This window comes from Frigoribacterium sp. PhB160 (genome assembly GCF_003751785.1).
GTDB lineage: Bacteria > Actinomycetota > Actinomycetes > Actinomycetales > Microbacteriaceae > Frigoribacterium.
Window position 1 is genome coordinate 226,217 of the sequence record NZ_RKIE01000001.1, and the last position, 56,092, is coordinate 282,308.

General features: G+C 68.8%; 52 protein-coding genes (2 of these 52 cut by a window edge). 28 read left to right on the plus strand and 24 right to left on the minus strand.

Features of this window, described 5'->3' with window-relative positions; all coding sequences use genetic code 11:
• From EDF38_RS01035 to EDF38_RS01055, 5 genes are all read left to right on the plus strand, one after another.
• A protein-coding gene (locus tag EDF38_RS01035; protein ID WP_123353551.1) for a glycoside hydrolase family 2 TIM barrel-domain containing protein crosses the window boundary here: on the plus strand, positions 1-457 show its 3' end. Its footprint begins 1,985 nt before the window's first position; the window shows 457 of its 2,442 coding nt (coding positions 1,986-2,442); its start codon lies beyond the left edge, outside the window; its stop codon occupies positions 455-457.
• 32 nt (positions 458-489) lie between these two features.
• Complete coding sequence (locus EDF38_RS01040; protein WP_123354936.1) at positions 490-2,976, plus strand: alpha-L-rhamnosidase; 2,487 nt, start codon at positions 490-492, stop codon at positions 2,974-2,976.
• A gap of 170 nt (positions 2,977-3,146) precedes the next feature.
• A complete protein-coding gene (locus tag EDF38_RS01045) occupies positions 3,147-4,544 on the plus strand; it encodes an MFS transporter (RefSeq protein WP_123353552.1) in 1,398 nt (465 codons plus the stop codon).
• A 45-nt stretch (positions 4,545-4,589) separates the two neighbouring features.
• Positions 4,590-6,584: a hypothetical protein gene (locus EDF38_RS01050; RefSeq protein ID WP_199734542.1), complete on the plus strand. Its 1,995-nt coding sequence runs from the start codon at positions 4,590-4,592 to the stop codon at positions 6,582-6,584.
• Positions 6,581-7,831 (plus strand): glycoside hydrolase family 1 protein, encoded by a 1,251-nt coding sequence (locus EDF38_RS01055; protein ID WP_123353553.1) that lies wholly within the window; start codon positions 6,581-6,583, stop codon positions 7,829-7,831. The genes EDF38_RS01050 and EDF38_RS01055 overlap by 4 nt, the downstream gene beginning before the upstream one ends.
• A gap of 6 nt (positions 7,832-7,837) precedes the next feature.
• Here EDF38_RS01055 and EDF38_RS01060 read toward each other — a convergent pair whose 3' ends face one another.
• From EDF38_RS01060 to EDF38_RS01075, 4 genes are all read right to left on the minus strand, one after another.
• On the minus strand, positions 7,838-9,136 hold the full coding sequence (locus EDF38_RS01060) for an MFS transporter (RefSeq protein WP_123353554.1): 1,299 nt from the start codon (positions 9,134-9,136) through the stop codon (positions 7,838-7,840).
• Between the two features lie 158 nt (positions 9,137-9,294).
• Positions 9,295-10,323, minus strand: a complete 1,029-nt coding sequence (gene fbaA, locus EDF38_RS01065; RefSeq protein ID WP_123353555.1) for a class II fructose-bisphosphate aldolase — start codon at positions 10,321-10,323, stop codon at positions 9,295-9,297.
• A gap of 73 nt (positions 10,324-10,396) precedes the next feature.
• The gene (gene glpX / locus EDF38_RS01070; protein ID WP_123353556.1) at positions 10,397-11,341 is read right to left on the minus strand and encodes a class II fructose-bisphosphatase; all 945 of its coding nucleotides are present in this window, start codon (positions 11,339-11,341) and stop codon (positions 10,397-10,399) included.
• A 44-nt stretch (positions 11,342-11,385) separates the two neighbouring features.
• Entirely contained in the window at positions 11,386-12,387 is a 1,002-nt protein-coding gene (locus EDF38_RS01075) for a zinc-binding dehydrogenase (RefSeq protein ID WP_158613289.1), read from the minus strand.
• Between the two features lie 275 nt (positions 12,388-12,662).
• On the opposite strand from EDF38_RS01075, the gene EDF38_RS01080 reads away from it, so the two are divergent.
• Positions 12,663-13,409 carry a GntR family transcriptional regulator gene (locus EDF38_RS01080; protein WP_158612721.1) on the plus strand — a complete coding sequence of 249 codons (747 nt, stop codon included), beginning with the start codon at positions 12,663-12,665 and terminating at the stop codon, positions 13,407-13,409.
• Here the strand turns inward: EDF38_RS01080 and EDF38_RS01085 are convergent.
• The 5 genes from EDF38_RS01085 to EDF38_RS01105 all read right to left on the minus strand — a co-directional run bounded on the left by EDF38_RS01085 (position 13,406) and on the right by EDF38_RS01105 (position 20,257).
• Entirely contained in the window at positions 13,406-14,773 is a 1,368-nt protein-coding gene (locus EDF38_RS01085) for an FGGY family carbohydrate kinase (protein WP_123353559.1), read from the minus strand. The genes EDF38_RS01080 and EDF38_RS01085 overlap by 4 nt on opposite strands.
• A 136-nt stretch (positions 14,774-14,909) precedes the next feature.
• Entirely contained in the window at positions 14,910-16,352 is a 1,443-nt protein-coding gene (locus tag EDF38_RS01090) for an FGGY family carbohydrate kinase (protein ID WP_370275473.1), read from the minus strand.
• A 34-nt stretch (positions 16,353-16,386) separates the two neighbouring features.
• Entirely contained in the window at positions 16,387-17,832 is a 1,446-nt protein-coding gene (locus tag EDF38_RS01095; RefSeq protein ID WP_123353561.1) for an L-fuculokinase, read from the minus strand.
• A gap of 14 nt (positions 17,833-17,846) precedes the next feature.
• Positions 17,847-18,686, minus strand: a complete 840-nt coding sequence (locus EDF38_RS01100; protein WP_123353562.1) for a class II fructose-bisphosphate aldolase — start codon at positions 18,684-18,686, stop codon at positions 17,847-17,849.
• Positions 18,687-18,955: 269 nt separating this feature from the next.
• Positions 18,956-20,257 carry an MFS transporter gene (locus EDF38_RS01105; protein WP_199734544.1) on the minus strand — a complete coding sequence of 434 codons (1,302 nt, stop codon included), beginning with the start codon at positions 20,255-20,257 and terminating at the stop codon, positions 18,956-18,958.
• 366 nt (positions 20,258-20,623) lie between these two features.
• Between EDF38_RS01105 and EDF38_RS01110 the strand changes: the two genes are divergently transcribed.
• The 3 genes from EDF38_RS01110 to EDF38_RS01120 are packed head-to-tail and all read left to right on the plus strand — an operon-like array spanning position 20,624 to position 23,254.
• Complete coding sequence (locus EDF38_RS01110) at positions 20,624-21,619, plus strand: NADP-dependent oxidoreductase (RefSeq protein WP_123353564.1); 996 nt, start codon at positions 20,624-20,626, stop codon at positions 21,617-21,619.
• 45 nt (positions 21,620-21,664) lie between these two features.
• On the plus strand, positions 21,665-22,519 hold the full coding sequence (locus EDF38_RS01115; protein ID WP_123353565.1) for an alpha/beta fold hydrolase: 855 nt from the start codon (positions 21,665-21,667) through the stop codon (positions 22,517-22,519).
• A gap of 30 nt (positions 22,520-22,549) precedes the next feature.
• The gene (locus EDF38_RS01120; RefSeq protein ID WP_123353566.1) at positions 22,550-23,254 is read left to right on the plus strand and encodes an SDR family oxidoreductase; all 705 of its coding nucleotides are present in this window, start codon (positions 22,550-22,552) and stop codon (positions 23,252-23,254) included.
• A 21-nt stretch (positions 23,255-23,275) separates the two neighbouring features.
• Here EDF38_RS01120 and EDF38_RS01125 read toward each other — a convergent pair whose 3' ends face one another.
• A complete protein-coding gene (locus EDF38_RS01125; protein WP_123353567.1) occupies positions 23,276-23,881 on the minus strand; it encodes a TetR/AcrR family transcriptional regulator in 606 nt (201 codons plus the stop codon).
• A gap of 124 nt (positions 23,882-24,005) precedes the next feature.
• Here EDF38_RS01125 and EDF38_RS01130 point away from each other — a divergent pair, with 124 nt between their 5' ends.
• On the plus strand, positions 24,006-24,716 hold the full coding sequence (locus EDF38_RS01130) for an SDR family oxidoreductase (protein WP_123353568.1): 711 nt from the start codon (positions 24,006-24,008) through the stop codon (positions 24,714-24,716).
• A 72-nt stretch (positions 24,717-24,788) separates the two neighbouring features.
• Here the strand turns inward: EDF38_RS01130 and EDF38_RS01135 are convergent, their stop codons facing one another.
• Both EDF38_RS01135 and EDF38_RS01140 read right to left on the minus strand, forming a co-directional pair.
• The gene (locus EDF38_RS01135) at positions 24,789-25,826 is read right to left on the minus strand and encodes a LacI family DNA-binding transcriptional regulator (RefSeq protein WP_123353569.1); all 1,038 of its coding nucleotides are present in this window, start codon (positions 25,824-25,826) and stop codon (positions 24,789-24,791) included.
• Positions 25,827-25,860: 34 nt separating this feature from the next.
• Positions 25,861-28,146, minus strand: coding sequence for an alpha-L-rhamnosidase (locus EDF38_RS01140; RefSeq protein ID WP_123353570.1), 2,286 nt, complete (start codon positions 28,144-28,146; stop codon positions 25,861-25,863).
• A 329-nt stretch (positions 28,147-28,475) separates the two neighbouring features.
• Between EDF38_RS01140 and EDF38_RS01145 the strand changes: the two genes are divergently transcribed.
• The 3 genes from EDF38_RS01145 to EDF38_RS01155 all read left to right on the plus strand — a co-directional run bounded on the left by EDF38_RS01145 (position 28,476) and on the right by EDF38_RS01155 (position 31,587).
• Positions 28,476-29,741 (plus strand): ABC transporter substrate-binding protein, encoded by a 1,266-nt coding sequence (locus EDF38_RS01145; protein ID WP_158613290.1) that lies wholly within the window; start codon positions 28,476-28,478, stop codon positions 29,739-29,741.
• A 96-nt stretch (positions 29,742-29,837) separates the two neighbouring features.
• Entirely contained in the window at positions 29,838-30,764 is a 927-nt protein-coding gene (locus tag EDF38_RS01150) for a carbohydrate ABC transporter permease (protein WP_123353572.1), read from the plus strand.
• 1 nt (position 30,765) lies between these two features.
• Complete coding sequence (locus tag EDF38_RS01155; protein ID WP_123353573.1) at positions 30,766-31,587, plus strand: carbohydrate ABC transporter permease; 822 nt, start codon at positions 30,766-30,768, stop codon at positions 31,585-31,587.
• A gap of 24 nt (positions 31,588-31,611) precedes the next feature.
• Here EDF38_RS01155 and EDF38_RS01160 read toward each other — a convergent pair whose 3' ends face one another.
• Complete coding sequence (locus EDF38_RS01160; RefSeq protein WP_123353574.1) at positions 31,612-32,082, minus strand: MarR family winged helix-turn-helix transcriptional regulator; 471 nt, start codon at positions 32,080-32,082, stop codon at positions 31,612-31,614.
• A 111-nt stretch (positions 32,083-32,193) separates the two neighbouring features.
• Here EDF38_RS01160 and EDF38_RS01165 point away from each other — a divergent pair, with 111 nt between their 5' ends.
• Complete coding sequence (locus EDF38_RS01165; RefSeq protein WP_123353575.1) at positions 32,194-34,017, plus strand: NAD(P)/FAD-dependent oxidoreductase; 1,824 nt, start codon at positions 32,194-32,196, stop codon at positions 34,015-34,017.
• On the plus strand, positions 34,014-35,048 hold the full coding sequence (locus tag EDF38_RS01170; RefSeq protein WP_199734545.1) for an SMP-30/gluconolactonase/LRE family protein: 1,035 nt from the start codon (positions 34,014-34,016) through the stop codon (positions 35,046-35,048). The genes EDF38_RS01165 and EDF38_RS01170 overlap by 4 nt, the downstream gene beginning before the upstream one ends.
• A gap of 71 nt (positions 35,049-35,119) precedes the next feature.
• On the opposite strand, the gene EDF38_RS01175 is transcribed toward EDF38_RS01170, so the two are convergent.
• The 3 genes from EDF38_RS01175 to EDF38_RS01185 form a co-directional block, all read right to left on the minus strand.
• Entirely contained in the window at positions 35,120-36,796 is a 1,677-nt protein-coding gene (locus EDF38_RS01175) for an Mbeg1-like protein (RefSeq protein ID WP_123353577.1), read from the minus strand.
• Positions 36,797-36,839: 43 nt separating this feature from the next.
• Positions 36,840-37,349, minus strand: a complete 510-nt coding sequence (locus EDF38_RS01180; RefSeq protein WP_123353578.1) for a DUF1269 domain-containing protein — start codon at positions 37,347-37,349, stop codon at positions 36,840-36,842.
• Positions 37,350-37,429: 80 nt separating this feature from the next.
• A complete protein-coding gene (locus EDF38_RS01185) occupies positions 37,430-37,984 on the minus strand; it encodes a TetR family transcriptional regulator (RefSeq protein ID WP_158613291.1) in 555 nt (184 codons plus the stop codon).
• Positions 37,985-38,159: 175 nt separating this feature from the next.
• Here EDF38_RS01185 and EDF38_RS01190 point away from each other — a divergent pair, with 175 nt between their 5' ends.
• The 3 genes from EDF38_RS01190 to EDF38_RS01200 all read left to right on the plus strand — a co-directional run bounded on the left by EDF38_RS01190 (position 38,160) and on the right by EDF38_RS01200 (position 41,303).
• Positions 38,160-39,458 (plus strand): ABC transporter permease, encoded by a 1,299-nt coding sequence (locus EDF38_RS01190; protein ID WP_123353580.1) that lies wholly within the window; start codon positions 38,160-38,162, stop codon positions 39,456-39,458.
• On the plus strand, positions 39,455-40,594 hold the full coding sequence (locus EDF38_RS01195) for a hypothetical protein (protein ID WP_123353581.1): 1,140 nt from the start codon (positions 39,455-39,457) through the stop codon (positions 40,592-40,594). Before EDF38_RS01190 ends, EDF38_RS01195 begins: the two co-directional genes overlap by 4 nt.
• A gap of 103 nt (positions 40,595-40,697) precedes the next feature.
• Positions 40,698-41,303: a TetR/AcrR family transcriptional regulator gene (locus EDF38_RS01200; RefSeq protein WP_255409850.1), complete on the plus strand. Its 606-nt coding sequence runs from the start codon at positions 40,698-40,700 to the stop codon at positions 41,301-41,303.
• 8 nt (positions 41,304-41,311) lie between these two features.
• On the opposite strand, the gene EDF38_RS01205 is transcribed toward EDF38_RS01200, so the two are convergent.
• Complete coding sequence (locus EDF38_RS01205) at positions 41,312-42,076, minus strand: SDR family NAD(P)-dependent oxidoreductase (protein WP_123353583.1); 765 nt, start codon at positions 42,074-42,076, stop codon at positions 41,312-41,314.
• A 105-nt stretch (positions 42,077-42,181) separates the two neighbouring features.
• Positions 42,182-43,159, minus strand: a complete 978-nt coding sequence (locus tag EDF38_RS01210) for a carbonic anhydrase (RefSeq protein ID WP_370275612.1) — start codon at positions 43,157-43,159, stop codon at positions 42,182-42,184.
• A 617-nt stretch (positions 43,160-43,776) separates the two neighbouring features.
• Here EDF38_RS01210 and EDF38_RS01220 point away from each other — a divergent pair.
• The 3 genes from EDF38_RS01220 to EDF38_RS01230 are packed head-to-tail and all read left to right on the plus strand — an operon-like array spanning position 43,777 to position 44,757.
• Entirely contained in the window at positions 43,777-44,019 is a 243-nt protein-coding gene (locus EDF38_RS01220; protein ID WP_123353586.1) for a hypothetical protein, read from the plus strand.
• On the plus strand, positions 44,016-44,387 hold the full coding sequence (locus EDF38_RS01225; RefSeq protein WP_123353587.1) for a DUF2255 family protein: 372 nt from the start codon (positions 44,016-44,018) through the stop codon (positions 44,385-44,387). Before EDF38_RS01220 ends, EDF38_RS01225 begins: the two co-directional genes overlap by 4 nt.
• A gap of 28 nt (positions 44,388-44,415) precedes the next feature.
• The gene (locus EDF38_RS01230; protein ID WP_123353588.1) at positions 44,416-44,757 is read left to right on the plus strand and encodes a hypothetical protein; all 342 of its coding nucleotides are present in this window, start codon (positions 44,416-44,418) and stop codon (positions 44,755-44,757) included.
• 27 nt (positions 44,758-44,784) lie between these two features.
• On the opposite strand, the gene EDF38_RS01235 is transcribed toward EDF38_RS01230, so the two are convergent.
• From EDF38_RS01235 to EDF38_RS01250, 4 genes are all read right to left on the minus strand, one after another.
• Positions 44,785-45,087, minus strand: coding sequence for a Dabb family protein (locus tag EDF38_RS01235; RefSeq protein ID WP_123353589.1), 303 nt, complete (start codon positions 45,085-45,087; stop codon positions 44,785-44,787).
• The gene (locus EDF38_RS01240) at positions 45,084-45,581 is read right to left on the minus strand and encodes a heme-degrading domain-containing protein (RefSeq protein WP_123353590.1); all 498 of its coding nucleotides are present in this window, start codon (positions 45,579-45,581) and stop codon (positions 45,084-45,086) included. Before EDF38_RS01240 ends, EDF38_RS01235 begins: the two co-directional genes overlap by 4 nt.
• A gap of 113 nt (positions 45,582-45,694) precedes the next feature.
• Entirely contained in the window at positions 45,695-46,630 is a 936-nt protein-coding gene (locus EDF38_RS01245; protein ID WP_123353591.1) for a PD40 domain-containing protein, read from the minus strand.
• Positions 46,627-47,727 carry a Gfo/Idh/MocA family protein gene (locus EDF38_RS01250; RefSeq protein WP_123354938.1) on the minus strand — a complete coding sequence of 367 codons (1,101 nt, stop codon included), beginning with the start codon at positions 47,725-47,727 and terminating at the stop codon, positions 46,627-46,629. Before EDF38_RS01250 ends, EDF38_RS01245 begins: the two co-directional genes overlap by 4 nt.
• Before the next feature lie 169 nt (positions 47,728-47,896).
• Between EDF38_RS01250 and EDF38_RS01255 the strand changes: the two genes are divergently transcribed.
• Positions 47,897-49,165, plus strand: a complete 1,269-nt coding sequence (locus tag EDF38_RS01255) for an MFS transporter (protein WP_123353592.1) — start codon at positions 47,897-47,899, stop codon at positions 49,163-49,165.
• Between the two features lie 66 nt (positions 49,166-49,231).
• Here the strand turns inward: EDF38_RS01255 and EDF38_RS01260 are convergent, their stop codons facing one another.
• Positions 49,232-50,281: a LacI family DNA-binding transcriptional regulator gene (locus EDF38_RS01260; protein WP_199734546.1), complete on the minus strand. Its 1,050-nt coding sequence runs from the start codon at positions 50,279-50,281 to the stop codon at positions 49,232-49,234.
• Between the two features lie 96 nt (positions 50,282-50,377).
• Between EDF38_RS01260 and EDF38_RS01265 the strand changes: the two genes are divergently transcribed.
• The 4 genes from EDF38_RS01265 (at position 50,378) to EDF38_RS01275 (ending at position 53,435) form a co-directional block, all read left to right on the plus strand.
• Positions 50,378-51,292: a helix-turn-helix transcriptional regulator gene (locus EDF38_RS01265; RefSeq protein WP_123353594.1), complete on the plus strand. Its 915-nt coding sequence runs from the start codon at positions 50,378-50,380 to the stop codon at positions 51,290-51,292.
• The gene (locus EDF38_RS16010; RefSeq protein WP_199734547.1) at positions 51,289-52,071 is read left to right on the plus strand and encodes an MFS transporter; all 783 of its coding nucleotides are present in this window, start codon (positions 51,289-51,291) and stop codon (positions 52,069-52,071) included. Before EDF38_RS01265 ends, EDF38_RS16010 begins: the two co-directional genes overlap by 4 nt.
• Positions 52,072-52,089: 18 nt before the next feature.
• The gene (locus tag EDF38_RS16015) at positions 52,090-52,695 is read left to right on the plus strand and encodes an MFS transporter (protein ID WP_199734548.1); all 606 of its coding nucleotides are present in this window, start codon (positions 52,090-52,092) and stop codon (positions 52,693-52,695) included.
• A 116-nt stretch (positions 52,696-52,811) separates the two neighbouring features.
• Positions 52,812-53,435 carry a DUF6518 family protein gene (locus tag EDF38_RS01275; protein WP_148061418.1) on the plus strand — a complete coding sequence of 208 codons (624 nt, stop codon included), beginning with the start codon at positions 52,812-52,814 and terminating at the stop codon, positions 53,433-53,435.
• Here the strand turns inward: EDF38_RS01275 and EDF38_RS01280 are convergent.
• Positions 53,422-54,459 carry a LacI family DNA-binding transcriptional regulator gene (locus tag EDF38_RS01280; RefSeq protein ID WP_123353596.1) on the minus strand — a complete coding sequence of 346 codons (1,038 nt, stop codon included), beginning with the start codon at positions 54,457-54,459 and terminating at the stop codon, positions 53,422-53,424. The two genes, EDF38_RS01275 and EDF38_RS01280, sit on opposite strands and share 14 nt — an antisense overlap.
• Before the next feature lie 117 nt (positions 54,460-54,576).
• On the opposite strand from EDF38_RS01280, the gene EDF38_RS01285 reads away from it, so the two are divergent.
• Both EDF38_RS01285 and EDF38_RS01290 read left to right on the plus strand, forming a co-directional pair.
• Positions 54,577-55,857, plus strand: a complete 1,281-nt coding sequence (locus EDF38_RS01285; RefSeq protein WP_233572114.1) for an ABC transporter substrate-binding protein — start codon at positions 54,577-54,579, stop codon at positions 55,855-55,857.
• A gap of 136 nt (positions 55,858-55,993) precedes the next feature.
• Positions 55,994-56,092 carry the 5' portion of a carbohydrate ABC transporter permease gene (locus EDF38_RS01290; RefSeq protein ID WP_123353598.1) on the plus strand. The gene runs 786 nt beyond the window's last position, so the window shows 99 of its 885 coding nt (coding positions 1-99); the start codon lies at positions 55,994-55,996; its stop codon lies off the right edge, out of view.

Sequence of the window (56,092 nt, forward strand, 5' to 3'; positions counted from 1 at the left end):
GTCGGTCGGTGACGAGCTGGCTTTCCGGGCGATGTTCGAGACCACGTACAGCCCGGGACAGCTGGTCGCCGTCGCCCGTCGTGGCGGCGTCGAGACCGGGAGGACGACCCTGAGATCGGCCGCGCACGAGCTCCGCCTCCAGGTGACAGCGGACCGGAGCCAGCTGGAGCAGGGCACGACCGACCTCGCGTTCATCGACGTGTCCCTCACCGACGAGAGCGGAGTGCTCCGCCCGCTGGCCGACCGTGAGATCTCCGTCGTCGTGGAGGGAGCGGCTGTGCTCCAGGCGCTCGGCAGTGGCGACCCCGCACCCCATGAGCTGTTCTCGGGCTCGACCCGCAGCACCTACGACGGCCGCGCTCTCGCGATCGTCCGCCCGACCGGCGTCGGCCCCGTCTCCGTCGCCGTGTCCGCAGACGGGTGCGAGCCCGTCGGCCTCACGCTCACCGTCGCTTGACCGACATCCCCGTCACCGCCGAAGGGACCACCATGACCGACACCGGACGCCCCGCATTCATCAGCGCCGCCGAGCCGAGCGAGGAGGGAAGCCCCGCGCCATATTTCCGTCGTGGCTTCGAGGTGGGCGACGACCTCGTCCGGGCCACGCTCACCGCAACCGCCCTGGGCATCGCAGAGATCTGGGTCAACGGTCACCGAGTCGGGGATGAGGTCCTCTTCCCCGGCTGGACCTCCTACTCGCACCGCATCGTCGCGCGCACCCACGACGTCACGGACCTGGTGGCCGTGGGTGACAACGCGGTCGGCGCCATCGTCGGTGAGGGCTGGGCCGTCGGCCCCCTGACATGGGAGAACAACCGCCACAACTACGCCGACCGCCCAGCACTGCACGCGCGACTGGAGCTCGAATACGCCGACCGGACCGACGTCGTCACGACCGATGCCTCCTTCCGCGTCGGCACGGGCGCCGTCCGGTCGAGCGGCATCTACGCGGGCGAGGTGCACGACGCCCGGGCCGAGCCGGTCGGGTGGGCCTCAGCCGGCTTCGACGACTCCTCTTGGGTCCCGGCAGCGGCCTACGACGCCGAGGTCGGACGCGTCGAGGTCGACGGGGCCCCGCCCATCCGTCGCATCGAGGAGCTGACGCCCACCTCGATCACGGAGCGCGCCTCCGGACGTTTCATCGTCGACTTCGGCCAGAACATCTCGGGCTGGGTGCGCCTCACCGTCTCCGGCAACGCAGGGGACACGATCGTGCTGCGGCATGCCGAGCTGCTCAACCCGGAGGGCGGCCTCGAGCTCGAAACGCTCCGCAGTGCCGCGGCGACCGACCGCTACACGCTGCGCGGCGGGGGCGAAGAGACCTGGGAGCCCGCATTCACCTTCCATGGATTCCGGTACGCCGAGGTCGCGGGATGGCCCGGGACGCTCGGCGCCGACGACCTCCGCGCCGTCGTCGTGCACAGCGACATGGAGCGCACCGGCTGGTTCGAGACGTCCGACCCGCTCGTGACGAAGCTGCACGAGAACACGGTGTGGTCGATGCGCGACAACTTCGTGGGCGTCCCGACGGACTGCCCGCAGCGCGACGAGCGCCTCGGCTGGACCGGCGACCTCAACGCCTTCTCGCCGACGGCCACCTATCTCTACGACGTGCGGGGCGTGCTCGGGTCGTGGCTCCAGGACCTCGCAGCCGAGCAGGAGGCGGCGGGCACCGTGCCGTGGAGCGTTCCGGACGTGCTGCCCACCCCCTCCACCGCGACCGCGCTCTGGAGCGACGTCGCGGTGAGCTTGCCGTGGCAGCTCTACCAGGAGTACGGGGACACTGAGATCCTCCGTTCCAGTTGGACGTCCATGACCTCGTTCATGGGCGAGGTCGAGGCCGCACTCGACGACGACGGGCTCTGGGGCCACGGCTTCCAGTTCGGCGACTGGCTCGACCCCGATGCCCCCTCCGACAACCCTGCCGGCGGCAAGACGGACCGATACCTCGTCGCGCAGGCCTACCTCTGCAGGACCACGCGCGAGCTCGCATCGGCGGCCGAGGTCCTCGGCAAGCGCGACGACGCCCGGCACTACGGCGCGCTCGCCGATCGCGTGCGTACAGCCTTCCGGCGGCACTTCGTGACCGAGGTCGGCCGTGTCGTGAGCGAGTCCGCGACGGGCTACGCGCTCCCCATCATGTTCGGCCTGCTCGACGACGACCAGCGGCAGGTGGCTGGAGACCGGCTGCGCGAGATCGTCACCGCCGTCGGCGGCACCATCTCGACGGGCTTCGCGGGCACGCCCCTCATCACGGACGCGCTGAGCAGCACGGGGCACGTCGACGTCGCCTACGACATGCTCCTGCAGAAGAAGAGCCCGTCCTTCCTCTATCCGGTCACCATGGGAGCGACGACCATCTGGGAGCGCTGGGACTCCGTACTGCCGGACGGCACGATCAACGCCACGGGCATGACGTCGCTGAACCACTACGCTCTCGGGGCCGTCGCCGACTGGCTGCACCGCGTCGTGGGCGGGCTCACCAGGACCTCGCCCGGCTGGGAGACCTTCACGGTCGCCCCTCTGCCCGGAGGTGGGCTCACCTCGGCCAGGACCGCGCACGAGACGGTACGCGGTCGCGCGGAGAGCAACTGGTACGTCGACGGCGAGGAGCTCGTGCTCGACGTGGTCGTGCCCGAAGGCGCGACCGCGACGGTCGTGCCGCCGCTCCACCCGGAGGCGCTCGTGGTGGAGGTGGGCGCGGGCCGTCACTCGTGGCGCTGGCCCCGGCCGGCCGGGTTCGGCGAGGACGTCGTGCTGACGCTCGAGTCACCCGTCAAGGACGTCATGAAGGACGACACGGCGTGGGCGGCCGTCTTGGACGTGCTCCGCACCTACTTCCCGGGGGTTCCTGTGGAGGCGGCGGGGAGCCAGCTCGGCGACGCCCCTCTCGGGATGCTCGCACAGCGCCATCCCTCGGCCTCCGAGGACATGGCACGCGACCTGCTCGCCGCCCTTGCGACCGGCACCTCATGACCAGCTGATCTCTCGAGCGAGGGGAGCGAATGGACGACGGCCCTCGTCTCAGGCCCTCGACCAGATCTCCGCTGAAACGATTCATTATTCCCATTGACGCACGCCTCGCGGTGTGATTTCCTCTTGGTTACGCGCGTTACCCACCCGCACTCGAACAATGGAGTTCCGTCATGACCGACGCACCCGGCAAGCACCCCGCCCCTCGTCCGGCGACAGACCATCCCGTTCCCGAGTTGCCGCTCTCGGCAGCAGGGAACCTCGAGATCGGCGCCGAGCAGATCAGTGAGGGCCTCCGCGAGTCCGGTGAGAGCGAACGGCCGAAGTTCCGGAAGGGCTATCTCGCTCTCCTCTTCTTGGCGCAGTTCACCCTCTACCTGGCATTCGTCGCCCCGATCGCTTACTCGCTGGCCGTTCGCATCGACCAGATCGCGCCGGACTCCCGCAACTCGCTCCTCGCGCTCGCCGCGGGCATTCCCGGCATCCTGGTGGTCGTCCTGATGCCGCTCGTCGGCATGCTCAGCGACCGGACGCGGTCCCGCTTCGGCCGGCGACGCCCCTGGCTGGTGGGAGGTGTGCTCCTCGGACTCATCGGGTCGATCGCGATCGGATTCACCGACACTCCCTTCGCGCTCATCGCCGGCTGGTCGATCGCCTACGTCGGCTACTCCACCTCGGCAGCCATGATCGTCAACCACCTCGCAGACAAGCTGCCCGAGCAGCAGCGTGGACGCGTCACGGGCATCATCGGGGCCATCAACCAGATCGCGCCGTTGTTCGGCGTCGTCCTCGGCGGAGTCCTCGCCAGCACCGGAGCCGGCCTCTTCCTGTACCCCGGAATCATCGCGTTCGTCGGCATGACGATCTTCGCCATCGCGATGCGGGACCCCCGCGTGACTGCGCCTCGTGTGACCTCGAGCCCGAAGCAGATCCTCCGGGGGTTCTACTTCAACCCGAAGCGCTACCCCAACTTGGCGTGGGTGTTCCTCAGCCGGGCCTTCGTCTTCCTCGCGCTGTCCTTCTCGCTCTACAACGTCTACCTCCTCCAAGATCGGCTCGGTCTGAGCCCCGCCGAGGTGGCGCAGCTCGTCTCGCTCTCCGGCATCCTGAGCATCGTCGGCGGCATCGGCGGCGCCATGGGGTCCGGGTGGCTCTCGGACAAGCTCAAGACGCGGAAGCCCTTCCTCCTCGTCAGCGGCATCGTCATCGGGATCGGTCTCGTCGGGACAGGTACGACAGCCAGCATCCCGCAGTACGTCGTCGCGAGCCTCCTCACCGCGTTCGGCATCGGTGTCTACGGTGCCGTCGATCAGGCCCTGGCTCTCGACGTGCTGCCCAAGGACGAGGACGAGAACGGGCGCTACCTCTCGCTCCTGCAGTTGGCGAGCTCGATCCCTCAGGCCGCTGGAGCGTTCCTGGCGGGTGGCATCCTGGCGCTCTTCAGCGGCGAGTACACCGCAGTGTTCATCGCAGGAGCGATCTGTGCCGTCCTCGGCGCCCTGGCCATCTTGCCCATCAGCGTGGGGCGGCGGGCCGAGCTCTCGACCACGAGCGTCACCGTTCCTCGCTGAAACGTGGCCGACGTGGCAGACGTGGCAGACGATCGGATGAGTGACGTGACTGAGCAGGCCGACGAATTCGCCGAGCCCTTCGTCGACGTCGATGAGTGGCGTGAACGCCCTGCGCCTCATCGTTACGTCCACGGGGGATTCGCGGGCACCGACACCCGGTTCTCGTTCCACCTGCCTCCGGCCCAGCAGTACGAGGGTCGTTTCTTCCAGTACATCACCCCGGTCCCCGACAGCGAGCACTTCTCCGAGGGTCTGACGGGGGAGGAGGACAAGATCTCGTTCGCCCTCGAGAGCGGTGGTTGCTTCGTCGAGACGAACGGCGGCGGACAGGCGTCGGGCGACCCGTTCTCCGGCGCAGACCCCACCATCGCCGCCTATCGCGCGAACGCGGCAGCGGCGAAGCACGCGCGCGTCGTCGCGTCGGAGATGTACGGCGAACATCGCGCCTGGGGCTATGCGTTCGGAGGCAGCGGCGGCGCGTTCCGCACGATCGGCGGAGCTGAGAACACGACGGGTGTCTGGGACGGTGTCGTGCCGTTCGTGATCGGCTCGCCGTTGTCGATCCCCAACTGCTTCACGGCGCGCATGCACGCGCTGCGCGTGCTCCGGGGTCGATGGGGAGGCATCGTCGACGCCCTGGACGCCGGAGGCAGCGGCGACCCGTACGTCGATCTCGACGCCGAGCAGGCCGACGCCCTCCGGGAGGTCACCAGCATGGGCTTCCCGCCGCGTTCCTGGTTCGGCCACGCGACGATGGGCATGCACGCCCTGGCCGTCCTGTATCCCGGGCTCCGCGCGGTCGACCCCGGGTACTTCGACGACTTCTGGACCGTCCCCGGCTACCTGGGCGCCGACTCCGGCAGCTCCGTGCACCGCGATCGCGTTCAGCTCCCGACGCGGATCACCGGTCTGCTCACCGCAGGGGACCTCGCTGGTGCCGGAGTCGGCGATGTCCCGCACCCGGGCGAGTCGACGGGTGCCGCCGACGACGCCTGGTTGGGTCTCGGTGCTGGAGGGGCCACCGTGGCCGTCCGTCTCGCCGACGTCCCCGAGGTCGACCCGCAGGCCGCCGAGCTCATCGTCACCACAGGTGCATCGGCGGGGTCCCGCCTCGTCGTGCTCCAGCTCGTCGGCGACGTGGCCGTCTTCGGGCCGCTGGACCCTCGAGAGGCTGCCGCACTCGGGGAGGGCGACGAGGTCCTACTCGACAACAGCGGGTTCCTCGCGGTCCAGACCTACCACCGCCATCAGGTGCCCGGCCCTGAGTTCACCGTGTGGGACCAGTTCCGTGACGAGAAGGGTCGACCGCGGTACCCTCAGCGCCCGATGCTCGTGGGTCCGATGTTCGCCGCCGGAGCCGCGGGCACGGTGCAGACAGGACGATTCGGCGGTCGCATGATCGTGGTCGAGTCGTTGCTCGACCGGGAGGCGTACCCGTGGCAGGCGGACTGGTACCGATCTCAGGTCGAGGCACACCTCGGACACTCCGTCGACGACCGCTTCCGGTTGTGGATGATCGACCATGCGCTGCACGGCGACTTCACTGACCAGGAGCACCCCAGTCGAACGGTCAGCTACCTCGGCGTCGTGCACCAGGCACTTCGCGACCTGAGCGCGTGGGTCGAGCGGGGGATCGAACCCCCGGCGACGACACGCTACGAGATCGTCGACGGCCAGGTCGTAGTACCCGACACGGCCGAACAGCGGCGGGGTGTCCAGCCCCTCGTCCACCTCACCGCTGACGGGTCGGAGCACGCCGAGGTGAGCGTTGGGCAGGAGATCGTGCTGCGAGCCGAGGCCACGACCCCCGGCACGGGCACGATCGTCGCGATCGAGTGGGGCGAGGAGGCGCGGGGCATCGTCACAGCGCAGCCGGACATCGCCTCGGGCCCCGCCGTCGAGGTCGAGCGCCGTGTCTCATTCGCCTCTGCCGGGACGTACTTCCCGACCGTGCGCGTCACGGCACATCGTGACGGCAACCGGGACGACCGTTTCGCGAGGTTGCAGAACCTCGCTCGAGTGAGGGTGACCGTTCGATGACCGCATTCCCCGACGACTTCCTCTGGGGCGCCTCCTCGGCTCCGCACCAGAACGAGGGAAACAACACGAACAGCGACATGTGGGCCCTCGAGCAGCTGCCCGGATCATCGTTCGCCGAGCGCAGCGGCGACGGGCTCGATTTCTACCATCGGTGGAGAGAGGACATCGACCTGCTGAAGTCCTTGGGCTTGTCCGCGTTCCGCTTCGGGATCGAATGGGCCCGGGTCGAACCCGTCAGGGGCCATGTCGCGAGAGCTGAGCTCGGGCACTACCGGCGCATCATCGAGTACTGCCTCGAGGTCGGTGTCGAGCCGGTCGTGACGTTGCACCACTTCTCGAGCCCACTCTGGTTCGTACAGGCGGGCGGGTGGGCATCAGACGAGGCCGTCGACCGGTTCGGGGACTACGTCACGGCGGTCGCGCCCATCCTCGACGGGGTCACCTGGGTCGCGACGATCAACGAGCCGAACATGTTCGCCGTCATGCACCAGATGAGCACGCCGCTGCAGTACGACGATCCTCAGGCGGTGCTGGCCCGCATGCGCGAAGCGGCGTCACCCGTGAGCGGGGAAGCCGGCATCAACGCCTTCACCATGCCAGAGCCGAAGCCGGCAGCGACGGCAGTCATGATCCGAGCCCATGAGCGAGCCCGGGAGATCCTGCACGACCTCACGTCGGTCGAGGTGGGTTGGACCATCGCCGTGCAGGGCCTCGTGGCTCGATCTGGCCATGAGGAGGATCTCGCCCGGTACCGACACACGTGGGAGGGCGCCTATCTCGAGGTCAGCCGAGAGGACGACTGGGTGGGTGTCCAGTCGTACACGAGTCAACTCGTCGGCCCGGACGGACTCGAAGGGGCTCCCGACGGGGCGGAACTGACGCAGGTCGGCTGGGCGTACCGCCCTGACGCCCTGGAGATGGCCCTCCGGCAGACGTGGCAGGCCACCGGCGGCACCCCCATGCTCATCACGGAGAACGGCATCGCCACGACCGACGACGCCCGCCGGATCGACTACACGACGGGCGCCCTCGAGGGAGTCGCCAGCGCCATCGCGGACGGGCTGGACGTGAGGGGCTACCTGCACTGGACCTTCGTCGACAACTTCGAATGGGTGCATGGGTACGACGTCACCTTCGGTCTCGTCGCCGTGGACCTCGTGACCTTCGACAGGACCCCGAAGCCCAGTGCCCGGTGGCTGGGGCGCGTTGCCCAAGCCAATTCCCTCACTGCCGTCGCGGGTGCTTGATGACACTCAGCCCGGAGTGCCCGCTGGGACGGACTCGCGTGCTGGTTCCTGTCCCGGGTCCTGCGGTGTCTTCAACACGAGCGTAGCCACGGCAGCGAGGAGGTAGAGGGCCACGAAGACCCAGATGATCACGGCCATGTTGCTCACACCGCCGAGGAGTCCGACGAGGACAGGGCCCACGAAGGCCGACAGGCCCGCAGCGAGCGTGTAGACGGCGAGAGCGCTGCCCTTGTCTTCTGTCTTCACCATGGAGGGAACGAGAGCCGTAAGCGGGACGAAGCCCGCCAAGCCGATGCCGAAGACGGCCCAGCAGAGCACAGCGACCGCGAAGTTCGGGCCGACGGCAAGGGGCACGTAGTAGAGCAGCAGTGCCCCTACGGCGCAGGTGACGCAGCCGAACCAGGTCACGGTCCGCTTCCAGCCGAATCGGTCTCCGATGAGGCCGAATGCGAGATTCGCGAAGATGTTGGCCGTGTAGACGATGGTCACGATCTGCAGGTACTCGCCCTGTGAGAAGCCCACTTCGTTCGTGAAGAAGAACGGAGCGACGATGAACAGGGCGAAGTTGGGTGCCGTGTTCACGAGACGGGCGAAGGCGCCGGCGCTCACTCGTGGCTCGCGCCACAGGATCGAGAGGCCCTTGCCCATCTCGTGGAGGGGGCTGGTGCCGGGCGCCCCGAGCGGGCCTGCGAATGTGCGTTCCCGGACGCCTAGCAGGGCCACGACGGCGCCTATGGCAACCAGTCCGGCAGACAGCCACAGGGTTCCGAACTCACCGAAGACAGGAATCGACGCCGAGGCAACGAGCGAGCCCAGCGTGGGGAGGCCTGCTCCGAAGACGAACCAGAACCACCCGACGGAGCTTCCACGCTGATGCGCCGGCGTCGCGGCGTTGATCCAGACCAAGAACGCGTAGGCGAAGAAGGGATACCCGATTCCCCGGATCGAGTAAGCAACGACGGCCACCCAATGGACGTCCATCCCCACCCCGACCCCGAGGAACAACGCCTCGAAGACGACCCAGTTCAGGGCTCCGATGAACATGACCCGGCGCGGTCCGAGAATGCTCGAGAGCGTGCCGGCGAGCCACGAGCCGATCGTGACGAAGATGCCGTAAAGGCTGATCGTGATGGCGGCGGCAGACTCGGAGAAGCCCTCCGAATCGACCAGGAACGGCGACAGGTAGTTCGATTCGACGCCGTCACCCACCATGAAGAGCAAGACTCCGACGAATCCCCAGAAGAGGGGCGCGGGGATGCCGGCTCGATCAACGAGGCGCGCAGGGGCAGACAAGGTTGTGGTCACGTGATGTTCCCTTTCGTCAACGGCGACGGGACCACGCTAAGTCAAAAAGTACGGACTGTACAGACAATACGAACAACACGGACGGACGTTTCACTGCAGAGAGAAGACCCCGCAGCGAACGACTGCGGGGCCTCTCGTGTCGCGTCAGGAGGCGCGGGTCAGCTCCCCGACTGGCCGAACGAGCCGAGCTGCCGGGTGGCCTCGACCACGCGGGCGGCCATGGCGGACTCGGCGACCTTGCCCCAGGCGCGGGGGTCGTACTGCTTCTTGTTGCCGACCTCGCCGTCGGCCTTGATGAAGCCGTCGTAGTTCTTCAGCACCGTGTCGGCGATCGAGCGGCTGAAGGCGTACTGGGTGTCGGTGTCGAGGTTCATCTTGACGACGCCGTTCGAGACGGCCTCGCGGATCTCGGCGTCGGACGAGCCGGACCCGCCGTGGAACACGAGCTCGAGGGGCTTCTCGGCCGTGCCGAAGCGTTCCTGGATGCCCTGCTGGATCTCGCCGAGCAGCTCGGGACGGAGCTTGACGTTGCCGGGCTTGTAGACGCCGTGGACGTTGCCGAAGGTGAGGGCGGCGATGTAGCGGCCGTTCTCGCCGAGGCCCAGGGTCTCGACGGCGCGGGTCACGTCGCCGACGGTCGTGTAGAGGGCCTCGTTCGAGCCCTCGTGCTGGACGCCGTCCTCCTCGCCGCCGACGACGCCGATCTCGACCTCGAGGATCGCGTTGATCGCGGCGGTGCGCTTGAGCATCTGCTGGGCGATCTCGAGGTTCTCGTCGAGGGGGATGGCCGAGCCGTCCCACATGTGCGACTGGAACAGCGGGTTGCGACCGGCCTTGACCTCTTCTTCGCTGGCGGCGATGAGGGGCAGCACGAAGCCGTCGAGGGCGTCCTTCGGGCAGTGGTCGGTGTGCAGCGCGACCGTGACGGGGTAGTTCTTGGCGACCTCGGTCGCGAACTTCGCGAACGCGATGGCTCCGGCGGCCCGGTTCTTGACCGTCTGGCCGGCGAAGTAGTCGGCACCGCCCGTGGTGACCTGGATGATGCCGTCGCTGCCGGCCTCCGTCAGGCCCTGGAGCACGGCGTTGATCGTCTGCGAGGACGACACGTTGACCGCGGGGTAGGCGAACCCCTTGTTCTTCGCCTTGTCCAGCATCTCGGCGTACTGCTCGGGGGTTGCGACGGGCATGCGTTCTTCTTTCTGATCGTCGTGCAGCAGCGGGGACGCAGCCCCTGCCGCGTTTGTCTCTGGTTGCTGTTGCTTATTCCGTGTCGCTGTACCACTTCGAGACGAGGTGGTCGGCCTCGACGCGGCGGATGGTGCCCGAGTGCGAGCGGAGCACGATGCTCGACGTGCGGATCATGCCCTGCTTGCGCTTGACGCCCGCGACGAGCGCGCCGTCGGTGACACCGGTGGCGACGAAGTAGGCGTTGTCGCCCTTGACGAGGTCGTCCTGGTCGAGCACGCGGTCGAGGTCGTGACCCGCGTCGATCGCCTTCTGGCGCTCCGCGTCGTCCTTCGGGGCGAGGCGCGTGAGGATGAGGCCGCCGAGCGCCTTCACGGCGCAGGCCGTGATGATGCCCTCGGGGGTGCCGCCGATGCCGACGCACATGTCGATGCGCGAGTCGGGGCGGGCCGCGTTGATGCCGCCGGCGACGTCGCCGTCGAGCAGGAGGCGGGTGCCCGCGCCGGCGGCGTGGATCTGCTGGATCAGGTCGGCGTGACGGGGACGGTCGAGCACGGCCACCTGGATGTCCTCGACGGCGAGGCCCTTCGCGTCGGCGAGGGCGCGGATGTTGTCGCCGACCGGCTTGTCGAGGTCGATCACGCCGATGCCCTCGGGGCCGGTGACGATCTTGTCCATGTAGAACACGGCGCTGGGGTCGAACATGCTGCCGCGGTCGCTGACGGCGATCACCGAGAGGGCGTTCATGCGGCCGGCGGCGGTGAGGCTCGTGCCGTCGATGGGGTCGACGGCGATGTCGCAGGCGGGGCCGAAGCCGTTGCCGACGTGCTCGCCGTTGAAGAGCATCGGCGCCTCGTCCTTCTCGCCCTCGCCGATCACGACGACGCCGTCGAAGGCGACGGTGCCGAGGAACTTGCGCATCGCGTCGACCGCGGCACCGTCGGCGGCGTTCTTGTCGCCCTTGCCGATGAACGGGGCGCTGCGGATCGCGGCGGCCTCGGTCGCCCTCACCAGCTCCATGCCGAGGTTGCGATCAGGGTGCGTGTATGACTCCGGCTGTTCGCTCACGCGGTCACCTGCACCTTGATCTGGTCGGGGCTCTTCGCTGCGGTCAGTGCCTCTGCGTAGTCCTCGAGCGTGAACGTCGCAGTGACGAGGCTCTTGAGCTCGTCCTGAAGATCGACCATGCGTTCGGCCGATTCGCCGTACTTCTCGGCCAATGAGTTCGAACCGATGATGCTCAGTTCCTTTGCGAACACCTCGTAGGGGTTCAAAGCGACTGTCGCGGTGGGGGAAGCCACGCCCATCTGGACGAGCCGGCCGCGGGGACCGAGGGAGGAGATCGCCTGTGAGATCGCGACGGGATGTCCACTCGCGTCGAGGGCCAGATCGAAGACCTTGTTGTCGAGGTCGTCGGCCGACGCCACTGCCTGAACAGCTCCGAGTTCGAGCGCGGCGTTGCGGCGGGCCTCGTTGGGCTCGACGACTCGGATGCCCGTTGCCCCCTCGGCGCGGCCGAGGATCACAGCCATCAGCCCGATCGACCCAGCTCCGAAGATGACGAGCTCCTGCTCCTTCCAGTCCGGCACTCGCTCAAGGGCGTGGAGGACGCACGCGAAGGGCTCGATCAGGGGTGCCGCACCGTGACTGATGGAGGTGTTCAAGGGGAAGACGATCTCGCTGGGAACGGCGACGAACTCAGCGACAGAACCGTTGATGGCCACGCCGACGGGAAGGATGTTCTGGCAAAGGTTGGTTGCCCCTCGGAGGCACCACGTGCACTTGCCGCACGACACGTTCGGGTTCACGCCCACGTAGTCGCCCTCTTGGACGGAGGTGACGCCCGCACCGACTTCCGTCACATAGCCGGCGAATTCGTGGCCGGGAACGACGGGGAACCGCCCGTGCGGGTAGTCACCGGAGATGAGGTGGAGATCGGTGCCGCACACGCCCGTGCCGACAGGGGCGATGACGACCCATCCTTCTTGCGCCGTAGGCACGGGCAGGTCCTGGATCTCGATCCCACCTGCGCCATCGGCCACCGCGGCTCGCATCGTCTTGCTCATGTTGATCTCCAAACTTGATCTGAGACAGAGGGGCCGCCGAGTTCGATGCGCGTCACGACGCTGGGATGCCGGGGCCGCGCTTTCTCGGGGCTTGTTCCGCATGCTTCTGACTGTCCTGCGAGGACATCGCTGTTCTCGTGAAGATGTGCCTGCACACTCGCTTCCGCGTGATCCCAAAATAGCCGATCTTGTCCGCCTTGTCGATGCTGTACGTACAGTTCCGCCGTCGTGGGCGATTGATGGCCCTGTACGCTTCCAGGCAAAGGAGAGTGGCCGTGACGCAGACCATCGATCGCCAGTCCCCAGTTCCGTACTGGGAGCAACTATTCGGCATTCTTCGGGACGACATCGTCAGTGGAAGGTATCCGGCCGAGGAACGACTCCCGAGTGAGCTCGAGTTGGGTCGGCAGTTCGCTCTGTCACGAGCAACGATCCGCCAGACGTTGTCCAACCTTGAAGCCGAGGGCTTCGCGAAGCGTGTCCCGCGTCGAGGTGTCTTCGCCTCGCTCCCGACTGAGCCCTCGGGGTGGACTGTCGAGCAGGGCTTCCTGGAGTCCCAGATCCATCACGGCAGAACTGGCATCGAGACCAAGGTCGTCGACGCCGCGTTCGTGGTTCCTGCTCAGCACGTCGCCGAGGCCCTCGGCATCGACGCCGGGGCGAAGGTTTTCGCCCTCCAGCGTGTTCGTTCCCTGGACGGGCGCGTGACCATGTTCAGCACTAACTGGTTCCCGGAGGAACCGGCACGAGTCATGTCGACGGCGCCCCAGGTGCTCGATGGTTCGGGATCGGTGAACGAGACTCTTGCCGCTGCGGGCTTCACGGTGCACGGCGGGCATCGCGTCCTCAGGGCGATGAGGGCTCCCGAGAACGTTGCGAAGCACTTGGGCGTCACGTCCAGCGACCCGGTCCTTCGTGTGCGGTCATCGTCGTGGGCTCAGGGCGACAAACGATTCGACTACTACGAGACGTGGGTGTTGACCGACATTGTTCCCCTAGAGGTCCACATCTCAGCCAGCTAGTTCTCCTGACGGCCAGCAGCAGCGCCAGCGGAACCTTGCAAGGCCTCCTGAGCGTCGGGGGTCCAGCCGATCCCCCTGGCGGCCAAGAGCGCAGCGCTCACCCCCGTGAGTTCTGGTTCGGTGATGAGTCTCGGGCTGAACCCGTTCACGGCGGTCTTGATGGCGACCCAACCAGGCGACCGAGCCCACCCGCCGGCTAGCCAGACGTCGGAGCGCGCTGTTCGATCCGTGTCAGCAGATGGTCGGATGTCCCTGACGGCCTCTCGGCCGGCCACTGCGAGTGCTCCGAGCACGGCTGTTGCTCGAGAGCGGGAATCGCTGGGGGCATCTAGCGCGTAGGCAGGCGTCCCGCCGCCACGTCGGCCCGGAATGAAGTGCCCGGCTTCCAGGATCGAGTCGATGGGAGCGGCGCCGTGGAGAAGGCGCTGGATCTGCCCCGCCACCTCGGGGTCTTGCGACGCCCACTGGACGTTCCTCGCTAGTTCTTCTACCCGCAGGAAGGTGAATCCTGGGGTGTCGATGCTGGGGGCGATGTCGAAGTGACGGCGCGCGGGGTGAGTCGAGTGAGTGGGCCGAGCAACGATCACTTCTGCTGTCCCCATGGAATCGAGGACAGCGCCTGCGCTCAGCTGTTCTGCGCCCCAACCGGCGATGAGATGATCGTGTCCACCCACGACGACGACGGCGTCGCGTCCGAGGACTCCCTCGTCACGCAGCCGCTGAGAAAACAGCGGTCCCGCCAGGTGTCCTGTGGGGCGGACGGGGGGAAGAAGATCTACTGACCCGAGCGTGAAGCCGATCCTGGACGACGACCACACGTGTTCTCGGGAACGCCGTGCACCGGTCCGCGACGCGAGGGACTCGCTCATGAACGGGCGACCCGTCCACCGAACCGCGGGAAGATCCGTGAGCGCGACCCAGTGGGCGGCGTCCTCGGCACCTGCCTCACTGCGGGCCCATGCCCACCCGACCATCGTGCGAGCCGGATCGCTGTCGACGTCGAAGCTCTCGTCGGACCCTAGGAGCGGCGAGAGCTCGCGGAAGATCGACTGTCGTCGCGGGTCGAACCACGCGAGCGGGGCCGAGACTCCGTGACCATCGTGGTCGACGAGGATGCCGTCCTCACCGATGCCGGCAGTGCACACCCCGACGACCGAGAAGTGGCTGCTGCACGCCTCGATGATCATGTCCTCGATGCACCTCAGGAGACCGTCGACGTCGACGGACAACCCCAGTTCATCGCGGGGCGTCGTGCGGACCACCCGAGCTACGACAGCGCCGTGACGATCCAGGACGATCACCTTGACGTTGCTCGTGCCGACGTCCACTCCGCAGACGACGTCCGTGCGCGCCCCATGGGTCATCAGCGCACCTTCCTCGGGTCCTCGTTCGTCGCCGAGAAGTGCTTCGGGCGTGAGGGTCGAGGGCTGATGACAAGGATACCGATCAGGCGTCTGCCGCCCACGGAGACTCTTCGGTCATCGAGGTGGGTCAGTGGCGTCAGTACCCCAACGCGGCTTTCGCCTTCTCGTGTTGCTCGTTGATCTGCTCCTCCAGGGGCCGAGGGACGAGTTCGGAGATGGAGATGGGCCAGGCGGGGAAGTCGCCGGTGAGCGCTGCGGCGGCTTGCATGGCTGCACCTTTGGTGACGTACTCGTCGAGCAGTGGCACGTAGACCGGGATGTCCACCATCTCGCTCAGGATGGCTTGGACTGCGACGCTCTGGGCTGCGCCGCCGATGAGGAGGAGTCGTTCAGGTTCGACGCCGCAGGAGCGCAGCGCTGTGAGCATCTCGACTTGGCTTGCCAGGGTGCCCTCGATCACTGCTCGAGCGAAGTTCGCTCGCGTGAAGTTCGTGAGGGACGCTTCGTGGAGCGAGCCGCGGGCGTGGGGAAGGTCGGGAGTCCGCTCGCCTTCGAAGTACGGCAGGAGGGTGAGTCCTTCGGCGCCTGGGGGTGCGGAGAGGGCCAGCTGTGCGAGCTCGTCGTACGTGCAGCCGAGGAGGGCTGCGCCGAGGTCGAAGTTGCGGGCGGCGTTCAGGGTGGCCACGAGGGGGAGATGGTGCCCGGTGGCGTCGGCGTAGCTGCATACGTAGCCGGCAAAGTCGTGGACCGGTGTCGCGGTCTTGGCGTAGACGACTCCCGAGGTGCCGAGGGACAGCACGGCGTCGCCTTCGTCGAGGCCGAGAGCGAGAGAGGCCGCAGCGTTGTCTCCACTGCCGACGCCGATGGGGATGCCCGCAGGGATGCCGGGAATGTCGGTCCCTGTCACTCCTGCTCGGTCGAGCGGGCCGAGAACTCGGGGGAGAAGAGCTGGTTTCCCCAAGGCAATCTCGAAGAGGTCCATGCAGTACTCGTTGGTCTCTCCCGACCAGTAGCCCGTGCCGCTCGCCTCGGAGCGGTCGGTCGTCAGGTGTTCGAGCCCACCGTCGCCGACGCCGAATCCCATGAGCCGCCACGTCAGCCAGTCATGCACGATCGCCACTGCCTCGGTACGGAGGGCTGCCTCGGGGTGCAGATCGCGGAGCCAACGCAGCTTCGTCACGGTGTCGGACAACGTCAGAGGCAGGCCGGTGCGCCTGATCCACTCGTCCTTGCCCAACTCGTCGTTCAGATCGCCCATGTGGGAGTGGGAGCCTGTGTCGTTCCAGAGGGGTGAGTCACAGACGACCGCTCCCTGGCCGTCGAGGAAGATCGGGGTGTGCTGTTGACCGCTGACGGCTATCGCAGCGACGTCGTCCAGACCGCCCGCACGGCGAACGGCAGTGAGCAGGGCCGTCCACCAGGACTCCGGGTCGATGATCGTGCCTGGGGGGTGCGATGCCTTGCCCTCCCTGACGGTCTCTCCGCTGTGGAGGTCCCTGACCGTCACCTTGCATGCTTGCGTCGATGAATCGACTCCTGCGACGAGCACCATTGCGTCCCCTTGTGTGTGCGGCTTCATGAGATCTCGTTGATCGGGCAGAACGGGCGGCGGCTCATGAGGGCACGCCCTTGAGGTAGTCCCACCGCTCACGGACTCGGTCTGCCCATGCCTGGATGCGAAGGCTGCGTTGCTGATCATCTGCCACCTCGAACGGGTCACACGAGAGCCAGGCACCCGCTTCCCCGGAAGCCAGCGACTGCGCACCTCGGGAGACGACTTCAGGAAAGGTCGACACGCTTAGGGGTGTCCCGAGGAGGTCGGCCTTGAGCTGCAGCCAGAGGAGGTTCTGGCTCGCGGGCCCGATGACCTTGATGCGCGTCGGAGCGGCCCTGAACAGCTCGAGGACGTCCCGGAACTGCAGCACCATCCCGAGGAAGCACCCGAGGATGATGTCATCCGAGGTCGTCGTCGAAGAAAGCCCCGCGATGATGCCTCGAGCCGACGCATCCTTCGTAGGAGGCGGGCTGCCCCGGAACTGAGGCAGGACCAGAGGCGCCGCATCCAGATCGACATTCCCAGCGACGTATCGAGCGTGGATGCCAGCGATGCGTCCGGTGATCGTCTCGGCGTCGAGGTCCAGCATGGTCTGCAGGGTCGCGAACGCGGAGCCACCCGTGGGTATGGACGCGAACAGGGTGAAGCCTTCTCCCGTGCAGGAGATGCCGTTCGCGAGCTTGGAAGCGGCGAAATTGTCGTCGAGGCTCGGAGAGTCGCGGAGGAAGAGGAGGCCTTCGGTCGTTCCTGTGGAGTTGAGGAGTTCACCGGGCAGGAGTTCTGCACCGACGGCGCCGACCATGTGGTCGTGCCCGGCCACGTGCACGACGACGTCTGGCGAGAGCCCTGATGCTGCGGCGAAGGCCGGGTCCATGCCCGAGCCGGACGAAGCAGGGCGCAGCTCGGGGAGGACCGACTTCTGCAATCCCAGCTTCTCGAGTACCTCCTCCGACCATGAGCTGCTGGCGAGGTCGAGGGCCATGGTGCGACTGGCGAGGGAGGGCTCGGCCCAGCGCTGTCCCGTCATGCGGGCGGCCAGGTACTCGGCGACGTTCAGCCACTGGGCGTCCCCGAGGCCGCCTGCTGCCTGGTGAACAGCCCATGCGATCTTGGACAGGCCGTAGTTCGCGTTCACCGGCAGGCCCGTCACCTCGTAGATGCGGGCCCGCGCCGACGCGTCGAGCGAGTCCAGATACGGTGCGCCGCGATGGTCGTGCCACAGGACCATCGGTGAGGCCAGCGTGCCGTCTGATCGAACGAGGCCGCCGGATTCGCCGACGGCCGTGACGGCGATGCGGGCGACCGAGGTGCGCTGCGGGTCGCTCAGGTCCCCGGCGAATGCGAGGACAGCGTCGACGACAGCGTCCACGTCGTAGATCTCGCCCCATGCGTCTGGCAATGTCGGCGTCGGGACCCGCCCGGATTCGAGGAGGCGACCTCCAGCATCGAAGAAGCAGAGCTTGATGCTGGTGGTCCCTACATCGACGGTGATCGTAGGAAGCACGACGAGATCCTCGCTCAGTTGACGGCGGGGTTGAACGTACGGATGCGGCCCTCGACGACATCGGAGATCGCGGCGACGGCGTCCTTGGACACGCGGATGAGGGATGCTTCTCGCGGGTTGGCCGCGTACGCCTCGCCGAAGGATCGGATCATGGCGTTTCGCAGGTCGCTGGCGACGTTGACCTTGACGACGTTGAACTCGTGGAGACGAGCGAGCTGCTCGTCAGGGAGGCCGGATCCTCCGTGGATGACCAGGGGCACGGGGCTCGCGTCCCTGACCTGGCCGAGGAGCTCGAAGTCGATCCTCGCGTTCGGGACGAATCCGTGCTGGTTGCCGACGGAGACTGCGAGCATGTCGCAGCCGACTGCCTCGACGAACTCCTTGGCCTGGACAGGGTCCGTGTGCGCAGCGAACTCAGGAGCGACGTCGTCCTCCTTGCCGCCGATGCTGCCCAGTTCTGCCTCGAGGGCGAGGTTCCGCGGTGTCATCTCTCGGGCGATGGACGAGGTCTTGACGTTGTCCTCGAACGAGGCCTCGGAGTCGTCGATCATGATCGACGTGAAGCGGGCCATCAGTGCGGCGTGCACGGCCGAGAGGGACTTGCCGTGGTCGAGGTGGAGCGCCACCGGCACCTTCGAGGACTCCAGGCGGCGGGCGACCATGTCGTAGATGTATTCATAGCCGGACAAGGAGACGTTCGTCGGGGCTACCTGGATGAACGTCGGGACACCGACCTTGTCGACCGCGTCGAGGATGCCGAGGGTCGTCTCGAGGTTGGTCGTGTTGAACGCGCCGGCGACGAGTCCTCGCGAGGAGCACTCCTGGATGACGTCGATGCCGCTTACGAGAGCCATGGAGAGTCCTTTCGATGGTGGGTACCTGGTCACCAGCGATTCTCAGAGCGATGCTCGGCAGTGAGTCAGGATGCCGCCTCGCAGTGAGGTGCGAGGCGCCTGTCCCGTGGGGGCAGCTATCTGCTGCTTTTGACAAGCCTAGGGCGTTCAGTACGCCCCGTCCAGTCTGTACGTACAAAACGAACGATCAGTCACGGAGCGCAGCGACGAGACGACGCACCACCCGGCCCGTGTCGGGCCGGGTGGTGCGTCGTGAGTGGCGGTCGAGATCAGGCGGTCGCAGCGCCCTTGCCGTTGTTCGGAGTCTCGACGATGCCTTCTTCGACGGCGCCCTGCAGCGTCCCGCCTTGTTCGACGACTCGCTGAGCGCTCTCGGGAACGCGAAGCCAGCGGACCGAGATGCCGGCCAGGACGTAGAGGGCCGCGAAGATGATCGTCACGCCACCGGCGCCGAGGGGCGCAAGGAAGATGGCGACGATGGCGGGGCCGACGAAGGTCGCGGCTCCGGCGCCGAGGTTGAGGACGGCGATCGAGTTGCCCTTCTGGTTGGGGGCCATGAGGGACATCAGCACCGAGATCGGCGTGAAGCCGGCGAGCGTGATGCCGAAGAGAGCGGCGCACAGGGCGGCTACCCAGTACTGGTCAGTGACGTACTGGGGGAGGAAGTAGAAGGCCAGCACGGCGACGGCGCTGCCGATGCAGCCGAACCAGCGGAGGGTGCGGTGCCAGCCCATCCGATCGCTCAGGACTCCGAAGAACAGGTTGGCGAAGATGTTCGAGGCGCCCAGGATGAAGACCAGCTGCAGCCAGCCGGACGTGCCGAAGCCGAGGTCGTCGGCAAAGATCGCCGGGAAGAAGACGAACAGGCCGAACTGCGGTGCCGTGTTGACGATGCGGACCAGGCAGCCGAGGCCCACGCGGGGGTTGGTGAAGGCGATGGCGATGCTGTTGACCAAGCTGTGCCCCGTGGAGACGCCGGGTGCTGCCAGGCGGCCGCCGCCCTGGGCCTTCCGCAGCCCTACGAGGGCGAAGATGCCACCCAGGATGACCAGCCCGAGGGACAGCCAGAAGGTGTTGTAGGCGCCGAGCAGCGGAATCGATCCGCTCGCGACGAGCGATCCGAGGGTGGGGAGCCCGCCGGTGAAGGCGAAGTAGAACCAGCCGACAGCCGAGCCCAGGCGGTGTGCAGGACTGGCCCCCAGGATCCACACGAGGAAGCCGTAGGCGAAGAAGGGGTAAGCGATCCCTCGGAGGCCGTAGATTACGAGCATCAGGGGGTAGCTCTCGCTCGGCAGGGCCACAGCGAGGAACAGAACTTGAAGAGCGGCCCACAGGACGAGACCGATGATCATGACCCGCCGCGGGCCCCACACGTCGGACAGGGCGCCTGACAGCCACGACCCGAGGGTGACCATGAGTCCGTAGACGGAGATGATGACGGCTGCGTTCGTCTCCGACCCGGCGCCGTTGTCAGCGAGGTAGGGGGCGATGTAGCCGGACTCGACACCGTCGCCGATCATGAAGAGCAGGAGGCCTACGAAGCCCCAGATCAGCGGTTTCGGTAGGCCCATCCGCTCGATCACGCCGTTGGAGCCGGGACCGCCGGTGCGGATTGTCGTCGTCGTTGACATCGTGACCCTTCAAAGTTTTCTCGTGCGTCATCGGGGGAGCTTTGAGTGCAGCTCGAAGGCGAGGTGCTTCGCGAACGACCTCAGATACGGTCTGTCCATGCTGTACGTACAGAAGGTAGCAAATGCATGTCGTGGGCGCCAGCACCATTTCATTCCGACCGCTCGGGCCTCGAGAGTCCCTGCCGCCGATCGGGGTCGGCAGCCGCTGCTCGCATGGTTGACACTCAAAGTGACTGCGCTCATAATTGAGTTTACTCGGTAAATCGGTAGATTCTCCGAGAGCCCGACGACCCGGAAGAGACCACCATGCGAGCCTTCGCCTTCGACACCTACAAGCAGCCCCTGCACGAGACCGACGTCCCCGAGCCCACCATCGGCGTCCACGACGTCCTCATCAAGGTCGAGGCCGCCGGCCTCAACCACCTCGACGCGAAGATCCGCGAGGGCGAGTTCAAGCTCATCCTCCCGTACAAGGCACCCCTGACCCTCGGGCACGACCTGGCCGGCACGGTCATCGAGGTGGGCGGCTCGGTCCGCAGCCTGAAGCCCGGCGACGCGGTCTACGCACGCCCCCGCGACCACCGCATCGGCACCTTCGCCGAGCGCATCGCCGTCGACGAGGCCGACGTCGCCCTCGCACCGACCACGATCAGCACCATCGAGGCCGCGTCGCTGCCCCTCGTCGCGCTGACGGCCTGGCAGGCCCTCGTCGAGCGCGGCGACGTGCAGCCCGGCCAGAAGGTGCTGATCCACGCAGGCGCGGGCGGGGTCGGCTCGATCGCGATCCAGCTCGCGAAGCACCTCGGCGCACACGTCGCGACCACCGCCTCCTCGTCGAACGCCGACTTCCTCCGCGAGCTCGGGGCCGACGTCGTCGTCGACTACCGCACCCAGGACTTCGAGGAGGAGCTTTCCGGCTACGACCTCGTCCTCGACAGCCTCGGCGGTGAGAACCTGGCGAAGTCGCTCCGGGTGCTGCGCCCGGGCGGCCTCGCGATCGGCATCCAGGGCCCGCCCACGCCCGCCTTCGCCGAGGCCGCGGGCCTCAATCCCGTCGTGCGCCTCGCCATCGCTGGCCTCAGTCGCAAGGTGCGTGCCCAGGCGAAGAAGCTCGGGGTCCGATACGAGTTCCTCTTCATGCACGCCGACGGCAGCCAGCTCCGAGAGATCGCCACACTCGTCGACGCGGGCGCGATCCGCCCGGTCGTCGGCGCGACGCACCCGTTCACCGAGACCGCCACCGCCCTCGACGGGCTCGACAAGGCCGGGATCCGCGGTAAGACCGTCATCACCCTCCCGTAGCTCGCCCCGCCACAGACCCGCGTCGCCCCCAAGAAGAGAACCGTCATGACCACCTCAGAACCCGTCGTCAGCTCGTATGCCGACACCCCCTCGAAGACCGTCACCGCGAACGGCATCCGTTACGCCTACCGCGAGCTCGGGCCACGGGGAGGCATCCCGGTCGTGTTCTTCGTGCACCTCGCCGCTACCCTCGACAACTGGGACCCGCGCATCGTCGACGCGATCGCTGCTCATCGGCACGTCATCACCTTCGACCAGCAGGGCGTCGGCGCCTCGTCGGGGCGTGTGCCGGACACCATGGAGGAGGCGGCCGACGACGCCTACGCCTTCATCAGTGCTCTCGGTCACGACACGATCGACGTCTTCGCGCTGTCGATGGGCGGCATGATCGCCCAGGACCTCGTCGTGTCGCACCCCGAGCTCATCCGCAAGCTCGTCTTGACCGGGACCGGCCCGCGTGGCGGGAAAGACATCGACAAGGTCGTCGGCATCACCTTTTACGACGTCCTGCGATCTGTCTTGACGCGGTCCGACCCAAAGGAGTTCCTCTTCTTCAACCGCGACCGTGTCGGCAAGACCACCGGCAAGGCGTTCGTGGCCCGCCTCGCGGAACGCACCCGCGACCGCGACGCCAAGATCAGCCTCCGAGCATTCGCCACCCAGCTCAAGGCGATACAGAGCTACGGCCGCTCGAGACCGTCTGATCTGGGTGTCATTACGCAGCCGACCCTGATCGTCAACGGCGACCACGACCGCATGGTTCCCACGGTGCTCTCGCATGACCTGCACCGCCGCATCGCCGGGTCAGAGTTGATCATCTACCCGAACTCCGGCCACGGCAGCATCTTCCAATACTGGGAGCAGTTCACGACGGCCGCGGCGAAATTCCTCACGGACTGATCCCTCTTTTCTTCGACGAAAGCAGCCCACATGACCTCACTCCAGAACGCAGTCGTCCTTGTCACCGGTGCGAACGGAGGCCTCGGCACCGAGTTCGTCCGTGCCGCCCTCGCTCGTGGGGCAGCCAAGGTCTATGCCACAGCCCGGGCCCCTCGGGAATGGGGCGACGAACGCGTCGTCGAGTTGACGCTCGACGTGACGGACGCCGCGTCGGTCGCCGCTGCGGCCGCCGCAGCGCCCGACGTGACCGTTCTCGTCAACAACGCAGGCGGGCTGCCGGCTACCGCGAGCATGCTCGACATCGAAGAAGCCGACCTCCGTCAGACGATGGAGATCAACTTCTTCGCTCCTGTCCGAATGGCCCAGGCCTTCGCCCCCGCTCTCGTCGCTGCCGCCGACGGAGCCCTGATCGACATCCACTCCGTGGCCAGTTGGTATGCCTTCGGCGGGGGATACAGCGCTTCGAAGGCTGCGTTCTGGTCCGCCACCAACACGCTGCGGCTCGAGCTGGCTCCCCGAGGGGTGCTGGTCACGGGCGTGCACGTCGGATACGTCGACACCGCGATGGCCGCGCATGCAGACGGAGAGAAGATGCGCCCGGCCGAACTAGTGGCCGCCGTCCTCGACGGGGTCGAGGCGGGTGCCTTCGAGGTCGTCGCCGACGAGCTCAGCGCGGCCGTGAAAGCAGGTCTCTCCGGACCGATCGCAGAGCTCTACCCCGAACTCGCCAGCTGACCGCCTGGGGGCCTGCTGGGCTCACCGAGGCGGCAGGATCACCTCGAGCTGACGTCGCACCCCCGCGACGATCTCGTCGTCCGGGACGGACTCGTCGACCGCCGACGACATCGCGAGCATCATCACCGCCGACACGACGTGGGCGAGCGCGGCCGCGTCGGCGGGCGTCGCCGAGGTGAGGCGCACCACGATCCCGGCCACCGCCTCCTCTGTCCGGGCCGCGATCGCGAGCGCCTGGGCGTGGTGCGGCTCCGTCGCGTCGCCGAACGCCATCTCGCGGAGGTAGGTGCGGCCGTTCTCGACCTGGGCCCGGTTGCAGTGCACGATCGGCTCGAGCACGGCGACGACGGCGTCGAGCGCGGTCGTGGCAGTCGAGGAGGCGCGGATCCCCTCGTCGAGGGAGCGCGCGTACGCCGCGTTCTGCACGAGCAGCAGCAGCTCGCCCTTCGTGCGCGCGTAGAGGAACAGCGTGCCGGCGCCCACGTCGGCCGCCTCGGCGATCTGCTGCGTCGTGACCTCGTCGACCCCGTGCCGGGAGAACAGGTCGGACGCGGCCCGCGTGATGCGCTCGAGCTTCTCCTGCTTGTTGCGCTCGCGCCTGCCGAGAGACGGGGCGGACGACGACATGGGTTCTCCTGGGATGCACACTGGTCGGAATAGAAACTGACTGAACTCAATTATGACATGAGTCAGCTACGGTGACCCGGTCTCGGGTCACCTCATCCTCGCACCACCCCCGGAAGGAACACCCATGACCGACATCACCGGCTCCGTCGTCCTCGTCACCGGAGCGAACGGGGGCATCGGCACCCGCTTCGTCGAGGCCGCCCTCGCCCGCGGCGCCGCCAAGGTCTACGCCACGGCCCGCACCCCGCGCACCTGGGAGGACGACCGCGTCGTGCCCCTCACCCTCGACGTGACCGACGCCTCCTCGATCGCGGCCGTCGTCGAGGCCGCGCCCGACGTGACCGTCCTCGTGAACAACGCCGGGGCGAACGCCCCCACTCCGGGCATCCTCAGCCACACCGACGACGAGATCCGCGCGAACGTCGAGACCAACTTCCTCGGTCCGCTGTTCCTCGCCCGGGCCTACGCGCCCCTCCTGTCGGCCCACGGCGGCGGCACGGCGATCATCGACATCCACTCCGCGCTCTCCTGGTACGCCGTCGCCGGCATCTACTCGGCGACGAAGGCCGCGCTCTGGTCGGCCACCAACTCGCTGCGCCTCGAGCTGCAGCCCGCGGGCGTGCAGGTCGTCGGCGTCCACGTCGGCTACGTCGACACCGCCATGGCCGCCGGCGTCACCGACGCCAAGACCGACCCGGCGGTGCTCGTGTCCGACGTGCTCGACGCCCTCGAGGCCGGCGAGCACGAGGTGCTCGCGGACGAGACCTCACGCCAGGTGCGAGCGGCGCTCTCGGCACCGCTCGAGGCGCTCTACCCGCAACTCGCGCGGGACTGACGACGGGAGCGTCGACCCTAGGTCCACCAGGCTCGCTGCTCCGACCGATGGTCGGTCAGTGTGCCCGGCGTGCTACCGCTGTGCGGACGAGTTGCGGATCACGAGCATCGGGTCGAGCTCGACGTGGCGTGGCTCCGTCGGTGTCTCCCGGATGCGGTCCATCAACAGCTCGATCGCGGTCGCTCCGATCTTGACGCCGTATTGGTCGACGGTCGTGAGCGAGACGAGCGGGTGGCTCGCCAGCTCGATGTTGTCGTAGCCGACGACAGAGACTTCACGGGCGGACAGCCCCCGTTCGGCGACGGCACGTAGGGCCCCGATGGCGAGGGTGTCGTTGCCGGCGAAGATCGCCGTAGTGCGACGGGCCCTGTCATCCAGGAGGAGTCGGGTGGCGATGTAGGCCGAGTTCTCCGATGCGTCCGAGAACACGACGTGGGGTCGCAACTCGTTCTCGAGCATGCATCGTTCGTAGGTCGCCTGCCGGATCGCGTGTGGGGTGGAGGAATCGGCCCGGGTCGGGCCGGACCCCACCGTGAGGTGTGCGATTTCCCGATGGCCCAGTGCTAGGAGGTGCTCCATCGCCGACGTGACTCCCGCGCGGTCGTCGTTGGTGACCGTGTCGTAGTTGATCTGGCGGTCGTGGCGGCCGACCAGCACCATGGGGACGTACTCGGCGAGCCGATCCAGGTAGCTCGGAGTGACTTCGAGGGAGATCGCGAGGATGCCATCGACCTGCCTGTCGACGAGGGCGTCGAGGACCTTCTTGTCCCCCTCGCCGTCGAGAGCCGGAGCGATAATGAGCTGGTAGCCGCTGCCGGCCAACCCATGCGCCGCTCCCGTGGTGACCTGCGTGAAGAAGTCGTTGCCGAGCTGGGGCATCTCCGAGCCGATCGCGATCGTGAAGGTCTGACCACGCATGCCACGCGCCCCGGTGCGCGGACGGTAATTCAGGTCGTCGATCGCACGTTGCACCCGCTGCTGCATCGCGGGGCTGACTCCGTAGGCGTTGCGGATGACCTTGGAGACAGCACCCTGAGACACTCCCGCATGGCTGGCGACATCGGCGAGCGAAGGTCGACGACGACGCCCTTGCTCGTTGACCTGTGTCATCGTCGCTCCCTCTGCGTCCTGCCCTCGGGCTGCCTCACTGTACTGGGGCGGCGTCGATCGGTTCACGGACAGGTGCGATGACCTGGTGCGTTCCTGGCGGCAGTTCCTGGTCAGGTCGTCCCCTCCGGCGGAACACGCCGACCGAGCCGCGAGGGATCGTGACGTCGAACCGTACGTCGTCGCCCGATCGCGCCCAGCTGACCTCGGCGTGGCCGTGCGGGGTGGCCAGGGAGCTGCGCGCCCAGTCGATGCCGGGGCCGATGTCGGGGGCGATGAGGATCTTGCGGTAACCCGGTTCCAGAGGGGCGAGGCCGCCGACGACACGATGCATCCAGTCGGCGACGGCGCCGAGCGCGTAGTGGTTGAAGCTGGTCATGCCACCGGGATTGATGCTCCCGTCGGGGAGCATGGAATTCCACCGTTCCCAGATGGTCGTCGCGCCCATCGTGACCGGGTAGAGCCACGAGGGGCACTCGCGCTGGAGCAGGAGCCTGTACGCCGTGGCCGTCTGGCCGGTGGACGTGAGGGCGTCGTTGATGAAGGGCGTACCGGCGAAGCCGGTCGAGATGTGGAAGCCGCTCTCCTGGACGAGTTCCGCGAGCCGCTCGCCTGCCCACGCCTCCTGCTCGGGTTCGAGGAGGCCGAAGACGATGGCGAGCGAGTACACGGTCGTGCAGTCGCTGAGGATCATGCCAGAGTGCACGTACTCACGGTGGAAAGCGGCGCGAAGGCCGTCTGCCATGCTCTTGAACTCGGCTGCCTCAGCGGCATGTCCGAGGACGGTCGCAGTTGCGCTGATACGTGCAGCGCTGCGGTAAGCACACGCGGTCGCGACGACTCCGGGGTGCGCCTTGGCGGCGCCGGGCTCATCTGCCGGCGCGTCGGGGTCGAGCCAATCCCCGAACTGGAAACCGGTGTCCCACACCCCTGTCGAGGACAACAGGGATCGTAGGCGGCGACCGTAGGTGACCATCGACTCGAAGGTCTCGTCGAGCACTCGCGGATCGCCGTACGCCTCCCAGAGCGACCACGGGACCCAGACGGCCGCATCGCTCCAGAACGCGGCGATCTCCTCGGCGCCGGCGCCTTCCTGAGCGACAGTCGCGTACTTCAGGACATCGGGAACGATGTACGGGACGACGCCGTCGTGGTGGTCCTGCTCGAGGGCGACGTCACGGAGCCAGTCGGCGAGGAAGTCCTGCACGTCGAAGAGGTAGGCGGCGGTGGGGGCGAATGCAGACAGGTCGCCCGTCCAGCCGAGGCGTTCGTCTCGTTGCGGGCAGTCGGTGGGGATGTCGACGAAGTTGCCGCGCATGCCGCGAACGACGTTCTCGTGCAGTTGGTTCAGGTCGGGCACGGAGCACTCGAACGATCCGATGCGTCGCAGGTCGGACGAGATGGCGATCGCAGAGGCCGCTGCCTCGACGTCTCGCAGGGGTGCGTCCCAGCCGATGATCTCGGCGTAGCGGAAGCCGTGGAACGTGAAGGTCGGCTCGAAGACGTCGTCCCCGCCCGAGAGGATGTAGACGTCGGTGGACTTCGCCGACCGGAGGGTGCGCAGGGCCAGTTCTCCGTCTTCCAGGACTTCAGCCTGCCTGACCGTGATCGTCGTTCCCGGGGTGCCCCTGATCTCGAGACGAACGAAGCCGACGATGTTCTCGCCGAAGTCGATCAGGGTCGTCCCGGAGGGGCCGTACCACGTCCTCTGTGGGGGAAGCTCGTCGATGCGTCGGACCGGCGCGGCGGGATCGAGGTCGAACTGTTCAGGGTCGTAGTCGACTACGTGGACGGAGCCCCAGTCGGGGCTGCTGAAGCCGGGCATCTTCCAGCTCTCGTCACGGAGCCGGGCATCGATGATCTGCCCGTCGTAGAAATCGTTCGCGACGATCTCGCTGGGCCCGACGGACCAGGTCTCATCTGTGACGACGACCTGCTCGTGCCCGTCCTCGAAGCAGATGCGCAGCTGCGCCCAGGCGGCGATCTCCTCGCCGTACCGGGCGGTCTCGATCCACCCGAGTCGACCCCGGTACCAGCCGTTCCCTACTGCGATGCCCAAGGTCGAGTCCTTGGCGAGCAAAGTCGTGACGTCGTGATCGACGTAGTGGAGCCGCCACTCGTAGCTGGTCCACCCAGGTGTGAGCAAGGCGTCGGAGACGGGGACCCCGTTTATCCAGGCTTCGCAGATGCCGAGCGCGCTCAGTGACAGAACGGCCGCCGTCACGAGTCCATGACCGTCGTCGAGCTGCAGATCGCGGCGGAACAGTGGCGCGCTTGCTGGCTCGTCGTCGGCAGCGACGAAGCGAGCGGTTCCGAAGGTCATGAGGGTCTCTTTCAGGGCACACAGACTGAGTCTGCGGACGAGTCGGTGCTGGTGCGGACATCGCTCTGGCAGCGGCCGCAGGCCCACTCCGACGCGTAGCTCCGCGCCGAGCGAACGACTCACGGTAGTTCCCGACGAGTTCAGGTGTCAATCGATTTACGGACCGCATCCCGCGTGCGTCAATCGATTTACGTCAACTGATTGACGAAAGAAGACGAGACCCCTAATGTCGGTCTCGCATCGCCTCGTGGCCGTTCTCGTGACCGTCAGGCGACCTGCCTGGCCAACGCGGTCCGGGTACTCACCCTTGAAGTCCAATGGAGCATTTCATGCGTAAAGCAGCAGCACTCGTGCCCGCGGCCGTTCTCTCGGCACTCGCACTCGGCCTTGCAGGTTGTTCTGCCGGCCCACAGTCCGCCGGTGGCGGCGACGAGAACACCTTGACCGTCTCGGGGTGGAGTGGAGACGAGGTGATGTCTGCCCTCGCGAGCCAGTTCGAGGATGACAACCCGGGCGTCACCGTTGAGATCACCGAGCTCCCGTGGCCGAACATCCTCACGCAGATCAACACCGAGATGGTCTCAGGAACCGCATCCGACTTCGTCGTCGTTTTCCCGGGCAACGGGAACCCGATCACGGCGCAGACCCTCGCCAAGGGCAACTTCCTCGAAGACCTCAGCTCAGACGAGTGGACGGGCGATTTCACGGACGTCAACAAGGCAGTGATGGGCGCTGACGGCAAGATCCTCATGGGTTCCAACAACTTCACCATCATCCCTGCCACCTACAACACGCAGGCCCTGGAAGCGCTCGGTGTTACAGCTCCCACCACGTGGACCGAAGTTCTCGACCTGTGTTCTGCTGCGAAGGCGGAGGGAAAGGTCGCCTACGCGTTGGCGGGACTCGCCGGCGGAACCTTCAACTACCTCCCCTACGCCCTGTCGGCAACGCTGGTCGATGGCGCCGACCCCGACTTCGCCTCCGAGCAGGCCTCGGGGAGTGCGACATTCGCCGACTCTGAGTGGTCGACGGTCCTCGACAAGTACCTCGAGATGATGGATGCAGGCTGCTTCACCGCCGACGCCTTGGGGACGAGCCTCGAAGTCGCTCAGGGTCAGGTCGCGACGGGCGACGCCGTCGGCATCGTCACCGTCAGCAACCAGATCGGTGACATCGAGCGTGCCGCCCCGGAGGGTTCGACCTTCGAGACGGCACCTCTGCCCGCAACGGACGACCCGTCCGAGACAGTCCTGCCAGTCGGGCTCGGATCCGGATACGGCGTGAACGCGAAGGCCAAGAACAAGGATCTCGCGAACAAGTTCATGAACTTCTACCTGAGTGAGCAGGGCGTCCAGCTGGCGCTCGACACCGGGTCCATCTTCCCCAGCGTCCCCGTGGACGGGTTCGAGCCGACTCCTGCCCTGGTGGGCGTCTCCGAGCAGGCCCAGAGCGACAAAACCGCTGCGTTCCCCGACCAGACCTGGCCCAACTCCAACACCACGAAGGTGTACCAGGACGAACTGCAGAAGCTTCTCGGGGGTCAGACCTCGGTCGACGACGCCCTGGCGGCCATGGACTCCGCCTACGCAGGCTAGTTCTGCGACGCCCCCGAGGCGGTGCGATCCCGCGTGGACCCGACGCATCGCACCGCCTCTCCACGCCAGTCACTGCGCCGAGAGAAGAAGAGCACCATGGCCATCGCCCCTGCCGCCGCGGCGAGCACCCTGCCAAAGAAAAAGCCGAGCCGCCGTTACCGCGGGTATGCCCAAACCGTCTGGTGGTTCGTCTTGCCTGCCGCCGTCGTCTACGTGTTCGCAGTCATCGTCCCCAGCGTTCAGGGTGCGTTGTTCGCGTTCACCAACTGGGATGGCGTGTCGGCCGAGCGGGCGTGGGTAGGGGCGAAGAACTTCCTCGCGATCCTCGACGATCCCAATGCCGTCGTCGCCATCCGGAACACCCTGCTGATCGCTGTCGCGGTCACCATCATCCAGAACGTCCTCGGACTCCTGATCGCACTGGGGCTCAACTCGCAGATCAAGTCACGGAACGTCTTGCGCGTCGTCATCTTCGCCCCGGTGGTGATCACGTCGATCGCGGTCGGTTTCCTCTGGCAGAACCTCTTCGCTCCCGCCGGCGGGATCAACGTCGCTCTCGAGGCGGTCGGACTGGGCGGGCTGCGTCAGAACTGGCTCGGCGACCCGGACGTCGCGATCTGGTCGATCATCATCGTCGTGATCTGGCAGTTCGTCGGGTACTCGATGGTCATCTTCCTCGCCGGACTCCAGGGTGTGCCGGAAGAAGTGCTCGAGGCTGCCGCCATCGACGGCGCAGGCCCGGTTCGCCGATTCTGGTCAGTCGTGCGGCCCATGCTCGCACCGGCGATCACGATCAACGTGATGCTCTCGATCATCGGGGGCTTCAAGCTCTTCGACCAGGTCTTCGCCATGACCCAGGGCGGTCCGGGTGGTGCCACGAACACGATCTCGACCTTGATCTACTCGAACGCCTTCCAGCTCGGCCGATTCTCGTACGGAGTCACCCTCGCCGTGGTCCTGACCGTGTTCGTCGCGATCGCCTCTGCCATCCAGTACAAGCTGCTGTCACGACAGGAGAACTGACATGTTCCGATACACATGGCGGACAGCCGTTCTCGAGGCGGTCATGATCTTGGTGGCCATCATCTTCCTCTTCCCCATCTATGTCTTAGTCAGCCTCGCGCTCAAGGCCCCAGGCGACCAGAGCTCGACCCTCGCGCCACCACTCGAGCCGACGTTCCAGAACTTCGTCGACGCATGGAACCAGGGTGGACTGGGAACGGCACTGATCAACAGCGCCGTCGTCTCGGTCGTGGCCATCACGATCATCGTCGTTCTCAGCGCCGCCGCTGCCTACCCTCTGTCAAGGCTCGCCACTCGATGGTCCAAGGGCACCTACTACCTGTTCCTCCTCGGACTGCTCCTCCCCGCCCAGCTCGCTCTGCTGCCCCTCTACCAGACGATCCGCGACCTAGGCCTGCTGGGGAGCCTCGCGGGTGTCATCCTCGTCACGGTCGGGCAGAGCATGCCCTTCTCGATCTTCCTCTACGCCGGGTTCATGCGTGCCCTGCCGGCGGACTTCGAGGAGGCGGCGTCGCTCGACGGGGCCAGTGCGTTGCGCGCCTTCCGGTCCATCGTGTTCCCACTCGTCCGTCCGATCACGGGCACCGTGATCATCCTCACGGCAGTGTCGACGTGGAACGAGTTCCTCACGCCTCTGCTCTACCTCTCTGGATCGCAGCAGCAGACGATCACGATCGCGGTCTATGGTTTCGTCGGCCAGTACGGGGCGCAGTGGAACCTCATCTTCGCCGGAATCATCATCAGCATCTTGCCGATCTTGATCGCCTACTTCTTCCTGCAGCGGTACATCGTCGCCGGATTCGCCGGTGGGCTGAAAGGCTGACGTCTCCCACCGGGCAGGCGGCGGTCAAGCCTGGTCGAGAGCAGTGATCTGGCGGGCGATCCCTGTCATCCCTCTGAGGAGCCCTCGCAGTTCCGGGAGACTGAGGCCTTCCAGCACGTCGTCCCGGAACTCGGGGCGGGCCGAGACGATGTCGCGTACGACCGAGCGACCTAGGGTCGTCGCCGTCACTCGCCGGACACGGTGGTCGGCCGGATCCTCGACCCGCTCGACCGCTCCCAGTGCCGTGAGGCGGTCGAGCAGGCCGGACATGGCGGCCTCGGAGACCCCACACGTCGTCGCGAGAAGCCGACCAGTGGCGGCGCCGTCGCCGGTGACGAGAAGTGTCAGCACCTTGAGCTGCTGAACGGTCAGGCCTAGGGACAAGAGGGGCGCGGCCGAGGCTGGCAGCGTCGCCGTCTCGAGGAGCGTCGTGACGACGCGGAGTTCGCTCGCGATGCGCTCTCGTTCGGTCACTGTGCCCTCGTCGGCGTTCACGTTCTCACACTAGAGCAGAACTGACAGGCACGATTCAGGTCCAGATGCTTAAGGTCGCATTAAGCAGTTGTCACATGTCGGCTGCGTTCACGAGACCGCACGAGGAGCACCATGACCGACCGTACGTCCGACACCCTCGACCTCGCCCCCAGCGCCGACGACCTCGACGCCCTTCGTGACAAGTACGCGGCGGAACGCGACCGCCGCCTCCGTCCCGACGGGGCGGGCCAGTACCGCCGGGCTGCTGGTGAGTTCGGCTACTACGCGAAGGACCCTTACACGCCGTGGACGGAGAGGCAGGCGTTGACCGACCGGGTGGAAGTCTTGGTCGTCGGTGCGGGCTTCGGCGGTCTCGTGACGGCCGCGCGCCTTCGCCAGGCCGGGATCGACTCTCTCCGTCTCATGGACGAGGCTGGTGACGTCGGCGGTACCTGGTACTGGAACCGCTACCCCGGGGTCCACTGCGACATCGAGTCCTACGTCTACATGCCCCTTCTCGAAGAGGTGGGGACGGTGCCAGAGTGGCGGTACGCACCGGGGGAGGAGATCAGGAGGCACGCCGTCGCGATCGCCGAGGCGTTCGACCTCTACCGGGACGCGGTCTTCCAGACCCGCATCACAGAGCTCACCTGGGACGACGATGCGGCGGAGTGGATCGTGAACACCGATCGAGGCGACCGGATGCGTGCCCGCTTCGTCGTCACCTCGTCTGGCACCCTCAGTCAGCCGAAGCTCCCCGGCATCCCCGGGATCGAGTCCTTCCGCGGGCACACGTTCCACACGAGCCGGTGGGACTACGGCTACACGGGCGGCACGCCCGACGGCGACCTGACCGGGCTGGCCGACAAGAAGGTGGCCGTCATCGGGACGGGAGCGACCGGCCTGCAGGTGGTGCCGCACGTGGGCCGTGACGCGCAGCACACGTTCGTCTTCCAGCGCACGCCCTCGACCGTCGACGTGCGCGACAACCGCCGCACCGACCCGGACTGGGCCGCGTCACTCCGACCCGGGTGGCAGAAGAAGCGGCAAGACAACTTCCTGGCCGTCGTCTCCGGCGAGGACGTCGAAGTCGACCTCACGCAGGACGGCTGGACCTCGACCCCCGACCTCCAGCGCGCGATGATCACGGGCAAGCTCGACCCCGCCCTGACGCCCGAGGAGCGCGAGCGTCGTGACGAGCTTCTCGACGCGCAGAAGATGGACGCCATCCGGGCCCGGGTGGACGCCGTCGTCGACGACCCGACCATAGCGGAGGTGCTCAAGCCCTGGTACCGCTACATGTGCAAGCGACCCGGGTTCAGCGACACGTACCTCCAGACCTTCAACCGCGAGAACGTCACCCTCGTCGACACGGCCGACCACGGTGGCATCACCCGCATGACCGAGACGGGGATCGTCGTCGGCGACACCGAGTACGAGGTCGACTGCGTCATCTTCGCCACCGGCTTCGAGGTCGGGGTCTCGGGCGTCCTCAGCGGGACCATGCCCGTGCACGGTCGTGATGGCCGCACCTTGCTCGAGGCTTGGGCGAGAGGGCCCGAGACGCTGCACGGCTTCTACAGCCACGGGTTCCCGAACCTCTTCCAGCTCGGGGCCCTGCAGAACGCCAATTCGGTGAACTTCGTCCACATCTTGCAAGACCAGGCAGAGCACATCGCGGCGGTCGTCACCGCGGCGCGTCAGGCGGGTGCCGGGATCGTCGAGCCCAGCGAGGAGGCGCAGCGAGAGTGGACGAGGGAGGTCCAAGAATCGGCCTTCGACAACGAGCAGTTCCAGGCCGACTGCACACCGGGCTACTACAACAGCGAGGGCAAGGGGCGGCCGAACGACTTCACGTACGGACCCGGTCCCGTCGCGTTCCACCGGGTCCTCGAGGCTTGGCGTGAGGAGCACCTCGACGAAGTCCTCCGGGTCGAGACCGAGGTCTGCTCGTGACTGGTCGTCGCGCGGCGGGCGGCTTCGTCGCGGCCGTCGGTGCGACCGTCTTCCTGGCCGGGTGCACCTCCCCGACGGAACCTGCACCGGACGGCACCGCGGACGCGCCACGCACGACCGCGACCCAGCTCCTCAAGGTCACCGAGGTGCACCCGGAGACCGGGTCGACCCTGCTGGAGGGCCCGACGTTCGGGCCCGACGGCGACCTCTACGTCGTGGACGTGACGGCCCCCGCCGGCGAGCCCAAGGTGTTCCGCATCGACGTCGAGACCCAGGACGTCATGCCGATCCACACTGACGACATCAGCGCGTTCACCTCGGCGCAGTTCAGCCCGTACGACGGCCGCCTCTACCTCACGGACATCGCGGGCGGCGCCATCACGAGCATCACCCCGGAGGGTGAGGACCCCCAGGTGTTCCATGCGGGTGAGGTAGACGGTCAACGGTTCAGCCCGGACGACTTGGCGTTCGACGAGCACGGTGACCTCTACGTGAGCGACTTCACAGCCTTCCCCGGAGCGCCTCTCGAGGCTGCCTCCCTCGGGGGGCGCGTCGTGCGGTTCGACGCCGAGACGGCCGAGCCCACGGTCGTCCTGGACGGCCTGGCCTCGCCGAACGGCATCTCGTTCACCGACGACTTCAGAGGTCTCTGGCTGAGCCAGTACGCGGCGAACCGCATCGACCTGCTGACGCTGACCGAGGACGGAAAGGGCGCAGCATCCGTGCACCCGGCTGTGTACGTCGACGCCGGGTCGGCGCATGTCGACTCGAACGCGGTCGACGCCGAGGGCAACATCTACCAAGGGTTCGAGGGCTCGCCTCGGATCGTGGTGCACGGGGCGGACGGCGACGAGCTGGCTGCGATCGAGCTCCCCGCGGGCGACGTCGCGGCCGGCCTGTCGTCGGCCACGAACGTCGCGATCGAGCCGGGATCTGACAAGGGCTACATCATGGTCAGTGGGGCCGCCGGCGGGTACGTGTACGAGTTCACGGCGCTCGCCGAGGGCATCAGGCAGTCCAACGGAGGTTGAGCGGTCGACGCCGCTGGCAGAAGGGCTTCTACGACTACTCGGAGCGGTGAGCGACCCGGACTGGGAGGGCGCTACGAAACCCGAGCGTCATCGCCGAACTTGGCGAGGTCCTCGATCGCGGACTCGTCGACGTAGGCGCGGCGGACGCGGTCATGGACGGTGAACAGCATCTCGACGAGCCCGGCGACGATGAAGTACAGGCCCACCTGTAGCACGAAGAGCGACATGACGCGGTCGGCCGTCACGAGGGCGACGATCCCCATCAGCACCGCAACGGCAGCGCTGATGAGCAGGAGTGCACCGCGCATGCCACGGCGAGGGCGACGGTACAACAAGGGAAAGCCGTCCTTCGCGCTCGAGCAGCCGGCCGCGATCAGGGCCGCGCCGAGCAGCAGGTTGGTCGGCGTCACGAGGCTCTCCACGTTCGCCAGGCCGACCAGCAGGAGCGCGAACGCGAAGACGCCGCCGGCGATCCAGGGCCAGCGCACCTCGTGCTCCTTCCTGTACCGGGCCGCGTACCGCAGGAGGCGCACGGCGACGACCACGCTCACGACGAACGTGGCGAAGGCGCCCAGCACCTGGAGCGCGACGACGGGTGCCTCGACGAACAGGACCCCCACGACGACGAGGAGCGCACCGCGCATCATCTGGCCCCGGCGCAACAGCTCGGACGCGTCGACCCTGCGCACCGCGCGACGCAGTACGCGGACCGTCGTACCGAGGGAACGACGCGTCTCGCTCCGGCTGCGCACGAGGGAGAAGAGCACCGATTCGAAGCTGCCGTGGTCACGACGGGCGACGTCCTGGACCAGGGTGGCGCCTCCGGCCCCCAGGGCGGTGAAGAGCGCGTCGGTGAAGTCGCGACGGTCGTCGTGTGCCGCGTCCTCGAGCCAGGCGTCGATGAGGCCGGAGACGGTGGCGGCACGGGCGGAACCGGTCGCCCGCTCCACGAGGTGCGTGCCCTCGACCTGCCACGTCATGATGTCGTGCTGCACGATGCCCTTGCCGGTCGACGCCACGATGAGCGAGGCGGGACCGCTCTCGAAGAGCCGTCCGATGACGGCGAACTCGGGCACGATCTTCGTGGTCCGTGAGCGGAAGACCTCACGGGCATCGAGATCGGTGATCTCGGGGCTCAGCCCGGGACCGTCGTTGTCGTAGACATGGACGATGCGCTCCCGATCGGCAGGTGTCGTCGACAGGGCGGCGAAGACCGCGAGGTGCCCACCCTTGGAGTGCCCGCCCACGCGCACGGGCCCTGAAGTGGTCGCCAGGACCTCGCGGAGATACGCGGCGGCCGAGGTCTGGGCCGGCACGCGGTCGAAGCTCAGGGTGAAGTCCTCGCGCCAGCCCACCAGGGAGTTGTCGGTGCCCCGGAACGCGACGTAGCTGCTGCCGTCCGGCAGAGCCACCGTCACGGCCGCGAACTGGGTGCCGGTCACCGCGTCCGTGATGTCCACGGCGCCGGAGAGGAGGGCCTCGCCGAAGCGCCGCGACGAGCCCGCGTCGACGACCAGCGCCGGGGGCACGAAGACGAGACGCCGGGAACGTGGCGTGCCCGCCTCCTGCTCGGTCAGCGCCCGTCCCACGGCCTGGAGCGTGACCGCTCCGCCCCCGAGGGGCGGGACGAGGTCTCCGAGTTCGACGTTGGCCAACGCGGCGAGCACCAGATTGTCGACGATGTTGAAGGCGTCGTCGTCGAACGGCAGGTCGCCGCGCCAGCGCACGTAGTCGTGGAGGTTCGGCATGAGGTCAGAGGGCAGCGGAACCGGTGGGCGCAGTCGCGTCGGGTCAGTCGCGGTCGGCGTCGGGAGCCGGGACGGATGCGAAGAGGTCGGCGACGCTCGTGTCGACGGGGACGGCGACGATCCGCTCGGCGTCGAGGGACTCGAGCACTCGGCGTGCGCTGGCGACGGTGTCCGTCGCGAGCTCGAACACGACGACGGATTCACGGGCCCCCAGGGAGGCGCCGAGCTCACGCAGCTCCGCGTCCTTGAACCCGACGTCGCGGAGCTTCGAGGCCAGAACGCCGATGCCGCTGCCTGCGAGCACGCCGAGGGGTCCTCCGATGAGGCCGATCGCTCCGCCTACGAGTGCTCCGCGCCCGGCTCCCCAGTCGTTGGTCTCCATGAAGCGGGGTGTCCCGTCCGACTTGACGGAGAGGATTGCTGTGTTCCCGATCTTGCCTGGGTGCGCGACCGTGACGGCAGCGCCTGCACGGGAGCCGCCATCGGGCGTGCTGAACGACGCGGCGAGGATCTGGCGGGTGGTGGCTCGGTCGTGTTCCGTGGTGGTGCTCATGATGGGCTCCTTCTCGTGGCGCCGGCACCTGCCGGCTCATGGGACCACTCTCGCCGACGACGCCGGGGGCGGAGTCGTCCTCAGGGACGGTCCTCGCCTCGTCCGTCTGCAGTAGTCCCGGTGAGGAGGCGCTGCAGGCCAGGGGCATAGAGGGCGACGACCTCGTCGGCAGGTGCGTCGCGGAGGAAGCGGTCGTCGTAGACCGCGAGCGCGGACATGAGGCCCGTCAGCTGGGCCGCGAAGAGGTGCGCCCGTAGGCGGGCGTCCGGACCGGCGAGCTTCGCGACGAGCGGGTCGGCGAAGAACGTGATCGTCGACTCGCGGAGGCGTGCGTGGATCTCCGGTCGGCCGGAGGCTCGCACGATCGCCCCGAAGCTCTGCAGTCCCTTCTTGCGGCTCGCCATGATGCGTGCCACCGCCCGCTCGGCGACCTGCTCGACGGGCCCGTCGAGCAGGGCCTGCCACGCCTGGACGCCGTCCACGCTGACGACGAACAGCGCCTCCTTCGATCCGAAGTGGCGGATGACGATCGCCGGATTCACGCCGGCGTCGGCAGCGATGTCACGGATGCCGGTCGCGTCGAAGCCGTCGGCGGTGAAGAGGCGACGCGCCGAGGCGCGGATCGCGTCCTTCACCGAAGCGCTGCGATCAATGCGGCCTGGCGGCGGTGAAACGGACATCTTGCCTTCTCTCGGGTTGCGACGTCGTCAGTCAGAGTCTCGCGCATCCGAGATGGGCCAGGCGCATTTGACCTGACTGTCAACGCCGTTTACATTGTAAATGCTGTTTACATCTATCTGTGGAGATCCCGTGACCGACACCCCCGCCCCCGCGATGGCTCAGGGGGCCGAGACGGCCCCTGCTCCCTCGGTGGCCGAGCCGAGCCGCGCTTCCGTCGCCAAGAAGCTCGTCTTCGCTCTTCTCCTGCCGCTGTACTTCGTCATCGTGTTCCCTGTCATGTTCGTGTCCGCCCTGCACGCGCCCACGCCCCACGACCTCTCGCTGATCGTCGTCGGGCCGGCTCAGGTCGTGGGGCAGATCGCCGACGGGCTCGACGAGACCAGGGAGTTCCGGGCGACCCACACCGACGTCGTCGAAGAGGCGCGCAGCAGCGTCGAGGACCGCGCCGTCGAGGGGGCGATCGAGATCACCCCCGTGCCCGCTGCCGACCCGACGGAGCAGACCGACTTCGTGGTCACCACCTACTACGCTGACGCCGAGGGGCGATCGGTGGGGTCAGCCGTGCGAGCAGCAGGCGACCAGGTGGCCGAGCAGCTGGGCACGACGGCCTCGGCCGTCGACGTCGCCCCGCTGGCTGCGACCGACACGCTCGGCACGACGCTCTTCTACCTGCTCACGTACACGTCGCTCGCGGCTTACCTCGTCATCATCGTGCTGACCCAGGTCCAGCCTCGCGCCCGGCTCCGCACCCGGTACCTCGCGTCGGCGATCACGGCGGTCATCGCTCCGCTCATCGTCTTCGGCCTGTCGTCGATCTGGGTCGGCGACTACGGTGCGAGCTTCGGCACCATCGCGGGACTGCTCGGCGTCAACGCCCTCTACGTCTTCACCGTGGGAGCGGCGGCGATCCTCATCCAGCAGTTCCTCGGCAACGTAGCGACCTTCGGGATCATGGGCTTCATCGTCTTCCTGAACTTCCCGAGCGCAGGAGGCGCGGGCCCGTCGGCCATGCTGCCGCCCTTCTGGCAGGCGGTGCACTCCTTCTACTTCGGCGCCGGTGCGAACGAGGCGTTCCGGTCCATCGTCTACTTCAACGGCGCCGGGGCACAGAGATGGGTGCTGCAGTTGCTCGCGTGGACGGTCGGTCTCGTCCTCGCCACGGTGGTCGTGCACCTCGTCAAGACGGTGCGGGCGCAACGTGTCGATCTCGCCCTGCTCACCGACCGCGATGCGCAGCACGTCGACGCGCGGCGAGAGCTGCGCGAGGCGAACCGCCTCGTCGACGACGAGGCTGGCGACCGTCACCGCCACGTCAAGGTCGAGGCCTACGTCCTGGACGACGAACCCGACGCTGAACCGCCGACGAGCGAGCCACGCCGCTCGATCACCGCCGGTCACCCCTCCACTTCCGAAGGAACGGCCCGATGACCGCCTCCGAACAGCGCCCGCACGGCACGCACCTCCCGGAGCGCTTCGAGATGCCCGAGAACCACCTCGACGTCGTCGTGTCGCCCGGGTCCATCGACACCTCGCGGCGTGCGTCGCTCAAGACCACGCTCATCGCGGTCGTCTCCATGCCGTTGTTCTTCCTGTTGGCCTTCACCATCTGCTACGTGAGTGCCTCACACGCGCCGGTGCCACACGACCTGGCGCTCACCATCGGCGGTCCGGCCTCGATTACCGACCCAGTCGCTGAGATGATCGACGACGAAGCCCCGGCAGCCTTCGACGTCACGCAGACGATCAGTGCCGACGATGCTCGCGAGGCCGTGGCGACGCGGGAGGCTGTGGGAGCGGTCGTCGTCGACGGCTCCGACGTCACGACGGTCATCGCCTCCGGAGGCGGTGCCCTGGCCACGCAAGTCGTCCAGACCGCAGGGCAGGAGATCGCGGACGAGCTCGGCGGCGTGAACACGGTCGAGGACGCATCGCCCCTGCCGGCCGACGACCCCGGAGGATCGGTGCTCTTCTTCCTGCTCGTCGCCTGCACGGTCGGCCCGTTCCTCAGCATCACGGCCATCAGCCAGGTCCTGCGGACGGCGCGGACGCGAACGTACGTGGCGACCGCGGCGGGTGCCGCCGTGCTCGTGCCGGTCATCGCGTTCTCGATGATCAGTCTGTTCGTGGACTACGGAGTGACTTTCGGCACGGTTGCCGCGGTCCTCGGGGTGGCGATGATCTACGCCTTCACCGTGGGCCTGCTGGCGACGTTCTTCACCAAGGTCGCCGGCCAGGGCGGGGTGCTGCTCGTCATCCTCTTCCTGGTCGCCCTCAACTTCCCGAGCGCGGGCGGGACCGCTCCTGAGTCGATGCTCCCGCCGTTCTGGCAGGTGCTGCACCAGGGATGGCTCGGGGCCGGAGCCTTCGAGCAGATGCGGAACATCCTCTTCTTCGCCGGTGACGGCAGCCACCGCTGGCTCATGCAGCTGCTCATCTGGACTGCGACGGCCGCAGCGCTGGTCGGACTCGTCACGGCACGCGACAGGCGGCGGTCGGCAGCGGGCGACGTCGGCCATGACGCTGATGGGAACAGCCCCTCAGTGGGAGCAGCCGTGGTCGGGTGAGGTGCAGGGGCAAACGACCCGAGACATCCGAGGCGCGTCGTCGAGTTCGTCCGGGAGCTAGCCTCGCAACATGTCGACAGCTGCGTCCACCTCCTCGTCCGACATGACGCGACGCGTTGGTCGTCCGATCGCGACCGACCGCGCGGCGGTCGCCCGGACCGCCCTCGCCCTCTTCGAGGAGCGCGGGTACGACTCCGTGAGCATGGCCGACATCGCCGAGGCTGCAGGGGTCGGACGGCGCAGCCTGTTCCGTCATGCCAGGAGCAAAGCGGATCTCGTCTGGGACGGCGCGGGCCCCGCGGCCGACGAGATGGGCAGTCGTCTTCGATGTGCGCCTGCGGGGGTGCCGATGCTCGTCGCGTACCGCGAGGCGTTCGTCGGCGCGATGGAGTCCGCCGCGGTCGACCTCGTCGCGACGCGCAGCCGCCTCCGGCTCATCGTGCGGCACGCGGAGCTCCGCGCTGCTGCGCCGCAGCACCTCGCGGAGACCGCGGAGGTGCTGTGCGGTTTCGTGGAGGACAGGCGGCCGGAACTGGCCGGGACTGTCGGACTCCAAGTCGTGGCGGAGGCTCTCGGCGCGGCATCCTTCGCGGCGCTGCGCTGGTGGGCGACGGCTCCCGACGAGAGGGGCGAACGTTCGCTCCGTGAGGCGGTCGAGGAGGCACTGGAGGCGCTCGCCGTCTTGTGCGGACCGGCCAGCGCCTCCTGAACCGTCGCTCAGATCGCTGACCAGCCACCGTCCGAAGCGAGGACGACGCCGTTGACGTTCGACGCGTCGTCGCTGGCCAGCCAGGTGATGGACGCAGCCATGACGTCTGCCTCGACGGGGGTCGGGATGGTCGCCTGCATGATCGGCCCGAGCACCGCCGCGGCGACCCGCGACTTCATGGGAGCCTCGATGTTCGTGATGGTGGGTCCGGGTGCGACGGCGTTCGTGCGGATGCCCTGCTTGGCGTAGATCACCGCGGTGTTCTTCGTCATCCCGGCGACGGCGTGCTTGGAGGCGGTGTACGCGAGCCCGGCTGCCGAGCCTCGGAAGGACGCCTCGGAGGCGACGTTCACGATGGCGCCCCGGCCGGCCTCGAGCATGAGGGGCAGGACGGCGCGCGTGAGGCGCATGACCGCCGTCACGTTGACGGCGAACACGAAGTCCCACGCCGCGTCGTCGATCTCACCGGCGGGCACGAACGCGTCCATGACGCCCGCGACGTTGGCGAGGGCGTCGACTCGTCCTCCGGCGGCCTCGACGACCGCTTGGATGCCTTCCTGACTGGTGATGTCGCCCGCCACAGTGATCAGCTCGAGGTCGGGGTGCTCGGCGACGAGCTCGTCGAGACGCTGCGCGACGACGTCCGCCGCGATCACCCGAGCGCCCTCGCGCGCGAAACGCAGGGCGGACGCGCGACCGATGCCGCTGCCAGCTCCGGTGACGATGACGGTCTTGCCAGCGAATCGGTCGGCGACGATGGTGTTCTGAGACATGGTTCCCCTTACGTTCGGGGCGGGCCTCGAGGCCCGCCGCTGAAACTATTGTGGCATCAAGTGCCGTAAGTCTTATGGCATGCATCTCCACGCATACGACGTCGGTCACTCGGATCTGAGCATCGCGTCCCCTCCTCGGACGACACGACCGTTCAGGCCTTGGGTGGGACGCGCGTTGTGGTCGTGAACGGCGTCCAGGCGGGCGATCTGCTCCGCGGACAACGTGACTGGTTCGGAGAAGACGACCCAGGAGACGCCCTCGCTGCAGGGCGGAGTGGTCAGGCTCCCGTCGTAGGACCAGTACTGCAGCGACGACGGAAGAAGCGATGCGACATCGATCGTCGAAGTTGTGCCGTCCGGGCCGGTCGCCGTGTCGAGGAACGTCTGCCACGGCTCCGACGCGGAGCCCTCGTCGACGAGGACGCTCAGGACGAGCAGCTGTCCGTCGTCAGAGGTGTGCACGAGGTGCATTTCGGCGACCGGTGCAACGCCGTCCACGGTGTGCTCTGCCGGCGTGTGTGCGTGCATCTGGAGGAGCTCGAAGTCACGGCTACCTGCGCGCACCGTAGAGCCGTCCTCACCGACCTCGACCTGCGAGGCGTGACCGGTGTCCGCTTCCGTCACCGGAGCGACCCGAGTGCCGATGCTCACGTCGTCTGAGAGGTCAGGCACAGTACGCGGCAGGTCGATCGGGGATTGCGAAGTTCCCGAGGCACATAGGTCGTAGTCCTCCGATAGGCCACCCCACGCCTCGGGCCCGCCGACCTCCTCGTAGGACCAATGAGCCGGGGCCCGACCAGTGGAGGGCGGTGTCCCGGTCTGTCGCGAGGCCTCGTCACTGGTGCTGGAACAAGCGGTGAGGAAGAGGGAGCTTGCAGTCAGGCCCGCGAGAGCGAGCACGAGGGGCATCTTCGATGGCATGGTCGTCTCCGAGAAGTCGATGACCTGGTCCGCGGTCGGCCAAGTGCTGAGGAGACCAGCCTCGTGACGCTCTATCGCTCGTGCGTCATCCGCGTGAATCGGTTCCGCTACTCCAGCTGTACTACGCCGAAGACTCCAAACAGTCCCGCGAGGGGCGAGCATGCTCACGGGCAGGAACCTGTCAGCATGTGCTGGATCGCACCACGTGCCTTGCTCGCCCTTTTGGTCGCCCTAAACGGCCCCACTCAGATGCATCTCGATGGTTCTCGATCGCAGAAGCCGGTGAACTGCACGTTGTCCGTCCCGCGTGTTTGTCGACGACCCGGCCTCGCCAAGGGCTCGGCGACGGTCTGACCACGGATCAGAAGGTTGGGGGTTCGAGTCCCTCCAGGCGCACAAGAACGAGGCGGTCCACTACGTGGGCCGCCTTTCTTGCGCCTGGAGCGACTCGAACCCCCGATGCGGCCCGGCCATGCTTCGCATCGCCCCCGTCCAGGCGCACAAGAACGAGGCGGTCCACTACGTGGGCCGCCTTTCTTGCGCCTGGAGCGACTCGAACCCCCGACGTGGCCCGGCCATGCTTCGCATCGCCCCCGTCCAGGCGCACGAGATCGAGAAAAGCCCCTGCCCTACACGGCAGGGGCTTTTCTCGTTCTCGGTGCTCGTCTGGCCGCCTGCCGGCGGCGTGCGCCTGGCGGCGCTCGAACCCCGGGTGGCCAGCCGTGAGGTGTCCCGACAGGGCATCCGTCGTCGGCGGCGCGGGTCGTAGCGTCGACGGCATGGCCGAGAGACGCGACACCGACACCGCCCGCCCGACGTGGCTCGGACGACTGCGCCTGTGGTGGACGGCGACGTGCGAGATCCGCGACCTCACCCGTGACGCCGCGCGCGAGGACGCCGTCCTCGACGCCATGGCCACCCACCTGACCCCCGGGCCGTGGGCCCTCGGGGTCCTCTTCCGCCCTCGTCGTCGCCCCGTCGACGAGGCCGCCGCCCCGCACCTCGAGAGGAACCACCCGTGACGACCTTCGACCCCGCCACCCTGGCCGCGATCGCCGACAGCGACGACCTGCACGTCTCGCCCTTCCGCGAGGACGGCACGACCTACGGCACGCCCACCTGGATCTGGTCCGTCGTCGTCGGCGACCGCCTCTTCGTCCGTGCCTACAACGGCACCTCCTCCCGCTGGTACCGAGCCGCGGAGGCGCGGGGTGCGGGCCGCGTCCGCGCCGCCGGCACCGAGCACGAGGTGGCGTTCCGCCCCGCCGCGGGCGAGGTCGACGACGAGGTGAGCGCCGCCTACGAGGCCAAGTACCACGGCAGCCCGTACCTGCCGCCGATGCTCACCGACCAGCGGGTCGCCGCCACGATGGAGATCGCCCCGCGCTAGGTCGCCCGGCCGGGCCTACGGTCGGGGGATGACCCTCGCCTCCGTGCCTCGCTTCCTCGCCGGCGCGTTCCTCGCGAACGCCGTGCCGCACGGGACGGCGGCCCTGCGGGGCCGGTCGTTCCCGAGTCCGTTCGCGACGCGTCCGGGAGTCGGTCTCTCGCCGCCCCGCGTGAACGCGGCGTGGAGCGGCATCAACCTCGTGGCCGGCACCGCCCTGCTGCTCGCGACGCGGCGACGCACCGGATCGCCGCTGCCGACCGTGCTCGGGGCGGCGGTCATGGGCGGCTTCCTCGCCTGGTACTTCGAGCCCGACCGGCGAGCGCGCCGCCTGGCCGAGGCCGAGGCCGAGTCCGAGGCCTCGACGCGCTGACCCCGCCCGGGCCGAGGCCCCGGGCCGCTAGCCCGGCGCCAGCGGCACGAGGTCGAGCTCCTGGAACGAGCTGACCTCGGCCGCCCACCGCGACGCCACGAACCCGCGGTGGTCGGGGTGCGCGTCGTAGGCGTCGTAGGCCGCCTGGTCGGCGAACGACATCGCGAACTGGAACGCGTGGTCGCTCTTCGGGCTGACCTGCCTGCTGACGACGAAGTCCTCGACGCCGGGGATCGCGCTGAGCGTCCGCGCCCCGGTCGAGAGGAAGTCGGCCTCGGCGTCGGAGCCGGCGGGGTGGACGAGCGAGAAGCTGACGGTGTGGCGGATCACGCGACCGCCCCCTCGCGGGTGGTGGCGGCGAGGTGGGCGCGCAGCGCCTCGACGACGAGGTCGTGCTCGACGTCGTCGTTCACCCCGGAGGCGACGGCGACGCCGACCTGGCGCGAGCCGACCCGGATCGGGAACGCACCGCCGTTGAACGCGTACGCCATCGGGTCGACCATGCGGGCGGTCGCGGGGTCGTCGATGCCGTAGGAGGCCATCTGCTCGGCGACCAGCAGCGACGCCTTGTCGAAGCGCCGCACGGTGGCCGCCTTCCGGTTCATCCACGAGTCGTTGTCGGCCGTCGTGCCGGCGAGGGACGCCTGGAAGACGAGCTGCTCCCCGAGCCACACGGACGTCGAGATCGTCTGCGAGCGACCGCGCGCCAGCTCGATCACCCGGAGGCCCACGGCGATCGCGTCGTCGTGGGTGAAGTCGGCGAAGCGCAGCTCGTCCTCCTGGGCTGCGAGGGTGCCGAGCTTGCCGGAGTCGTCGTGGGTCATGGGTGGCCGTCCTTGTCTGTGGTGCCGTCAGCCGGGGAGGAAGTGGTGGTCGCGGGATCCGTCACGACCGAGGAGGCGCGGTGGGCGTCGCGTGTCGTCACGACGTCACGGGGTCACGACGTCACGGGGTAGTCGACGTAGGCGAACGCGCTGCCGTCGGGCGCCCAGCTGTTGACGTTGATCGTGCCCTGGCCGCCGTTGAACTCGGCGACGACGCGGCCGTCGCGCCAGGCGTCGGCCGAGGGACCGGTGGCGCCCGAGCCCGGTGCCCCGGTGACGAGCACGAGCTGCACCGCCTCGTCCGCAGGGTGGCCCTCGGTGCCCTCGGGGAAGCTCAGGTAGACGGCCAGGTCGCCGACCGGTGCGAGGTGCGGGAACCAGTTGACGCGCTCGTCGGTCGTCAGCTGCTCGAGCCCGCTGCCGTCCGGGCGCACGCGGGCGACTTGCGCCCGGCCGGGCTCGAACTGCTCGGTGTTGAAGTAGACCCAGGTGCCGTCGGGGCTGTACTCCGGGCCGTCGGCGGGCCCGGGGTGCGTCGTGACGGCACGGTCGCCCGTGCCGTCGGCCCCGATCTCGTGGATCGTCGCGTTCGCCCACCAGTCGTCACCGGCCGGTTCGAGGCGCACGTACGCGAGGGTGCGACCGTCGGGCGAGACCCCGTGCAGGAAGTGCAGCGGGCCGTCCTCGCTCGTGATCCGACGAGACGGGCCGCCCGACAGGGACGCCTCCCAGAGGTGGAAGTCCATGCCCGAGACGAAGATGCCGTCGCCCGAGGGGGCCAGCACGTGATCGTTGTTGAGCGCCGGGACGCCCTCGATCGCGACGGGTCCCGGAGGCGCGGAACCGTCGACCGGGAGCGTCCAGAGCAGCCCGTCCGCGTTCACGACGAGGCGACCGTCGCGGGTCCAGTTCGGCGCCTCGAACAGGGTCTCGGCCGACTCGTGCACGGTCGTCGCCTCGCCGCTGGCCACGTCGAAGACGCGGATGCGACAGCGCTGGCCGGGGAGCAGGGCGCGGTGCTGCGGGGCGTCCTGCGTGTCGTCGGTCATGCGTCCACCATGACGCCGTGCGTGCTGTCGACGCCTGTCGAGCGCGTGCCGTGCGCATCCTCGAGCTGTGCCTTGGCCGAGTCGATCGTCGCGAGGATCGACACCGTCTCGTCGAGCGTGTGCAGGGGCGACTCGGTGCGTCCCTCGCCGACGAAGCGCGCGAGCGCGGTGGCCTCCCACGAGAGGGCGGCGAACAGCCTGAGGCCGCTCGTGTCCGTGAACTCGAGCGACGTGCCGCCGGCCGGGTCGTTGGGGTTGTTCGCCAGCAGGCGGAACGACGACGGCGTGTAGAAGAACGACTCGAACTCGACGCGCGCGACGCTGCCCGAGATCGACGCACGCGTCGGGGTGTTCGTGAGCATCGTCGTCGTCACCGTCGACTGCGCGTCGTCGCCGTGCGACAGCACGAGCGTCGAGAACGCGTCGACGCCGGTCTCGGCCAGGCCGCCGACAGCGGTGACGGCCGTCGGCGCGCCCAGGACCATGGAGTCGAACTGCACGGGGTAGATGCCGAGGTCGAGCAGGGCGCCGCCGCCGAGCTCAGGCCGGTAGAGACGGTGCTGCGGGTCGGCCGGGATCGCCTGGCCGTGGTCGGCGTGCACCTGCGCGACGTCGCCGAGCACACCGTCGTCGAGCAGCTGCCGCACGACGGAGGTCTGCGGCAGGTACCGGCTCCACATCGCCTCCATGGCCAGGACGCCGGCCGCGCGGGCCGCATCGGCGAGCTGCTGGGCCTCGGCGGCCGTGAGGGCCAGGGGTTTCTCGATCAGCACGTGCTTGCCCGCGGCGATCGCGAGCAGGCCGAGCTCGAGGTGCTGGCTCTGCGGCGTCGCGACGTAGACGACGTCGACCTCGGGGTGGGCGACCAGGGCCTCGTAGCTGTCGAGGGAGTGCGCGATGCCGTGCGTCGCCGCGAACGAGGAGGCGCGGTCGAGCGAGCGGGACGCGACCGCCGTGAACCGCTGCGCCGTGTGCGCGTGCGCGGCGCCGACGAACTCGCCGGCGATCCAGCCCGGGCCGATCAGGCCCCAGCGGAGGGAGGGCTCGCCGGCACCGGGCAGGAACAGCTCGGGATCGGGCAGGTGGGTGGGCAGCATGCGGGCCTCCGGGAGGGTCGGCGCCGCCGGGAGCCGCGGCGCTCCGATCACCGTAGCGGAAAAAGTTGGCACGAGCTAAGCTCGCGCCCACTCTTGCCCTTGGCACGAGACAACGAAGTCTGCCGAGCAGGCCCCGACCTGCCGGAGAACCGACCAGAGGAGAACGTCGATGTCGACGCGCCAGCCATTCGCCCACCCGTACACGGTGCCCGTCAGCACGAGACGAGTCGGGAAGGGGTACCTGGCCGCGCTCTTCGCGGGCCAGTTCGGCATCTTCCTGGCGATCCTCTCGCCGGTCGTCGTCAGCCTGCAGCTCAAGGCCACCGAGATGAACCCCGACGACCCCGCGTCGGTGATCGGCTCGGTGCTGCCGTTCGGCGCGCTGGGCGCCATGATCGCCAACCCGCTCTTCGGTGCCCTGAGCGACCGCACCCGCACGCGGTGGGGCCGCCGTCGGCCGTGGCTCGTCGGCGGCATCGTCGCGCTGACGCTCGGTCTCGCCTGGGTCGCCGCGGCCGACACGGTGCTGACGCTGACCTTCGCGTGGCTGTTCTGCCAGCTCGCGTCGAACGCCGCCTTCGCCGCCCTGGTCGCCAGCCTCGCCGACAACGTCCCGGAGGAGCAGCGCGGCCGCGCCTCCAGCGTCCTCGCCCTGGCGCAGAACGTCTCGATCCTCGCGGGCACCTACCTCGCGGTGTTCCTCGTCGCGAACCTGCCCGTGCTGTTCGTGCTGCCCGGCGTCGTCGGCGTCGTGCTCGTGGTGATCTACGTGCTCGTGACCCCCGACGTGCTGCCGACGAACAAGGTCAAGCCCTTCTCCGTCTCGCAGATCGCCGGCACCTTCTGGACGAACCCCCTGAAGCACCCGGACTTCGGCCTCGCCTGGTGGTCGCGGTTCCTGGTGACCTTCGCCTCCTTCATGTTCACCACCTACCGGCTGCTCTACATGCAGGACCAGATCGGGCTGTCGGCGGCCGACGCCGTGGGCGCCGTCGCGTTCGGCGTGCTGCTCTACACGATCGCGCTCTTCGTCAGCCTCACCTTCTCGGGCTGGCTCTCCGACAAGCTGCGCCGCCGCAAGGCCTTCGTGGCCGGCTCGACGCTGCTCTTCGCCGTGGGGCTGATCGTCCTGGCGCACGCCGAGACGGTGGGCACGTTCTACGTCGCCGAGGTCGTGCTCGGCTTCGCCTACGGCATCTACGCCGCCGTCGACACGGCGCTGACGATCGACGTGCTGCCCGACCCCGAACGGCCGGGGAAGGACCTCGGCGTCATCAACATCGCCAACTCGCTGCCGCAGTCGCTCGCGCCGGCCTTCGGCCTGTTCCTGCTGGGCGTCGGCGCGGGAGGCGACAACTACACCGCGCTCCTCTGGGGCGCGGGCATCATCTCGCTGGTCGGCGCCGCGGTCGTCCTGCCGATCAAGAAGGTGCGGTAGCGGGCAGGGGCAGGGGACCCGGGGAGGCGCGGTGCAGGCCAGGCCGCACCGCGCCTCCCCGGGGCGTCAGCCGGTGCCCTCGGCGCCGGGCGCGCGTCCGGTCGACCCGCGCGTCACGAGCGTCGTCGGGGTGAGCACCTCGCGCGGCGCCGTCGACCGGTCGGCGAGGCGGGCGACGACGGTCTCGAGGGCGGCCTCGACCGTCGCCTCGACGTCCTGGCGCACGGAGGTGAGGTCGTTGTACGAGAGCGCGCAGACGTAGCTGTCGTCGAAGCCGACGACCGAGACGTCGTCCGGCACCGCGACGTCCGACCGCGCGAAGGCCGAGAGGACGCCCACGGCCGAGAGGTCGCCGCCCGAGACGACCGCGGTGGGACGGTGGGACGCCGGGCGGGCGGCGATCTGCCGAGCGGCCGCGGCGCCGTCCTCCTCGCCGAAGTCACCGGGGATCACCTCGACGCGGTCGCCGAGCCCGGCGCCGGCCATCGCCTGCCGGTAGGCCTCGGACCGGTCGCGGCCGACGATGCCGGCGTCGCCGCCGACGTAGGCGATACGCTCGTGCCCGAGGGCCCGGAGGTGGTCGACGGCGAGCCGGAGGCCCGTCACCTCGTCGACGCGCACGGTGTCGGCGCGGGGCTCGGGCGACCGCTCGCCGAGCCAGACGACGGGCAGGCGGTCGAGGGCGTCCTGCAGCGCGGGGGAGGCGGGGTCGGGGTTGAAGGCGACCAGCGCCTCCACCCGCTGGGCCATGAGGTCGGCGACGACGACGTCGGTGGGGCGTTCGGCGGAGTGGGCGCCGAGCACGACCCCGAAGCCCTCCTCGGCCGCGCGCTCGACGAACCGCTCGACGAAGCGGACCTCGAACGGGTTGCGCAGCACGAACATCGCGCCGATGAGGTGGGTCCGGCGTTGGCGCAGCAGCCGGGCGGAGGCGTTCGGCCGGTAGCCGAGCTCGGCGGCGGCCGCGAGGATGCGGACGCGTGACTCCTCGCTCGGGCCGGGGGCGCCGCGCAGCACGAGGGAGACGAGCTGGCGCGAGACGCCGAGGTGCTCGGCGACGTCGCGCATCGTCGGCAGCTGGGAGGGCCCCCCGGGGTCGTCGCCTGCTCTCGCCATCCCGGTACTCTGCCACGTCTGGCGCGTGCCAACGATCTGCCGGGGTGTCCTGCCGGAGCACCCCTCTCCCGCCCCGGGCGTCGTACGGTCGATGCCATGGACACCAGGAGCGAGGCGCGCGACTTCCTCACGACGCGCCGGGCGCGCGTGACGCCCGACCGCGTCGGGCTGCCGGGCGGACCGGGCCGTCGCGTGCCGGGTCTGAGGCGCAGCGAGGTCGCGATGCTCGCAGGGGTCAGCGTCGAGTACTACTCGCGGCTCGAGCGCGGCGACCTCGGGGGAGTCTCCGACACCGTGCTCGAGGCCGTCGGCGGCGCGCTGCTGCTCGACGACGCCGAGCGGGCGCACCTCGCCGACCTGGCCCGGGCGGCGAACGAGTCGCCCGTCCGCGCACGGACGCGCAGCCGCTCCCGGCCCTCGGGGGTCTCGCGGTCGATGCAGCTCGCCCTCGACTCGGTCGTCTCGGGCCCCGCGTTCGTGCGGAACGGCCGCATGGACGTGCTGGGCGAGAACGCGCTCTTCCGCGCCCTGTACTCCGACCTCTACGCCCTGCACGAGCGGCCGGTGAACCTGGCGCGCTTCGTCTTCCTGCACCGCGAGCTGTCCGAGGCCTTCTACCCGTCGTGGTCGGTGGCTGCCGACATCAACGTCGGCATCATCCGCACCGAGGCCGGCCGCGACCCGCACGACGAGGCCCTGCACGAGCTGGTCGGCGAGCTGTCGACCCGCAGCGACGAGTTCCGACGCCGGTGGGGCGCGCACGACGTCCGGCACCACGTGTCGGGCGGCAAGGAGTTCCGGCACCCCGTCGTCGGCGACCTCGAGCTCGTCTACGAGGCCATGGAGCCGATGGGCCAGCCGGGCCTCAACTTCCTCATCTACAGCGCCGAGCCCGGCTCGCCGACCGAGGAGCGCCTCCGCCTGCTCGCCAGCTGGGGGGCGAGCGGCGCGCCCACCCAGCCGAACGCGCTGCGGGCGCCGTCGTCCGCCCGCGGCGGCGCGGCCGAGTGACGGGGGCGGCCGGCGCCGCGCGTCCGTCCGCGTCGCCGCGGCGCACGCTGTTCCTGGCGTCGCTCGGCTTCTTCCTCATCACGCTCGACATCCTCATCGTCAACGTCGCGCTCACCCGCATCGGCGACGAGCTCGGCGGCGGCCCGACCGGGCAGCAGTGGGTCATCGACGGGTACACGCTGATGTTCGCCGCCCTGCTGCTCTCGGCGGGTGCCCTCTCCGACCGTGTCGGCGCGAAGCGCACGCTCGGGGCCGGCATCGCGCTCTTCCTGCTGGCGTCGGTCGCGTGCGCGCTCGCCCCGACGGTCGGCGCCCTGATCGCCGCGCGCGTCGTGCAGGGGGTCGCGGCCGCGGCGATGCTGCCCGCGTCGATGGCCCTCATCCGCGAGGCGTTCCCCGACGCCCGCGAGCGGGCCCGGGCCCTCGGCGTCTGGGCCGTCGGCGGCGCCGTCGCGACCGCCGTCGGCCCCCTCCTCGGCGGCCTGCTGACGACCCTCGACTGGCGCCTCGTGTTCGTCATCGACCTGCCCGTCTGCGTCGGCATGCTCGTCCTCCTCCGGACGGTCGCGCCGTCCGCCACGGCGTCGGTGCCCTTCGACCGCGCCGGGCAGGCCCTGTCACTGATCGCCCTCGCCGCGCTCATGTACGGCCTGATCGAAGGAGGCGCGGCGGGCTTCGCCGAACCGCTGGTCGTCACGGCGCTCGCGGTGGCCGTCGTCGGCGTGACGGCGTTCCTCGTCGTCCAGTCGCGCTCCCGCCACCCGATGATGCCGCCATAGCTGTTCCGCAGCCGCGAGATGCGCATCTCCCTCGGGGTCGGCTTCGCCTTCATGGTGGGCAACTTCGGGTCGGTCTTCGTCGTGAGCCTGTACCTCCAGCAGCACCTCGGCCTGTCGCCGCTGCTCGCCGGGCTCGTCTTCCTCCCGTCGGCGGCGTTCGCGGTCGCCGGCAACGTCGTGAGCGGGCGGCTGTCGAACCGCTTCGGGCCCCGGGTGCCCGTCGTGGCGGGGCTCGCGTCGATGGCCGTGGGCCTCCTCGCGATGGCTGCCACCGCCTCCCTCGGGTCGCCCTGGGCGTTCGCCGCGCTGCTCGTGCTGACGGGCGCCGGGGGGTCGATCGCCATGCCGCCGGTCACGTCGGTCGTGCTCGCCAGCGCCCCGGCCGAGCGCGCGAGCACGGCCAGCGCGATCTTCAACACCTTCCGGCAGGTCGGCGGCGCGGTCGCGATCGCCGTGCTCGGCGGGCTGCTGGCCGGGGCCTCGTCGTTCGTGCCCGGCCTGCGGCTGAGCTTCGTGATCGCGGCGTCGGTCGTCGTGGCGGCCGCCGTGGCCGCGGCGTTCCTCCGGCGCGACCGGGTCGACGAGACGGGCGCGGCCCCGGCCTCGGCCTCGGCTTCGGCCTGACTCTCGGGCTCGAGGGCCGGGCGGCGGCGAGCGTGCCGGCGTTGCCGTCCTGCAGGAGGGGGCGGGTGGTCCTCGAGGAGGGTGCCGCGCCTCCCGCGATCCGCCATGCTCGCGGGATGACTCGGATCGTGGTGCGCGCCGTCGCGTGGTGGCTGCTCGGCGCGGCGGCCGGGCTCGTGCTCGGCGGCGCGACGTCCTTCGGCCAGACGTACCTGCCCGGCGGGCTGAACTCGTCCGCCAACTCGAACGGCGGGTGGACGCTGCTGGCGTTCGTGGTCGTCGTCGCGGTCACCCGTCGGCCGAGCGCGCGGCGGTGGTGGGTCGGGGCCGTGCTGGGGCTCGTCGTGTTCCACGCGCTGCTGCAGGGCTACGCGGTGGTGTCGACGCTGCGGGGGTTCCCCGACGCGTACGGCCCGGGCGACTTCTACTTCACCGTCGCGACGCTGGCGGGGCCCGTGCTCGGCCTGGCCGGGTCGTGGTGGTGGTCGCGGCGGCGGATGCTCCGGGCGGTCGGAGTCGCCGTGTTCGCGGGCACGATGATCGGCGACGGCGTCTCGGCGCTGCTACGCGTGCTCGCCACGACGGGGTGGGCCTGGTGGACGCTCAGCATCGTGATCGGCGCGGCGACTCTCGCCTGGGTCGTCGTACGGCGGCTCGACCGGCGGCGGGAGCGACTCGTGGCCGCGGGGCTGACGGTCGTCGCGGCCGGCGCGTTCGTCGGGCTCTTCAGCCTGCTCTGACGGAGCTGTCGCGCACGATGAGGCGCGGCGGCAGCACGACGGTCTCGTGGCGGTGCGTCGTCGGGTGCTCGAGCTCGTCGCGCAGGAGCCGCATGGCCTGGCCGCCCATCTCGGCCCCGGGCTGGCCGACCGTCGTCAGCGGCAGCGTCGTCCCCTGGGCGAAGTGGTTGTCGTCGTAGCCGGTGATCGACAGGTCGCGGGGGATGCTGACCCCGCCGAGCAGCAGCGACTGGACGATGCCCGAGGCCAGCGCGTCGGAGGCGGCGACGACGCCGTCGGGGCGCCCCTCGGCGCCCCTCGCGAGGAGGTCGTCGCCGACCGCGAGGCCCGCCCGCACCGTCAGGGCGGAGGTCGTCACCAGCTGGAGGGGCACTCCGGCCTCGCGGGCGGCGGCTGACGCTCCCTCGAAGCGGTGCCGCACGGCGGTCAGGTCGAGCGGCCCTCCGACGAAGACCAGCTCGCGGCGCCCCTGGTCGAGCAGGTGCTGCGCGGCGAGGCGGCCGCCGAGCACCTCGTCGACGACGACGCCGCAGCTCTCGTCGGCGTCGCCGGGCCAGTTGACGTAGACGACGCGCACCCCCCGGCGGCGGAGCCGACGCGCCTCGTCCATCGGGCCGTCGAAGGGGGCGAGCACGATGCCGGCCGCCTGGGCCTGCTCGAAGAGGGCGAGGTAGCCGGTCTGCTTGTCGAGGTCGACGTCGGAGTTGCCGAGCAGCACCGACTGGTGGCTGAGGTCGGCCTCGCGCTCGACGCCCCGGGCGATGTCGAGGAAGTACGAGTTGCCGAGGTCGACCGCGACGAACCCGACCAGCGTGCCGCGGCCCGCCGCGAGGGTGCGGGCGGAGGTGTTGGGCACGAACCCGAGCGAGGCGATCGCCTCCTCGACCCTCTGCCGCGTCGCGGGTCGGACGCGGTCGGGCGCGTTGACGACGTTCGAGACCGTGCCGAGCGAGACACCCGCCAGCCGGGCCACGTCGGCCATGACCGGCGGGCGGCGCTGGGAGGAGGGGGTCGAGGTGGTCATCGTGGCGCCGAGCCTAGCCCCCGGCCGGCTCGGATCGGGTGTTGACAAGCCGCTGTGCCACGGTTGATTATGAAGCGCTTCAACTTTTCTGAGGCGCCCACCATTCAAGGAGGAATGATGCCCCGCACCGCACGCCGTGTTGCTGCCTTCACCGTCGCCGGCCTGACCATCGCCGCCCTCACCGCGTGCTCGGGCGGGGGAGGCGGCCAGGCCGCCACCGAGTTCACCGTCCTCGGCAACGTCGAGAACGAGGTCGTCCCTGCAACGCTTCAGACACTCGCCGACGGTGCCTGCGCCACCGAGAACGAGGCCATGCCGCTCAAGGTCGAGACCGTCCCGCAGACGAACCTCAACCAGCAGGTCCAGCTGCTCGCCGGCCAGGGCGGCCTGCCCGTCATGTACGCCGTCGACACCAACGAGCTCGTGCAGCAGCTCGACGACGCCGGCTTCGTCGCGCACTTCGACGAGCTGCTCGACGAGATCGGGGCGGCCGACGCGATCGAGCCCGCCGCGCGGTCGACCGTCGAGTCGCTCTACGACGGAGAGTTCCTCGTGCTGCCGACCGAGTACAACATCGAGGGCATCTGGTACAACAAGAGCCTCTTCGAGGAGAACGGCGTCGACGTGCCCGAGAGCTGGGACGACGTCGTCGCCGCGGCCGGCACGTTCCAGGACGCCGGGCTCACGCCGTTCGCCGCCAGCGGCGAGCAGGGCTGGCCGCTGACGCGCCTCGTCGGCAACCTCATCGAGCGCGAGATCGGGCCCGACGCGCTCCAGGCCGTCGCCGACGGCGACGCCTCGCTCACCGACCCCGAGTACGTCGCCGCCGCCCAGCAGGTCGCCGACCTCGGCGCCGCCGGGTACTTCGGCGAGGGCGTCGGGTCGATCGACTACGACACCTCGATCAACCAGTTCCTCAACGGCAGCTCGCCCATGCTCTACATGGGCAGCTGGGTGCTGAGCAACTTCGCCGACGACACGGCGAACCAGATCGGCGAGGACGCCATCGGCTACCTGCCCTTCCCCGACGTCGACGGGGGCGAGGGCGACAGCAGCGAGCTCGTGGCCAACGTCGGGCTGCCGTTCACGATCAACCCGAGCGTGCTGAACGACGACAGCAAGGCGTGGGTGAAGTGCATCGCCGAGAACTACGGGCAGGTGGCCCTGGAGGACAGCAGCCGCATCTCGGGCTTCACCGTGTCGGGCGACGCCTCGAGCAACGCCCTGACGACGGAGGTGCGTGACCGCATCTCCGCGACCGACACCACCATCCCGTGGTTCGAGGCCTACTTCAGCACGCAGGCGACGAGCACCTCGCAGCAGAACGCCGCGCAGCTGGTGACCGGCGCCATCACGGCGGAGGAGTTCATGACGCTCGTCCAGGGCGACCTGGGCTGACCTCCCGTCGGCGGGGGCGGGGGCGCGCACGACGCGCCCCCGCCCGCGCCGACCGCCCGCGGCGCGCGCCGCCCCGCGCCTCCGGCTCGCCCCCGCCGCCCTCCGTTCCGACCTCCCGCCCGACCGAAGGCACCTCATGAACCCCCTGCTCGGCGATCGCCGCGCGACCCTGATCCTCATCGGGCCGGCGCTGCTCATCTACTCCGTCGTGATGCTCGTCCCGATCATCGTCTCG

What these genes read in the sequence shown, in the direction of transcription:
- EDF38_RS01090 (WP_370275473.1), bottom strand. Translation starts at nt 16,352, where the DNA reads ATGAAGCCGCACACACAAGGGGACGCAATGGTGCTCGTCGCAGGAGTC.
- EDF38_RS01145 (WP_158613290.1), top strand. Translation starts at nt 28,476, where the DNA reads ATGCGTAAAGCAGCAGCACTCGTGCCCGCGGCCGTTCTCTCGGCACTC.
- EDF38_RS01130 (WP_123353568.1), top strand. Translation starts at nt 24,006, where the DNA reads ATGACCGACATCACCGGCTCCGTCGTCCTCGTCACCGGAGCGAACGGG.
- EDF38_RS01240 (WP_123353590.1), bottom strand. Translation starts at nt 45,581, where the DNA reads ATGACCCACGACGACTCCGGCAAGCTCGGCACCCTCGCAGCCCAGGAG.
- EDF38_RS01105 (WP_199734544.1), bottom strand. Translation starts at nt 20,257, where the DNA reads ATGGGCCTACCGAAACCGCTGATCTGGGGCTTCGTAGGCCTCCTGCTC.
- EDF38_RS01195 (WP_123353581.1), top strand. Translation starts at nt 39,455, where the DNA reads ATGACCGCCTCCGAACAGCGCCCGCACGGCACGCACCTCCCGGAGCGC.
- EDF38_RS01045 (WP_123353552.1), top strand. Translation starts at nt 3,147, where the DNA reads ATGACCGACGCACCCGGCAAGCACCCCGCCCCTCGTCCGGCGACAGAC.
- EDF38_RS01285 (WP_233572114.1), top strand. Translation starts at nt 54,577, where the DNA reads ATGCCCCGCACCGCACGCCGTGTTGCTGCCTTCACCGTCGCCGGCCTG.
- EDF38_RS01260 (WP_199734546.1), bottom strand. Translation starts at nt 50,281, where the DNA reads ATGGCGAGAGCAGGCGACGACCCCGGGGGGCCCTCCCAGCTGCCGACG.
- EDF38_RS01200 (WP_255409850.1), top strand. Translation starts at nt 40,698, where the DNA reads ATGACGCGACGCGTTGGTCGTCCGATCGCGACCGACCGCGCGGCGGTC.
- EDF38_RS01255 (WP_123353592.1), top strand. Translation starts at nt 47,897, where the DNA reads ATGTCGACGCGCCAGCCATTCGCCCACCCGTACACGGTGCCCGTCAGC.
- EDF38_RS01120 (WP_123353566.1), top strand. Translation starts at nt 22,550, where the DNA reads ATGACCTCACTCCAGAACGCAGTCGTCCTTGTCACCGGTGCGAACGGA.
- EDF38_RS01155 (WP_123353573.1), top strand. Translation starts at nt 30,766, where the DNA reads ATGTTCCGATACACATGGCGGACAGCCGTTCTCGAGGCGGTCATGATC.
- EDF38_RS01180 (WP_123353578.1), bottom strand. Translation starts at nt 37,349, where the DNA reads ATGAGCACCACCACGGAACACGACCGAGCCACCACCCGCCAGATCCTC.
- EDF38_RS01220 (WP_123353586.1), top strand. Translation starts at nt 43,777, where the DNA reads ATGGCCGAGAGACGCGACACCGACACCGCCCGCCCGACGTGGCTCGGA.
- glpX (WP_123353556.1), bottom strand. Translation starts at nt 11,341, where the DNA reads ATGGAGCTGGTGAGGGCGACCGAGGCCGCCGCGATCCGCAGCGCCCCG.
- EDF38_RS01085 (WP_123353559.1), bottom strand. Translation starts at nt 14,773, where the DNA reads ATGACCCATGGGGCGCGCACGGACGTCGTCTGCGGAGTGGACGTCGGC.
- EDF38_RS01055 (WP_123353553.1), top strand. Translation starts at nt 6,581, where the DNA reads ATGACCGCATTCCCCGACGACTTCCTCTGGGGCGCCTCCTCGGCTCCG.
- EDF38_RS01040 (WP_123354936.1), top strand. Translation starts at nt 490, where the DNA reads ATGACCGACACCGGACGCCCCGCATTCATCAGCGCCGCCGAGCCGAGC.
- EDF38_RS01280 (WP_123353596.1), bottom strand. Translation starts at nt 54,459, where the DNA reads ATGACCACCTCGACCCCCTCCTCCCAGCGCCGCCCGCCGGTCATGGCC.
- EDF38_RS01100 (WP_123353562.1), bottom strand. Translation starts at nt 18,686, where the DNA reads ATGGCTCTCGTAAGCGGCATCGACGTCATCCAGGAGTGCTCCTCGCGA.
- EDF38_RS01175 (WP_123353577.1), bottom strand. Translation starts at nt 36,796, where the DNA reads ATGCCGAACCTCCACGACTACGTGCGCTGGCGCGGCGACCTGCCGTTC.
- EDF38_RS16015 (WP_199734548.1), top strand. Translation starts at nt 52,090, where the DNA reads ATGCGCATCTCCCTCGGGGTCGGCTTCGCCTTCATGGTGGGCAACTTC.
- EDF38_RS01265 (WP_123353594.1), top strand. Translation starts at nt 50,378, where the DNA reads ATGGACACCAGGAGCGAGGCGCGCGACTTCCTCACGACGCGCCGGGCG.
- EDF38_RS01210 (WP_370275612.1), bottom strand. Translation starts at nt 43,159, where the DNA reads ATGCTCGCCCCTCGCGGGACTGTTTGGAGTCTTCGGCGTAGTACAGCT.
- EDF38_RS01165 (WP_123353575.1), top strand. Translation starts at nt 32,194, where the DNA reads ATGACCGACCGTACGTCCGACACCCTCGACCTCGCCCCCAGCGCCGAC.
- EDF38_RS01075 (WP_158613289.1), bottom strand. Translation starts at nt 12,387, where the DNA reads ATGAGCAAGACGATGCGAGCCGCGGTGGCCGATGGCGCAGGTGGGATC.
- EDF38_RS01250 (WP_123354938.1), bottom strand. Translation starts at nt 47,727, where the DNA reads ATGCTGCCCACCCACCTGCCCGATCCCGAGCTGTTCCTGCCCGGTGCC.
- EDF38_RS01275 (WP_148061418.1), top strand. Translation starts at nt 52,812, where the DNA reads ATGACTCGGATCGTGGTGCGCGCCGTCGCGTGGTGGCTGCTCGGCGCG.
- EDF38_RS01230 (WP_123353588.1), top strand. Translation starts at nt 44,416, where the DNA reads ATGACCCTCGCCTCCGTGCCTCGCTTCCTCGCCGGCGCGTTCCTCGCG.
- EDF38_RS01150 (WP_123353572.1), top strand. Translation starts at nt 29,838, where the DNA reads ATGGCCATCGCCCCTGCCGCCGCGGCGAGCACCCTGCCAAAGAAAAAG.
- fbaA (WP_123353555.1), bottom strand. Translation starts at nt 10,323, where the DNA reads ATGCCCGTCGCAACCCCCGAGCAGTACGCCGAGATGCTGGACAAGGCG.
- EDF38_RS01140 (WP_123353570.1), bottom strand. Translation starts at nt 28,146, where the DNA reads ATGACCTTCGGAACCGCTCGCTTCGTCGCTGCCGACGACGAGCCAGCA.
- EDF38_RS01135 (WP_123353569.1), bottom strand. Translation starts at nt 25,826, where the DNA reads ATGACACAGGTCAACGAGCAAGGGCGTCGTCGTCGACCTTCGCTCGCC.
- EDF38_RS01115 (WP_123353565.1), top strand. Translation starts at nt 21,665, where the DNA reads ATGACCACCTCAGAACCCGTCGTCAGCTCGTATGCCGACACCCCCTCG.
- EDF38_RS01110 (WP_123353564.1), top strand. Translation starts at nt 20,624, where the DNA reads ATGCGAGCCTTCGCCTTCGACACCTACAAGCAGCCCCTGCACGAGACC.
- EDF38_RS01245 (WP_123353591.1), bottom strand. Translation starts at nt 46,630, where the DNA reads ATGACCGACGACACGCAGGACGCCCCGCAGCACCGCGCCCTGCTCCCC.
- EDF38_RS01125 (WP_123353567.1), bottom strand. Translation starts at nt 23,881, where the DNA reads ATGTCGTCGTCCGCCCCGTCTCTCGGCAGGCGCGAGCGCAACAAGCAG.
- EDF38_RS01205 (WP_123353583.1), bottom strand. Translation starts at nt 42,076, where the DNA reads ATGTCTCAGAACACCATCGTCGCCGACCGATTCGCTGGCAAGACCGTC.